The sequence below is a fragment of the Sulfitobacter sp. SH22 genome, assembly GCF_965641905.1.
In the GTDB taxonomy this organism is placed as follows: domain Bacteria; phylum Pseudomonadota; class Alphaproteobacteria; order Rhodobacterales; family Rhodobacteraceae; genus Sulfitobacter.
In genome coordinates, this window is sequence record NZ_CBFFKI010000002.1 from 230687 (window position 1) to 286686 (window position 56000).

General features: G+C 56.6%; 58 protein-coding genes and 1 pseudogene (2 of these 59 running past the window's edge). 42 read left to right on the forward strand and 17 right to left on the reverse strand.

The features are described from left to right. Together ACSQ13_RS01430 and ACSQ13_RS01435 are read left to right on the forward strand one after the other, a co-directional pair. Nucleotides 1-367, forward strand: partial view of a TRAP transporter large permease gene (locus ACSQ13_RS01430; protein WP_295512921.1) — the end only. Its footprint begins 947 nt before the window's first position; only the last 367 of its 1314 coding nucleotides appear in the window; its start codon lies off the left edge, out of view; the stop codon is at nt 365-367. 16 nt (nt 368-383) lie between these two features. Beyond that, complete coding sequence (locus ACSQ13_RS01435; protein WP_295512920.1) at nt 384-908, forward strand: NADPH-dependent FMN reductase; 525 nt, start codon at nt 384-386, stop codon at nt 906-908. A 47-nt stretch (nt 909-955) separates the two neighbouring features. On the opposite strand, the gene ACSQ13_RS01440 is transcribed toward ACSQ13_RS01435, so the two are convergent. The 3 genes from ACSQ13_RS01440 to ACSQ13_RS01450 are packed head-to-tail and all read right to left on the reverse strand — an operon-like array spanning nt 956 to nt 3950. Then, a complete protein-coding gene (locus ACSQ13_RS01440; protein ID WP_295512919.1) occupies nt 956-2467 on the reverse strand; it encodes a tripartite tricarboxylate transporter permease in 1512 nt (503 codons plus the stop codon). Between the two features lie 23 nt (nt 2468-2490). Then, nucleotides 2491-2985 (reverse strand): tripartite tricarboxylate transporter TctB family protein, encoded by a 495-nt coding sequence (locus tag ACSQ13_RS01445; RefSeq protein WP_295512918.1) that lies wholly within the window; start codon nt 2983-2985, stop codon nt 2491-2493. Beyond that, nucleotides 2982-3950 (reverse strand): Bug family tripartite tricarboxylate transporter substrate binding protein, encoded by a 969-nt coding sequence (locus ACSQ13_RS01450; RefSeq protein ID WP_295512917.1) that lies wholly within the window; start codon nt 3948-3950, stop codon nt 2982-2984. Before ACSQ13_RS01450 ends, ACSQ13_RS01445 begins: the two co-directional genes overlap by 4 nt. Before the next feature lie 347 nt (nt 3951-4297). Between ACSQ13_RS01450 and ACSQ13_RS01455 the strand changes: the two genes are divergently transcribed. Beyond that, on the forward strand, nt 4298-5092 hold the full coding sequence (locus tag ACSQ13_RS01455) for an IclR family transcriptional regulator domain-containing protein (RefSeq protein ID WP_295512916.1): 795 nt from the start codon (nt 4298-4300) through the stop codon (nt 5090-5092). 69 nt (nt 5093-5161) lie between these two features. Then, nucleotides 5162-5497 (forward strand): FCD domain-containing protein, encoded by a 336-nt coding sequence (locus ACSQ13_RS01460; protein ID WP_295512915.1) that lies wholly within the window; start codon nt 5162-5164, stop codon nt 5495-5497. 61 nt (nt 5498-5558) lie between these two features. Here the strand turns inward: ACSQ13_RS01460 and ACSQ13_RS01465 are convergent, their stop codons facing one another. Both ACSQ13_RS01465 and ACSQ13_RS01470 read right to left on the reverse strand, forming a co-directional pair. Then, the gene (locus ACSQ13_RS01465; RefSeq protein WP_295512914.1) at nt 5559-6758 is read right to left on the reverse strand and encodes an MFS transporter; all 1200 of its coding nucleotides are present in this window, start codon (nt 6756-6758) and stop codon (nt 5559-5561) included. A gap of 189 nt (nt 6759-6947) precedes the next feature. Next, nucleotides 6948-7376: an RrF2 family transcriptional regulator gene (locus tag ACSQ13_RS01470; RefSeq protein WP_295512912.1), complete on the reverse strand. Its 429-nt coding sequence runs from the start codon at nt 7374-7376 to the stop codon at nt 6948-6950. Between the two features lie 77 nt (nt 7377-7453). Between ACSQ13_RS01470 and ACSQ13_RS01475 the strand changes: the two genes are divergently transcribed. Beyond that, nucleotides 7454-7612, forward strand: coding sequence for a hypothetical protein (locus ACSQ13_RS01475; RefSeq protein ID WP_435988095.1), 159 nt, complete (start codon nt 7454-7456; stop codon nt 7610-7612). A 172-nt stretch (nt 7613-7784) separates the two neighbouring features. Here the strand turns inward: ACSQ13_RS01475 and ACSQ13_RS01480 are convergent, their stop codons facing one another. Both ACSQ13_RS01480 and ACSQ13_RS01485 read right to left on the reverse strand, forming a co-directional pair. Further along, nucleotides 7785-8471 carry an IS6 family transposase gene (locus ACSQ13_RS01480; RefSeq protein ID WP_295512910.1) on the reverse strand — a complete coding sequence of 229 codons (687 nt, stop codon included), beginning with the start codon at nt 8469-8471 and terminating at the stop codon, nt 7785-7787. Between the two features lie 79 nt (nt 8472-8550). Then, on the reverse strand, nt 8551-10203 hold the full coding sequence (locus tag ACSQ13_RS01485) for a hypothetical protein (protein ID WP_435988096.1): 1653 nt from the start codon (nt 10201-10203) through the stop codon (nt 8551-8553). 478 nt (nt 10204-10681) lie between these two features. Here ACSQ13_RS01485 and ACSQ13_RS01490 point away from each other — a divergent pair, with 478 nt between their 5' ends. Next, a complete protein-coding gene (locus tag ACSQ13_RS01490; protein ID WP_295512907.1) occupies nt 10682-11050 on the forward strand; it encodes a hypothetical protein in 369 nt (122 codons plus the stop codon). Between the two features lie 203 nt (nt 11051-11253). Here the strand turns inward: ACSQ13_RS01490 and ACSQ13_RS01495 are convergent, their stop codons facing one another. Then, nucleotides 11254-12351: a hypothetical protein gene (locus ACSQ13_RS01495; RefSeq protein ID WP_295512906.1), complete on the reverse strand. Its 1098-nt coding sequence runs from the start codon at nt 12349-12351 to the stop codon at nt 11254-11256. Between the two features lie 300 nt (nt 12352-12651). Between ACSQ13_RS01495 and ACSQ13_RS01500 the strand changes: the two genes are divergently transcribed. The 9 genes and pseudogenes from ACSQ13_RS01500 to ACSQ13_RS01540 all read left to right on the forward strand — a co-directional run bounded on the left by ACSQ13_RS01500 (nt 12652) and on the right by ACSQ13_RS01540 (nt 20264). Next, the gene (locus ACSQ13_RS01500) at nt 12652-13188 is read left to right on the forward strand and encodes a hypothetical protein (RefSeq protein ID WP_295512905.1); all 537 of its coding nucleotides are present in this window, start codon (nt 12652-12654) and stop codon (nt 13186-13188) included. Beyond that, nucleotides 13181-13612, forward strand: a complete 432-nt coding sequence (locus ACSQ13_RS01505) for a hypothetical protein (RefSeq protein WP_295512904.1) — start codon at nt 13181-13183, stop codon at nt 13610-13612. The genes ACSQ13_RS01500 and ACSQ13_RS01505 overlap by 8 nt, the downstream gene beginning before the upstream one ends. A gap of 263 nt (nt 13613-13875) precedes the next feature. Continuing rightward, a complete protein-coding gene (locus ACSQ13_RS01510) occupies nt 13876-14109 on the forward strand; it encodes a helix-turn-helix domain-containing protein (RefSeq protein WP_295512903.1) in 234 nt (77 codons plus the stop codon). A 238-nt stretch (nt 14110-14347) separates the two neighbouring features. Further along, nucleotides 14348-16594, forward strand: a complete 2247-nt coding sequence (locus tag ACSQ13_RS01515; RefSeq protein WP_295512902.1) for a hypothetical protein — start codon at nt 14348-14350, stop codon at nt 16592-16594. A 3-nt stretch (nt 16595-16597) separates the two neighbouring features. Next, nucleotides 16598-18043 carry a hypothetical protein gene (locus tag ACSQ13_RS01520; RefSeq protein ID WP_295512901.1) on the forward strand — a complete coding sequence of 482 codons (1446 nt, stop codon included), beginning with the start codon at nt 16598-16600 and terminating at the stop codon, nt 18041-18043. A gap of 179 nt (nt 18044-18222) precedes the next feature. Next, a complete protein-coding gene (locus tag ACSQ13_RS01525; protein ID WP_435988097.1) occupies nt 18223-19038 on the forward strand; it encodes a hypothetical protein in 816 nt (271 codons plus the stop codon). Nucleotides 19039-19098: 60 nt separating this feature from the next. Then, nucleotides 19099-19245 (forward strand): annotated as a pseudogene (locus ACSQ13_RS01530) (Tn3 family transposase); the annotation flags it as partial. Between the two features lie 2 nt (nt 19246-19247). Beyond that, nucleotides 19248-19649, forward strand: a complete 402-nt coding sequence (locus ACSQ13_RS01535) for a transposase (RefSeq protein WP_435988103.1) — start codon at nt 19248-19250, stop codon at nt 19647-19649. A gap of 114 nt (nt 19650-19763) precedes the next feature. After that, nucleotides 19764-20264 (forward strand): 5-formyltetrahydrofolate cyclo-ligase, encoded by a 501-nt coding sequence (locus ACSQ13_RS01540; protein WP_295512897.1) that lies wholly within the window; start codon nt 19764-19766, stop codon nt 20262-20264. A 147-nt stretch (nt 20265-20411) separates the two neighbouring features. Here the strand turns inward: ACSQ13_RS01540 and ACSQ13_RS01545 are convergent, their stop codons facing one another. Continuing rightward, nucleotides 20412-20768 carry a hypothetical protein gene (locus ACSQ13_RS01545; RefSeq protein WP_295512896.1) on the reverse strand — a complete coding sequence of 119 codons (357 nt, stop codon included), beginning with the start codon at nt 20766-20768 and terminating at the stop codon, nt 20412-20414. 1725 nt (nt 20769-22493) lie between these two features. Then, nucleotides 22494-24719, reverse strand: coding sequence for a hypothetical protein (locus ACSQ13_RS01550; RefSeq protein WP_295512895.1), 2226 nt, complete (start codon nt 24717-24719; stop codon nt 22494-22496). A 992-nt stretch (nt 24720-25711) separates the two neighbouring features. Here ACSQ13_RS01550 and ACSQ13_RS01555 point away from each other — a divergent pair. From ACSQ13_RS01555 to ACSQ13_RS01565, 3 genes are all read left to right on the forward strand, one after another. Further along, nucleotides 25712-26575 (forward strand): hypothetical protein, encoded by an 864-nt coding sequence (locus ACSQ13_RS01555; protein WP_295512894.1) that lies wholly within the window; start codon nt 25712-25714, stop codon nt 26573-26575. Nucleotides 26576-27164: 589 nt separating this feature from the next. Then, nucleotides 27165-28220 carry a Fic family protein gene (locus ACSQ13_RS01560; protein WP_295512893.1) on the forward strand — a complete coding sequence of 352 codons (1056 nt, stop codon included), beginning with the start codon at nt 27165-27167 and terminating at the stop codon, nt 28218-28220. Between the two features lie 336 nt (nt 28221-28556). Continuing rightward, the gene (locus tag ACSQ13_RS01565; protein WP_245910961.1) at nt 28557-29495 is read left to right on the forward strand and encodes an aldo/keto reductase; all 939 of its coding nucleotides are present in this window, start codon (nt 28557-28559) and stop codon (nt 29493-29495) included. On the opposite strand, the gene ACSQ13_RS01570 is transcribed toward ACSQ13_RS01565, so the two are convergent. Continuing rightward, nucleotides 29492-29719 (reverse strand): hypothetical protein, encoded by a 228-nt coding sequence (locus tag ACSQ13_RS01570; protein WP_141468187.1) that lies wholly within the window; start codon nt 29717-29719, stop codon nt 29492-29494. The genes ACSQ13_RS01565 and ACSQ13_RS01570 overlap by 4 nt on opposite strands. Nucleotides 29720-30006: 287 nt before the next feature. Between ACSQ13_RS01570 and phnC the strand changes: the two genes are divergently transcribed. The 7 genes from phnC to ACSQ13_RS01605 all read left to right on the forward strand — a co-directional run bounded on the left by phnC (nt 30007) and on the right by ACSQ13_RS01605 (nt 36292). Beyond that, complete coding sequence (gene phnC / locus ACSQ13_RS01575) at nt 30007-30822, forward strand: phosphonate ABC transporter ATP-binding protein (RefSeq protein WP_097806214.1); 816 nt, start codon at nt 30007-30009, stop codon at nt 30820-30822. Between the two features lie 96 nt (nt 30823-30918). Then, nucleotides 30919-31830 carry a phosphonate ABC transporter substrate-binding protein gene (gene phnD, locus ACSQ13_RS01580; protein WP_097806213.1) on the forward strand — a complete coding sequence of 304 codons (912 nt, stop codon included), beginning with the start codon at nt 30919-30921 and terminating at the stop codon, nt 31828-31830. Nucleotides 31831-31896: 66 nt separating this feature from the next. Beyond that, entirely contained in the window at nt 31897-32772 is an 876-nt protein-coding gene (gene phnE / locus ACSQ13_RS01585) for a phosphonate ABC transporter, permease protein PhnE (RefSeq protein WP_110767957.1), read from the forward strand. Continuing rightward, nucleotides 32769-34082 carry a phosphonate ABC transporter, permease protein PhnE gene (gene phnE / locus ACSQ13_RS01590; RefSeq protein WP_097806294.1) on the forward strand — a complete coding sequence of 438 codons (1314 nt, stop codon included), beginning with the start codon at nt 32769-32771 and terminating at the stop codon, nt 34080-34082. The genes phnE (ACSQ13_RS01585) and phnE (ACSQ13_RS01590) overlap by 4 nt, the downstream gene beginning before the upstream one ends. After that, a complete protein-coding gene (locus ACSQ13_RS01595; RefSeq protein WP_295512890.1) occupies nt 34082-34723 on the forward strand; it encodes an SDR family NAD(P)-dependent oxidoreductase in 642 nt (213 codons plus the stop codon). Before phnE (ACSQ13_RS01590) ends, ACSQ13_RS01595 begins: the two co-directional genes overlap by 1 nt. After that, complete coding sequence (locus tag ACSQ13_RS01600) at nt 34720-35349, forward strand: chloramphenicol acetyltransferase (RefSeq protein ID WP_295512889.1); 630 nt, start codon at nt 34720-34722, stop codon at nt 35347-35349. The genes ACSQ13_RS01595 and ACSQ13_RS01600 overlap by 4 nt, the downstream gene beginning before the upstream one ends. A gap of 136 nt (nt 35350-35485) precedes the next feature. Further along, nucleotides 35486-36292: a lysophospholipid acyltransferase family protein gene (locus ACSQ13_RS01605; RefSeq protein WP_295512888.1), complete on the forward strand. Its 807-nt coding sequence runs from the start codon at nt 35486-35488 to the stop codon at nt 36290-36292. 21 nt (nt 36293-36313) lie between these two features. On the opposite strand, the gene arsJ is transcribed toward ACSQ13_RS01605, so the two are convergent. From arsJ to ACSQ13_RS01625, 4 genes are all read right to left on the reverse strand, one after another. Beyond that, a complete protein-coding gene (gene arsJ, locus ACSQ13_RS01610) occupies nt 36314-37576 on the reverse strand; it encodes an organoarsenical effux MFS transporter ArsJ (protein ID WP_295512887.1) in 1263 nt (420 codons plus the stop codon). Next, nucleotides 37573-38571: an ArsJ-associated glyceraldehyde-3-phosphate dehydrogenase gene (locus tag ACSQ13_RS01615; RefSeq protein WP_295512886.1), complete on the reverse strand. Its 999-nt coding sequence runs from the start codon at nt 38569-38571 to the stop codon at nt 37573-37575. Before ACSQ13_RS01615 ends, arsJ begins: the two co-directional genes overlap by 4 nt. Beyond that, nucleotides 38568-39416 carry a helix-turn-helix domain-containing protein gene (locus ACSQ13_RS01620; RefSeq protein ID WP_295512885.1) on the reverse strand — a complete coding sequence of 283 codons (849 nt, stop codon included), beginning with the start codon at nt 39414-39416 and terminating at the stop codon, nt 38568-38570. Before ACSQ13_RS01620 ends, ACSQ13_RS01615 begins: the two co-directional genes overlap by 4 nt. 106 nt (nt 39417-39522) lie before the next feature. Further along, entirely contained in the window at nt 39523-40392 is an 870-nt protein-coding gene (locus ACSQ13_RS01625) for a lysophospholipid acyltransferase family protein (protein ID WP_295512884.1), read from the reverse strand. 330 nt (nt 40393-40722) lie between these two features. Here ACSQ13_RS01625 and ACSQ13_RS01630 point away from each other — a divergent pair, with 330 nt between their 5' ends. Both ACSQ13_RS01630 and ACSQ13_RS01635 read left to right on the forward strand, forming a co-directional pair. After that, nucleotides 40723-41829, forward strand: coding sequence for a glycerophosphodiester phosphodiesterase family protein (locus tag ACSQ13_RS01630; protein ID WP_295512946.1), 1107 nt, complete (start codon nt 40723-40725; stop codon nt 41827-41829). A 211-nt stretch (nt 41830-42040) separates the two neighbouring features. Beyond that, nucleotides 42041-42454: a GNAT family N-acetyltransferase gene (locus tag ACSQ13_RS01635; RefSeq protein ID WP_295512883.1), complete on the forward strand. Its 414-nt coding sequence runs from the start codon at nt 42041-42043 to the stop codon at nt 42452-42454. A gap of 64 nt (nt 42455-42518) precedes the next feature. On the opposite strand, the gene phnF is transcribed toward ACSQ13_RS01635, so the two are convergent. Beyond that, nucleotides 42519-43232: a phosphonate metabolism transcriptional regulator PhnF gene (phnF, locus tag ACSQ13_RS01640; RefSeq protein ID WP_295512882.1), complete on the reverse strand. Its 714-nt coding sequence runs from the start codon at nt 43230-43232 to the stop codon at nt 42519-42521. A gap of 81 nt (nt 43233-43313) precedes the next feature. Here phnF and phnG point away from each other — a divergent pair, with 81 nt between their 5' ends. The 7 genes from phnG to phnN are packed head-to-tail and all read left to right on the forward strand — an operon-like array spanning nt 43314 to nt 48317. Further along, nucleotides 43314-43769, forward strand: a complete 456-nt coding sequence (phnG, locus tag ACSQ13_RS01645) for a phosphonate C-P lyase system protein PhnG (RefSeq protein WP_295512881.1) — start codon at nt 43314-43316, stop codon at nt 43767-43769. Further along, nucleotides 43769-44368 carry a phosphonate C-P lyase system protein PhnH gene (gene phnH / locus ACSQ13_RS01650; RefSeq protein WP_295512880.1) on the forward strand — a complete coding sequence of 200 codons (600 nt, stop codon included), beginning with the start codon at nt 43769-43771 and terminating at the stop codon, nt 44366-44368. The genes phnG and phnH overlap by 1 nt, the downstream gene beginning before the upstream one ends. A 1-nt stretch (nt 44369) precedes the next feature. Continuing rightward, entirely contained in the window at nt 44370-45458 is a 1089-nt protein-coding gene (locus tag ACSQ13_RS01655) for a carbon-phosphorus lyase complex subunit PhnI (RefSeq protein ID WP_097806283.1), read from the forward strand. After that, entirely contained in the window at nt 45455-46306 is an 852-nt protein-coding gene (locus ACSQ13_RS01660) for an alpha-D-ribose 1-methylphosphonate 5-phosphate C-P-lyase PhnJ (protein WP_295512879.1), read from the forward strand. Before ACSQ13_RS01655 ends, ACSQ13_RS01660 begins: the two co-directional genes overlap by 4 nt. Then, nucleotides 46303-47073, forward strand: a complete 771-nt coding sequence (gene phnK, locus ACSQ13_RS01665) for a phosphonate C-P lyase system protein PhnK (RefSeq protein ID WP_187432124.1) — start codon at nt 46303-46305, stop codon at nt 47071-47073. Before ACSQ13_RS01660 ends, phnK begins: the two co-directional genes overlap by 4 nt. Before the next feature lie 3 nt (nt 47074-47076). Then, nucleotides 47077-47760: a phosphonate C-P lyase system protein PhnL gene (gene phnL, locus ACSQ13_RS01670; RefSeq protein WP_295512878.1), complete on the forward strand. Its 684-nt coding sequence runs from the start codon at nt 47077-47079 to the stop codon at nt 47758-47760. Next, complete coding sequence (gene phnN, locus ACSQ13_RS01675; RefSeq protein ID WP_295512877.1) at nt 47757-48317, forward strand: phosphonate metabolism protein/1,5-bisphosphokinase (PRPP-forming) PhnN; 561 nt, start codon at nt 47757-47759, stop codon at nt 48315-48317. Before phnL ends, phnN begins: the two co-directional genes overlap by 4 nt. Here phnN and ACSQ13_RS01680 read toward each other — a convergent pair. Further along, the gene (locus ACSQ13_RS01680) at nt 48299-48970 is read right to left on the reverse strand and encodes a DUF1045 domain-containing protein (RefSeq protein ID WP_295512876.1); all 672 of its coding nucleotides are present in this window, start codon (nt 48968-48970) and stop codon (nt 48299-48301) included. The two genes, phnN and ACSQ13_RS01680, sit on opposite strands and share 19 nt — an antisense overlap. On the opposite strand from ACSQ13_RS01680, the gene ACSQ13_RS01685 reads away from it, so the two are divergent. The 8 genes from ACSQ13_RS01685 to ACSQ13_RS01720 form a co-directional block, all read left to right on the forward strand. After that, nucleotides 48969-50162: an alpha-D-ribose 1-methylphosphonate 5-triphosphate diphosphatase gene (locus ACSQ13_RS01685; protein ID WP_295512875.1), complete on the forward strand. Its 1194-nt coding sequence runs from the start codon at nt 48969-48971 to the stop codon at nt 50160-50162. The two genes, ACSQ13_RS01680 and ACSQ13_RS01685, sit on opposite strands and share 2 nt — an antisense overlap. A 106-nt stretch (nt 50163-50268) precedes the next feature. Beyond that, nucleotides 50269-51138, forward strand: a complete 870-nt coding sequence (locus ACSQ13_RS01690; protein ID WP_097806277.1) for a phosphate/phosphite/phosphonate ABC transporter substrate-binding protein — start codon at nt 50269-50271, stop codon at nt 51136-51138. Beyond that, nucleotides 51131-51949, forward strand: coding sequence for a phosphonate ABC transporter ATP-binding protein (locus ACSQ13_RS01695; protein WP_295512874.1), 819 nt, complete (start codon nt 51131-51133; stop codon nt 51947-51949). The genes ACSQ13_RS01690 and ACSQ13_RS01695 overlap by 8 nt, the downstream gene beginning before the upstream one ends. Then, nucleotides 51942-52775: a phosphonate ABC transporter, permease protein PhnE gene (gene phnE / locus ACSQ13_RS01700; protein ID WP_295512873.1), complete on the forward strand. Its 834-nt coding sequence runs from the start codon at nt 51942-51944 to the stop codon at nt 52773-52775. Before ACSQ13_RS01695 ends, phnE (ACSQ13_RS01700) begins: the two co-directional genes overlap by 8 nt. After that, nucleotides 52772-53416, forward strand: a complete 645-nt coding sequence (locus ACSQ13_RS01705) for a class I SAM-dependent methyltransferase (RefSeq protein WP_295512872.1) — start codon at nt 52772-52774, stop codon at nt 53414-53416. Before phnE (ACSQ13_RS01700) ends, ACSQ13_RS01705 begins: the two co-directional genes overlap by 4 nt. Continuing rightward, a complete protein-coding gene (locus ACSQ13_RS01710) occupies nt 53417-54622 on the forward strand; it encodes an alpha-D-ribose 1-methylphosphonate 5-triphosphate diphosphatase (RefSeq protein WP_295512871.1) in 1206 nt (401 codons plus the stop codon). Next, nucleotides 54619-55857, forward strand: coding sequence for an MFS transporter (locus tag ACSQ13_RS01715; protein ID WP_295512870.1), 1239 nt, complete (start codon nt 54619-54621; stop codon nt 55855-55857). Before ACSQ13_RS01710 ends, ACSQ13_RS01715 begins: the two co-directional genes overlap by 4 nt. Then, the coding region annotated (locus ACSQ13_RS01720; protein ID WP_435988098.1) for a TIM barrel protein crosses the window boundary (this coding region is incomplete at its 3' end): on the forward strand, nt 55817-56000 show 184 of its 522 nt. 338 nt of the annotated region lie beyond the right edge of the window. The genes ACSQ13_RS01715 and ACSQ13_RS01720, both read left to right, overlap by 41 nt.

The following is a 56000-nucleotide window of genomic DNA, read 5'->3' on the forward strand; positions in this document are numbered from 1 at the left end:
TCTTTCGGGTCCGGTCGGCCCCTGGGGCTTTCTGATCCTCTACCTTGTTTTGATCATCGTGATGGGTTGTCTCATCGATTCGATTTCCATCATGCTGATCATGCTGCCGATTGCCTTGCCGGTGGCACAGGCGGCAGAGTTTGATCTGATCTGGTTCGGGGTGCTGACCGTGGTCGCCGTCGAGATCGGTCTGCTGACGCCACCCTTCGGGCTTTCTGTCTATACCATCAAGGCGGCCATGAACGATCCGGACCTGTCCGTCGGCATGATCTTTCGCGGCGCGTTTCCGTTCATTCTGGCGATGCTGGCCGCCCTTGCGATCATCATCGTCTTTCCGTCGATTGCCGTCTGGCTCGCACGGCTTTGACCTCGAAAGGTAGATCATGAAGACCATTCTTTTCGTTCCGGGCAGCCTTCGTGCGGCGTCTTCCTCAAAGGCGACGATCCGCGCATTGCAGGCGCGGCTGCCGTCGGGCTTTGATGCAATAGTCGCTGATACCGGCGTCCTGCCACACTACAACGCGGATATTTCGGACGATCCTGCCATCGCGGCCTGGATTGATCAGGTGGGCGGTGCCGATGCGGTGGTCTTTGTGACGCCGGAATACAACTACAGCATTCCCGGCGTCCTCAAGAACGCAATCGACTGGGCGTCGCGGCCCGCGTTCGAGTCCGTCTTCAAGGGAAAGCCCTGTTTCATTGTCACCGTGTCCGGCGGGGCCCTGGGCGGCGCGCGGGCGCAGGCGCATCTGAAGTACGTTCTGAACGGCATGCTGGCCGAGGTATTCGCCTGCAAGGAAATCGTGGTTCCGATGGCGAATGCCAAGGTCGAGGAGGGCGTGCTGACAGATGCGGCCGTTCTGGACTTCGCGATGGAAAATCTGGGCCCATTCCTGAAGACCCTGTAACCGACGAAGGTCTGAACGGCCCGCGTGGGTCGCGTGGGTCTGTGTCGTCAGCTGTGCGAGGGTGTCCGTCGCACACGCAGGATGATGGCTTTGATGAGAGGCCACAGGATCAGGATCAGGGTCAGCAGCAACAGCACCGCGCTGACCGGACGCTCCAGAAAGACATCGAACCGCCCCCGTGATATGACGAGCGCCCGGCGAAGATTCTCTTCCATCATCGGGCCAAGGATGAAGCCCAGCAGGATTGGGGCGGGGTGGAAGCCGAACCGGTTCAGAAGGACACCGACGATCCCGAAGAAGATCGTGACATAGATATCGAACACGTTGTTCGAGACGCTGTAGGCCCCGAGGCATATAAAGAAGATGATGGCGGGATAGAGATATCGCTGGGGGATCAGAATGATCTTCACGAACACCCCGATCAGCGGCAGGTTCAGCACCAGCAACATGATGTTGCCCACCCAGAAACTGACGATCAGGCCCCAGAACATCTCCGGTTCGTTGGTGATGAACTGCGGGCCGGGCACGACCCCGTACATCATCATCGCGCCAAGAAGCACGGCCATAACCACGTCACCGGGTAAGCCAAGGCTGAGGGTGGGAATGAAAGCCGCCTGCACCGAGGCGTTGTTGGCCGCTTCGGGTGCGGCGACCCCTTCGATGGCGCCTTTGCCGAACCGTTCCGGCGTGCGGCTGACCTTACGTTCAAACCCATAGGCCATGAACGACGCCAGCGATGGCCCCGCGCCGGGCAGGGCGCCGATGAGCGAACCGAGGGCCGACCCGCGCAAGATCGGTCCGACCAGTTTTCGCAGGATCCCCATGTCGGGCACGAGATCGCGGAGCGACACTTGCGGCGGTTTCTGCTTGGCCGGGGCAGGGCCTGCGGCCATTTGCTTGACGACTTCCGCCACCCCGAAAAGGCCCATCGCGACGGCAATCAGGCTGACGCCGTCCGACAGCTCGATGAAGCCGAAGGTAAATCGCATCGCGCCGGTATTCAGGTCCATGCCGACCATCCCGAGCAGGACGCCGAAGCTGACCATGACCAGCGATTTCAGCGGCGAGCCTCCCGACAGGGTGGAGGAGGCGACAAGCGCCAGCAGAATCATCGAGAAATATTCGGTCGAGTTGAAGCTCAGCGCCACCTTAGAGACCAGCGGCGAGAATCCCAGGACCAGACAGATCGCGAAAGAGCTGCCACAGAACGAGGCGAAGGCGTTGATGAAGAGCGCCAGCCCCGCCTTGCCTTGCTGGGTCATGGGATACCCGTCGAGCGCGGTCACCGCTGTCGAGGCCGTACCGGGCAGGTTCAGCAGGATCGAGGTGATCGAACCACCGTACTGTGCGCCATAGAAGATTCCCGCCAGCATGATCAGAGCGACCGTGGGATCAAGGCCATAGGTCAGCGGCAGGGTGACCGAAATGGCCGCTAGCGGCCCGATGCCCGGCAATGCGCCGACGAAGGTGCCGATGAACACCCCGACGAAACAGAAAAAGAGCGCGGTGGGCGCAAAGGCGACATGCGCGCCCATGATGAGGTTATCGATCAGACCCATGATGTGCCCTTAAGAATCGGCGATCAGAACGGTCTGATCGGAAGCCCGAAGACGGAGATGAAAAGCCCGTACCCGATGCCGAACAACGACAGGATGAGCACGACGGAAGCGACAAGTCCGGTACGCTCGGCCGCGCCAAAGCGATTGAACAGGACCATGGCAGTGGTAGCGGGCAGCAGTCCCACGGGTTCGAGCAAGACAGCAAAGCTGAGCAGCGCGAGTGAGTTCAGCGCAAGGGCGATGAATTCCGCGCGGACCGGTTCTTGCGGTTCTGGCTCGAAGGCGGTGAAGGCCCCCAGCACGGCAAGGATCACACCGACGCCGACGGGAAAGAAACCGGGCCCCATCCGTCGCAACGAGCCGACAGACAGGTCGAGCCCCTGCCAGATGACGTAGAGACCGAGCAGCACGAAGGCTGCGGCACCGGCGATGTTGGCGGCGTTGGTCTGAAATCGCATCCTGCGTTCAATCCCGGCTGTGTCGACGGGGGAAGCATCGCCTCCCCCGGACAGATTCATTCCACGCGCGCCTTGGCGGCCTCGGCGATCGCGCCCCATTCTTCGATCTCGGAGGCGACGAACTCTGGCAGTCCGTCATATCCGATTCCACCCAACTGAATTCCGTTCGTCTTGAAATGCGCCTTCACGGAGTCGGTTTCGAGGCTGTCGCCAAGCGCCGACACAAGCTTTTGGGTCACGTCGTCAGGCAGGTTCACGGGGCCGGCCACCAACCACCATGCGATCAGGTCAAAGTCTTCGACGGTATCGTTGATGGGTTTGACATCCGGCGCCACCGACGATCCTGCCTTGCCGCTCACCCCGAGGGCGCGCATCGTGCCTGCCTCGATGTTCGGAAGCGCGGCGACGGGATGGTAGAACATGAAGTCGACTTCGCCGGACAGAACCGCCGTCAGGCCTTCGGCACCGGAGCTGAAGGGCACGTGGATCATGTCACCGCCGGTCGCGACTTTCAGCTTTTCGCCCGCCAGATGACCGGACGTCCCGTTCCCGGCAGATGCAAATACGACGCCATCGGGCCCTTTCGAGGCCGCGATCAGATCGTCGAGCGTCTGGTAGGGAGAGTCGGCGTTTACGACAAGCAGCGTCGGCGTGTAGCCGATGAACGCAAGCGGGGTCAGATCCGCCTGTGGATCGTAGGGCAGGTTGGGGTAGATCGCCTTGTTGATCGCCAGCGTGCCGACGGTGCCCATCGACAGGGTATAGCCATCGGGATCGGCGGCGACGACTTCCTGCGTCCCGATGCTGCCCCCCGCGCCGGCGCGGTTTTCGATCACCACGGGCTGGCCGAGGCTCTTGGACATTTCGTCGCCTATGGCGCGGGCGACCAGGTCGGTCGAGGTGCCGGCGCCGAAGGGCACGACCATCTTGATCGCGCGCTCCGGAAATTCCGCCAACGCGGATGTCGCGAGGCCGGTGGAGCAGACAGTCAGTGAGACCGCCAGAAGCTTAATGAAGTGACGCATGATTTCCTCCCAGTGCGTTTCGTCGTGAGCGATGAGAAGCGGTTGCCCTGTCCTCGTCGCCTTTTGTCAGCAATTACCGCGTTTTGCGGCGCAGGCCGTTTGTTCGTTCCGCGCTGGTCGTGAAACGCCGATGCCAAAGCAATTTGCGCCCCATCCTCCCGCCAGCTGACCGGAGCAAATTCAGAAAAGTTCGCATACCGAAATATGTTTCGATATGAGACAGAATAGGGTATGTTTTGTCAAGTAAAGGCTGACCGCCCTGTTCGGGATCCTCTTGTTAACCGACGGCCCACGTCGTTAAAGAGGGTGCAGTTTGTGGGCGTTTGCCGACGGAACCGGAGGCAGGATTGGAAAAAGCAGACCGTATTCCCGAGTTCGTTGAAGGCCTTGCCAAGGGGCTGGCGGTCATCGCCTGTTTCGATGACGAGCATTCAGAGCTGACACTCAGCGAAGTGGCGCGCCGCACGGATACGTCCGCGTCCTCGGCACGGCGGTCGCTTTTGACGCTCGTCGAGCTTGGCTATGTCGGAGTTTCGGCGCGCCGTTTCTTTCTGAAGCCCAAAATCCTGCGCCTCGTTTCGTCGAGTTATTTCAGCAATCCGACAGAGCGCTTTTTGCAACCCGAGCTTCAGCACGTGGTCGATACATTCGGAGATGCCTCGTCGTTTGCCATTTTGGACGGAACGGAGGTTCTGTATCTGTCGCACGTGTCTGTGCAAAAGGCGCGGCGGGCCAAGGCATCGGTCGGGGCGCGCTATCCCGCGCATGCCACCTCGCTGGGTCGCGCGATCTTGTCGGCGTTGCCCGACGATGCACTTGATGCGTGGTTGGACTCCATGGAGCCCCTGGAGCTGACAGCGCACACCCTGACAGACAAGACGAAGATCAGGGACCGGATCATCGAGGCCCGCGAACTGGGTTATGCGACCACGGTGGACGAATTGGATTACGGTGTCACCGCGATTGCGGTGCCTGTCCATTGCCGCGGATTGGTCGCTGCGGTCAATTCCTCGGGCTATACGGGAAGCAACACACCGCAGCAGATGATCAGCGACCGGTTTGAGCTGTTGCGCGACAAGGCGTCTTTGATCGCACAGGTGCTCGACAATCATCCCCAGCTTACCGCGATGCTCCAGCAGTAGCGGCGTCGGTGTTGTCACGTTAACGGGCCTGAGGTTGCTGGTGCATTGATCTGGGCGTAGGCGGTGTGGATGCAGGCATTGAAAATCAGCCAAAAAGCCCGGGACCGCGCCGCCTGCGAACGCGCCGACGATGCCTTTCACCAGACCATTGCCCAGGTCGCGCGCAATCCTGTGCTGATTGCTCTTGTCAGACACTTTTCTAACGCCCGCTGCCGTGCCGTCTGGCAGCGCGAATGGGACCGCACGTACCGCCGTGTCGGCGTTACCGAGTTCACCCAGGTACATACCGGACAACACCGCGCCATCGTGGATGCCATCGCCGCAGGTGACGGCGCAGCGGCACAGCGCAGCATGGAACTTCACCTCGATGCTGTCAGCACAGCGATGGGGGCAGGCGAAAATTGAGCAAAAAGCCACTGTGAGGTCAGGCATCTGCCAACCGCCCACGTCGTTCTGCAAAGCACGCTTAGCCTGAGGTATCATCGATCCGGGGCAGGAACCATGCAAGCACCCCCGCCAGCGGTAAGAACGCGCACATCCGGTAGACCGCCTCGACCCCGTAGCTGTCCGCCAAGACACCAAGGAACGCCGCCGCCACTCCGCCCAGGCCGAAGTTCAGCCCGTAAAACAGCCCTCCGATCAGACCGATCCGGTCGGGCAGCAGATCCATCGCGTAGATCAGGATCGACGCAAAGGCGCTGGCCATGATTAGGTTGATCAAGATCGTCAGCACGCCGGTCCAGAACAGGTCGACATAGGGCAGCATCAGCGTCAGCGGCAGCGGGCCCAGAACTGAGAACCAGATGATTCTGTAACGCCCGATCCGGTCTCCAACCACTCCGCCGATCAGCACGCCGACGGCGGCTGCCATCAGAAAGACGAACAGCATCATCTGTGACGCCTGGATCGATAGGTCGAAGCGCTCGATCAGGTAGAAGGTATAAAACGACCGGAAACTTTCGCTGTAGGCATTCTTCGTGAACATCAGCAGGGTCAGCACGACAAGTCCGATGCCGATAGTCATCGGCGCATGGCTGACCGAGACTTTGCCCGCCTTGCTGCGCGCCGCTCGCAGGGCCGCGAATTCGGCGCTGATCTGTCTCTGCTTGCTGCCGATCCAGGTCAGCAGCATCATCGCCACCAGCGCTACCACGGCAAACCACGCCAGACTGGGCTGGCCCCAGGGCACGACGATGAGTGCGGCGAACACGGGCCCGAGCGCACCGCCCGCCTGCCCGCCGACCTGAAACATCCCCTGCGCCAGCCCCTGCCGTCCACCGGCGGCGTAGCGCGCCATGCGGGTCGCTTCGGGGTGGAAGATCGACGAGCCGATTCCGATCAACGCCACCGAAAGCAAGATCATCGCGTAGCTCGGCGCTAAAGCCAGGCAAACCAATCCGGACAGCGTGAACATCATGCCCACTACCGGCGAATACGGGGCAGGATACTTGTCGGTCACCATGCCGATCACCGGTTGCAGCATCGCTCCGGCGATCTGGAATGTCAGGGTGATCATGCCGATCTGGACGAAATCCAGTGCATAGGCCTCCTTCAGGATCGGATAGGCCGCCGGGATCAGCGATTGCATCAGATCGTTGAGAAGATGCGTCACACCCAGAACCGCAAGCACGGTGATATGGGTTCCGGATCGGGTGGCGGTTGTCATGTCGGCTGTCCTGTTGAATTTACTGTCTCAGCGGGCAGCGGAGTGAATTACGCATACACAACCGATCGTCGCAAGAGAGCTGAGAGCCTGATTTCTTGCCTCGCATCGTTCATACGGACGAAATATACTGGAGAAAGGCGGCGGCGCTTATGCTGTCAACAAACGGAAGGCCGTCAGTGCCATGTCCCGTCATACCTGCAACAACGATGCAAGCGCGCTCCGCGAGCGGATGACATCAGCGAGTGTGTAGCGATCGAGTGTTGCGAAAAAAGCCTCCTGCGCCTCGGCCAGCGGATCGCGTAGACCACAGGCTGGCAGGATGAGGCAGGACCTGTTGGCCCCGAAGCATTCCACCACCGGATCATCTCGCTTCATGGCCCGAATGACCGCACCGACACTGATCTGATCTGCCGGACGTGCGAGGATCAGTCCGCCGTTGCGCCCTCTTTCCGACGCAACGAACCCCTCGCGGGCCAGTTGCGTGGCGATCTTCGACAGATGGTGATCCGACAGTCCGAACAGGGCAGCGATCTCAGAGGTAGGCACACGCTCTGGCGCGCGCACCGCCAAGGTCATCAAGACGCGCAGGGCGTAGTCAGTGAATTTGTCCAGCTGCATTCCAAATAATTAGCATTTACAATACGCATTTAAAAGCGGTATATAATGCGTATCAATAATACCGATTAAGGACCAAGATGATGACACTTTCCGAAGCATTTCTCTGGCCGGGAACAAAGGTCTGCGAACGCCTGGGCGTGGACCCTGAAGGTGAAGCAGGTCTCATCCGCTGGATGGTCAACACCCTCGTCTACCTGGTACTCAGCCTGATCGTCGTCTGGATCATTGTGGTTTGACCATGCCACCGCGCATCCCCGTCTCCGAGACACAGATCGACCGTGTCGTGTCGCAGTTCTATCAGCGTGTCAGGGCACATCCGGTTCTCGGGCCTGTCTTTGCAGGACCCGTTGCGGACGGCTCTGTCGCAAACTTTTTTGACGATTGAGTGCGGCCGTTCTGTGGACACACTTATGCTGCGAGCTCCGCAAACTGCTGGAATGCGGTGAGCCCGTTGGCGTCGAGTTGCCCCTTACGGATCATGTGTGCTGTCTCGATTCCCGCCAATGTTGCGTCGGCCGAGTGGAAGGCCTTGAAGCCAAGCATAGGGCGCGTGGTCCGCTTTATGAAACGGTGGTCTTGTTCAATGATGTTGTTGAGGTATTTGACCTGGAGGATCTTGATCGTGCTTCCAGAACCCGTGAACTTCAGGATGACGTTAACGCTTTCCAGACCCGCCAGATTGGCCCCGCTCTTGTCGATTACGACCCGATCCGGCACGCCATTGGTGCCAATTGCCCGCTTGAAGAACCGCCGCGCCGCAGCCTTGTCGCGGCGTTCAGAGAGCATGAAATCAAGGGTTTTGCCTGTCTTGTCGACGGCTCGGTAATAATAGGTCCACCGTCCCTTAACCTTGATGTAGGTTTCATCCATGCGCCAAGATATGGCGGTCGGCCGCTTCCGTGCTTGGGCATTCGCGGCGATCATGGGCGAGAACTTGATCACCCACCGGTTCAATGTCGCATGGTCAACGTCAGCGCCACGTTCAGCCATGATTTCTTCCAGGTCGCGATAGGAAACGCCATATCGCACATAGAAATACACCGCGTACAGGATCACGCTTTTAGGATAATGGGCTCCCTTGAAATCAACCGACATCCAATACACCCTGCTGCTTGTTTGTTTGAGGACCATGTCGCAAAATCAGCCAACAAACGAAAGACCGAAAAAGTTTGCATCAGAACCCTTCGATCTCCGGCATCCGCAGCATGCTGCTGTCGTCAGGGTGAACGAAGGCCAGATCAGTCCCCGCTCGATCTCCCCACAGCGCACGGCCATAATCCTCAAGGGCTTCGGCAGGCAGTTCTTCGCGTCCGATTGCGATCACTGTCGAACAGGTGCGATATCGGTTGGTGCCAAGCGCGCGCGCGCCATACCAAAGCCAATGCGCTCCGTGCAGAGGCGTTTCCAACATCCGCCAGGACACCTCTTCATCCCGAAGTCCCAAGAAATTGTGACCTGCATCCTCAAAGAACCTCAGCACAACCTTTCTGCTCGCTCCGACCAGAACACCACCCCCTTGGCCCTTCCGGTCCGCCAACACCTCTCGGCAGATCACCCGCCGCCAGTCCTCGCGCAATTCAGCCCCCTTGAGCAGGCTGCCCAGAGTCATGCGCCGATCATGAATCTGGACAATATCAGCGTTGGGACGCAACACCATGTTCGTGCTACGATGTGGTTCAACACCCAAAGCGCTGAGGATCTCAAGATCCGCATCGGCATCGAGGATAAGCATGGGTTGTCTATGATGCTGCGCGCGTCTGCGGCAGACGCGAAGAACCGTCCCAGAGGGGCTGTGCGTCAGGCGCAGACGCTCGGTCGTCGCCCTGCCGCGCTGTTTGGAATCCGCAAGGCAACTCCAGATCGCGGCATACCACGACACATCTCGGAGGACATCTTCGCCACGCGCGAGCAAGCCGGACTGCTGCGTCTCGGGCTGATCCGGGTTAGGCACGGGAATATCCGCTTGAGCTTTATATTCAAGGAGCGCAAACGCACGATAGTTGTCTTCTGTGTAGGGCAAATCCAAAGGCGATTTACCTGCCATCATAGTCTCGGTAAGCGCATGAGCGGCTGCAATAAGCTCGGCATGCGCCTCAACGCGCCCATCCTCTTTGGTATAATGCCTCAAGAAGGTGCGCGGCGATCTGAAGGCGTCGATACCGATGGTGACAAACGAGAGTTGCTGTGCCCAGAATGTTTCATCAACCACGCGTATGATGCCGCCGTATCCGTCGGGATCTGGAAGGCCAAGGTAGCTGGTCGCCATATAGCGATGGCCCAAGGCATTGGCGGCTGTAAATTGGCTCAGGTAGGCACAGCTGTCTGCATGCGGGCAGCGCGCCTCACCATGTTCGCAAAAACTCTCGCGTATATTCAGTCCCAATCGAATTCCACGCTGAACCAATTCGGATTTGCGACACATCTTTTTGTCCGGATCAGCCGGATCGGCTGCGGTGCGCCCACGGAGGACATGGGCATTCCCTGCCAGTTCATGCGCATGCCCGGCCGCTTCCTCTGAAAGGGCCAGCGTTGGCGCATGAAACACGATCGGGTCATTCCCAGCCAAGTCCCCAAGCAGCTCGCGCGCAATACGGCTTTTGCCCGCACCGGGACTGGCCGCAATAACGATCGCCGGCACAGGAGTGCCTTCCGGCACCGCCTCAGTTTTAGCAAGATGTTCGATGCCTGTTGTCAGGGCTAGCCTGAGGTTGCATTCCGCATTGTCCAACTTCGTGAACATCGTGGCCGGCGCGGGGGTGTTTGTTTGAAACGCGCCCTGCCCGCCAAAGCGGCCGGCCAGATCTCGGGGTGGTATGGTGTTCGACATGATCGTTCCTCGGATTGTTGTATCAAAGAAATCGGTCGATCCGTCTTGGCTGGGAAATATGCGCATAAAAAAGTGTCACGCCGGTCATGAACTCTAATAACCGGCATGACACCTAAGCTGTGCTTGGCCAGTCGCCTCGCGCCGTCGGCGGGTCCAAAACCAATAATCTAGTAGTGTCGTTAAGCGGGATGAGAGCCTGTGGGACCTACCGGACAAAGAGATGCAGGGATGGGTTTGAGCGACGTGTGATAAGATCGACCCACTCTGCCGTTGCGTGCTCCCCTGTGTGAGAGCACGCAACGGCAGAGCGGATCTGAACCTCGGACAGTAAGAAAGGATGAGCCAGTTTGGTGTTTTTCTCCGCGGCCGCACCTCTCCTTAGCTGCTCTGCAAACTTGACCGCATCAGCTCTCCCACCGCGCTCTGCGCGCGGCGGCTTGTCCGGGCAATCCGTCCGGCGTCACCCAAGAGAGACCCAATGACGAAAACCCAAAAACGCGCCCTGGCGCTGAACTTCCTGTCTCACAATGATCTGCAGTTGCAGCATGCCGTGCTGTTGCTCGGAGGGGCACGTGCGCTCTGGCGGCTTCAGCGACTACGCCAGTCGCTGGCGACGTCCGCGCAGTTTACCTCCGGCCATCGCAGAGGATTGAACTGGCTGGACGGCCTGCTGTCTCTGGAGCTCATCGAGCCCGTCGACCCGATGGAGTTTATGTCGATTGATCCCGATGATCCGGCGGTTTACGAAATCTGCCTGCTGAGCGAAGCCTGCGGGCAGGTAATTAAACGCCTCGGCAAGCCGGGTGATGCGGTTGCTGCCGCAGGGGGGCAGCAAGACGCCGCCTGAACCCTAAGATGGCAGGGGAAATCCTCTGCCATCTGTTTGTTGATGCTGGTCCACGCGGGCGTCTTCTTGGCGCAACCGGGACTGGCCCGTTATTTCTGCTCTGAGGCTTCATCCGTGCCAGCCTTGCCGCAATTATCGACGATTTTAGCCGTTATTGCCAGTTTGCCGTGCTCAAATTTATGCGGAGGTGTTTCTGCGGGGGTTCAGATAGGCTCGAACGGCTTGCACTCCAGGTTCTGCATCCAGGAGAGATCCGGGTGCTGCTGGAACAAGTGGCTGGCCGCCCTGATCTCGTTCATTCGGGCCGATGTCATCTTTGATCCGTGATCGCCCAGAAGAACGGCCGGTGCCATTTCTCCTGGCGCGTCGTCCTCAATCATATCCCAGATATAATTTTCGAGTAACAGCATGCCGAAACCGTTGAAATGGAGGCTGAATATAGAACCGTTTTCCGCAACGGATTCGTAGTATTCAACCACGCGTATTGTGGGCACTTCCAACGCGACAATTCCTGCCATGGCCTGCAATCTGATGTCACTGCGGGGGAACTGCTTGTGCAACGTTAACTGCCCGTCCGCGCGGACGACTGATGCCAGTAAGGTTGAACGGGGTTCGAAGAACCCGTCGGTAAACAGGGAGTGCTGCATCAGAATGCCTGTAAGGTCGCCGTCTTGGGCGGAGCCGAGGGTGGTAAAATGCTGGTTCGCGGCCTTTTCAAAATTGCTGGAAAAGACATGCGGTGTCGCAATCATTGGTGGAAGCATGAGCTTTGCAGGAGCGGCGTCGGTCTCGAGAGTGGCGCTGAGCGTCCAGCTGCCGCCCGACAGGTCCGCTTCTTTCTTCAAGGAATTGAAGACTTCTTCCAAAGACAATGCTTCGCGGCCAGGCTCCAACGCGGCGCACATCAGGAGCGCCGTCTGCAGGAAAGCGAACTGCATCGCAGTCTGTGCCTGCCAACCTTCAGCGCGGGCAATTTCTTGGATTTCGGTGTGGCAGAGGTTTGACATAGCATAGCGCGTGTTCAGCACGGGCCGACATCCAGAAAGGTTCTGCTGATGGGATTTCTGATAGTCCAGAGCGTCCCGCAGCGCAGGGTATTCAGGATCCGCTATGATTGCTTGGTATGACGCCGCAATCTTTTTGAATTCTACGGCAGGATTTGCCCCACAATCTGCGGCAAAACGGCTTCCAGATTCAATCAATGCATCGGTCAGCTTCGAAAGCCGGCCATAGCCAAAAAAATGGTCCGGGTAGTATGTGGCGATAAGAGTCGAGATGGCGCGGCTGGTGAGGGTCGTCATTGGTTTTTCCTTTTTGGGTTCGGGAGCAGACTGTTGCCGCTCGATGACCCTAAGGTTTGTCTGGCATCCAAATCAGAGAAATGGGTTTGATACATTTTCTTTGAGGGCCGCGAAATCTGGCCTCCGGAGCTTGCGATAAAACCGGGTCTAACCTTTGAGTTTAAAAGCAGAGGAAGGGCCATGGGGTCCGAGGCCTTCGATCTGTCTGTGCGCTTGTCATGCCGCACCGACAGATCGAAGGCTCATCACCCTGAGGCTTCTTGGAGGTGCGGCATCCCTCACCTAAAAAGGAGTCGTCGCATGACCGACCGCATTCAAACCCCACCAACCGCGTGGCAATCTGACCTCAAACCCAACCACATCGTAGCATTCCGTTTTCCACACGAACGCGAAAGCGTCGAGGGTCCGAAAGTCCGCCCGACGCTGGTTCTCGATGTGCTGACAATTGGTGAAGAGCGCTATGCCGTGCTGGCATATGGCACATCCAGTTCTCGCCGCCGGTCACATGATTTGCTGGTGCCAGTCACCTGTTCAGCGGAGCTTGAAGCGGCTTCCCTCAATGCCCCAACCAAGTTTGACGGCGCACGCCGCATTCTGGTACCTCTTTCGGATGCAGGGTTTTCGAGCAATCGTAAGCTTAACACGCCCGTTCTGGGCCAGTTGACCGGGACCTCAGCGGACCGGGGCGCAACCGTGCGCCGGTGTATCCGCGAGGTGTCGCGCCCGCGTCGAGCGTCCCTCTACCGCAGACGGCAGCGCGATCACGGGCACAAGGCTGACACTGACGTGCATCAGTTCCGCACAATGACACAAGCGCAGGAGGCCTATCATGTCTGATCACCTTCTCGACTATGACCCGCTCCAAGAGCAGATCCGTGCTGCACTGTCGCGTGCCGCAGGTGTGGCCCGTGATCTCGAAGCGGTGGTGCGGCACGTCCCAAAGACCTGCCGTCGTCTGATCAGAGGCCTCGTTCAGGACCTGCACCAAGGGCGCATTCTGCCGCAAAGGGTGGTGCGCGATTTGCAGGTCGTGATTGAGCATGCCGAGCGCGAAATCACCCGCGGCGAACGCCACAACATCATCGTGGATGAACACTGCGCGGAAGGGGCCTATAGCCAGATCGTCTATACGTCAGACGCCGAGGTGCTCAGAGAACGCCTGCCAAGTTTGCGGCAGATGCACACCCATCTAACCGCGATCCATCACATTTGCGCGGCTGAGGGTCTGGCGCTTGAGATGCGCACGGACCGTCAGCGGTAAGTCCGTTACCCCGGACCCGCCGAGCGCGGGTCCGGCTTGTGAGGATCGTGTTCTGTTTGCCTGAAAAGTAGGCAACAGGAATGCCCCGTAGGTGTGCCAAATACCATACAGGCATGTTGCGACATTGATCCTTCGTGGTCGATTCCGAGGTCAACCGAGGGGCTCGGGCACCCCGGGCACAAACACCCCCCAAACTGATTTTTTCTCTCAAAAGCCATTGGGGACCATCTCCCGTTTCGATCAACGAAACGAAGGAGACCAAGATGATCACATCCCCCGACGACACCTACTCTGCACGGGAGGCGGCAGAGTTCTTGCGCAAATCCGAGCGCCAAGTGCAGCGGTATCTCACCACAGGCAAGCTCAGCGGAGAGCGCCCGAATGGGCGCTGGCAGATCACGGCGCTGGCGCTGTGGAAATTCCAGGGCATCGAGCAGGAGATGAAGGACATCTGGATCGCGTACTGCATTGGGATGGCCAAAAATGACGTTCAATAAAACTGTTGAATATCAATTGGATAGGATTTCCGGGGAAATTGGCCGGTCTTCATTGGGTCGGAATGCAGTCCCCCCGTTACACCCCGATGTCGTCCCCTGTCGCCCCGTGTCTCCTGAGGGCGCGGGAGGGGGCGTCATGACTGCCCCTGACGCGGGATCCGGTGATGTTCTGGAGACCTGTTTCTCTGCGCACAGGCCTCCAGAACACCCCATATCCCTCAACTCAAAAGGTAAGACAATGTTAGATACAACACACGTTTCAGGCACCACAGCAGACGTGATTTCCGTCTTGCGGCTGACACCGATGAATGCCGGCACGCGGGTTCACACAATCACCTCCGTTCGGGCTTTACGCGAACATCTCACGGGCGGGCCGGAGATGTCGGCCGAGGCGTTTTTCCAGGTGATTGACGGCCCGATGTCCGACCTGCGGTCTCAACTCGGGACGCATCATGCGCAGATCATCTCTGATGTGGGGCGTGCAAAACGGGCGTGGTCCGATCCGTTCCGGCGCAATCTGGTTTTGCGGATGCGCGGGCAGTTGCCAACATTGAAAGATGCGCAGGAGGCGGCACAGGCAAGCTTTAAGTCTGACCAGGCCAAACGCACCATAGAGGCCCTGCATCAACTGGCGCTGTCGCGTGCCACGACGCCAGACAACATTATTGCAACGGCCGTGGTCATTGAGCCGTTGCTGCGGACACTTATTCCCGAAGATCTGGGCGTGCACACGAAGAAATCCCTGTCGAACAAGATCTCACAGATCCGGGCCGCCGTGAAACTGGTTGATCCCAATGCGATCAGTGGTCGGGAGGCGGATGTCAAAGCCCTCCCGGAGGTCTGGCAGGCATTGCTGAAGGAGCTGCTGTCCAAGGTCCCGGATCATGCGAAATCCGTGAAGGCGGTCCTGCGGCGCCTTGCGCTGAGCGCGGACCGCGACGCGCTGCTCCCAAGGCAGGTGCATGCAGCGTTTCTCAAGAACTTTGTGGCGTATGAGGCGGCGACCAAATCGGACAGCCACAAAGAAAAGCTGCGCAGTGCCGGTCGGATCTGGAATGAGGAGATCTTGCGGGCGGGTCTGGAGGCCGCGCGTTTCGAGCTGGCCGGCAATTCCAGACGCTTGCCTGACGTCGCCTGGAAAGACGTCCCCGAGGGCATCAGGGCGCGCATGGATGCTCTGACAGACCGCATGGTAGCCCCGCAAGGGGAGGAAGACTGGTCTTCGTTTATCGAAGATACCGATGATCTCGGCCTCGGCGACTTGACGACATCGCCTGCGGCATCTGAGGGCAAGATTCCGCGTGAGCCGGGGACGCAGCGCAATCTGCGCAACGCGGTAAAACGCGTCTGGCATGCAGCGCAGACTGACCCTGCGGTGAAGACAAAGCCGCAGCAGCTCGAAGATCTGTTCCGCCAGGACTGTCTTCTGGCGACCATCGGGGCGATCAGAAAGAAGCGGCAGGGCCGTGTAGACGCAAAAGGCCAGAAATGGGACGACCACAAGAAGGGACGCTACGAGTGCTCACTCGTGCAGGCGCTCTATTCAGTTGGGAAGTCCTGCGCGCTGTCGGAGGATATTCTGGAGCCGGTCAGAGCGTTGACCCTCAAGCTGGATCCCAGCATCGTCGGCTCGAAGGTGAAACCTGACGGCACGCTGCGCTACATTTACGAAGAGCGCAAGATTGGCAAGCACCACGAAAGCATGCTGCGTCAGTTCAACGAGGCATCAGCGCTGTCGCGCTGGTTCAAAGCGCCACGGGTCCTCTGGGCGCAAGCTGAGAAATGGACACGTGAGGGCAAAAAGGCACCTACGTTGGCACAGGCTGCCCTGGCGCGCTCGGCAGTGATTGCGCAGTTGGAGCAACGTGTGACGCCGATGCGGCGTGGAAACCTGGCGCGCTTGCGTGCTTTTGGTGATCAGCGCCATCTGAGCCTGCCGATTGGCGCAGGGGAGGGGACGCTGATCCTGCCCGCGGCAGAGATGAAGAACCTCAGGTCCGTTTATGTTTCGATCGACCCGGAGACCGTTCGGATGTTGCAACGTTTCATCGCCATTTATCGTCCAGTCTTTGCCAAGAATGCAAATGCCCATCCCGAGAACGAGCATCTGTTCCCCGGTGCGGCCGACGCGCGCAAAGAGCGTGGTGAGACCGGGGGCTATGCGGCGGGCTTTGGCTATATGACCAAGGAAAAGCTGTGCCAGCGCTTTCGGGAGCACATCTGGAAACACTGCCAGCTGCGTATGGATCTGCAGGTGATGCGCCACATTGCCGGTAAGGTCATTCTGGATATGGACCCCAGTGCGATGGGTCTCGTCCAAGAGGTCCTGGGTCACAAGCGTATTGAGACGACGATGTCGTATTACGCCGAAGTCAGCAAAATCATCGCGCAGAAAAACTATCTGCAGCTGCTCGATCAGTACACGCGGCGCGTGATGTCGCACGTGGATTTCCGCATCGAAATTGAACAAGAGAAAGGAGACTAAGCCATGGTACCACATCGCCTATCCAAGCCGTCCTCAGATTGGCCAGTGGAGATTCGCAGCAGATTTGACGCCGCCTTTGCACATGCAACGCCGCATCAGGCCCCCCGCCTGCGACAGGCTCTGGGGCGATGGCTGCTCGCCGCCGAGCGCGATGATCTCCCGCCGGACCTGATCACGCCTGCTTTGCTGGAACAACGGACAGCGCATCTGGAGCCTGCAATGGCCGCGGCCATGCGGCAGGCATTGCACGCCGTTTTCCCGCAGGCCCGGGTATTTGGCCGCGAGAGCCGTGTCGAGGTCGAGAGCAAACGCATGGCTTTGGCGCGCGAAATTGAGCGAAACTGGCACCGTTTGCCCGAGGCGTGGCAGCAGGTCCTCAAGCCGAAACTGCACTTCTGTCCGGAAGGTCTGGAAGATGGGCTTCTCGTCGAAGCCTGGTCTGTCGATACGTTGAGGTCGCGGTTGCAGACGGTGTGGGGCTTCTTTGATTTTTGCCGTGATCATGGGCTGCCATCAGAGATTACCCGCCAGACGGTTGCGCGGCGTCTCGATGATCGTCAAGACGGCTTCAGGACGGGGACGGTCTCAATCAAGACGGTCTACCGGGAACTCCAGCGCCTCAAGAATGTTGATCAGGCCCTGTTTCCCGAACACGATTGGGCGTGGGCTGACGCGGCGCTCAAGAACCTGCAAAAGAAAGCCAATCTGCAACCATCCCGAAATGATGCGCGGATCGTGGACCTCGCGGAACTGCGCATGGCAGCCGCCTGCTGCTGCGATGTCGCGGCAGAGTGGCATAAAACTAACCCCTCCTTCAGGGCCCAAATGAGCGTCAACAAGTTGGCCCGTACGGGTCTTGCGATCAGTTTGCTGGTGAACTCTCCGATCCGGCTGGAATCCCTGTCAACGTTAGACCTCCGGGAGAATTTTGACCCCACCTTCACGCGGCTTTATCTCGGCCCTCATCAAACTAAAGACAAAAAGCGGGATGAGCGCCTGTTGACACCACAGGTCCAGCAGCAGCTGCGCGACTACCTCAATTACCACAGGGCTGCCGTCGCCCCGACGGATGAAACAGCGTTGTTCGTCGGCAGCCGCGGGAAGCCTGTCGCCCGAGGATATCTGAGCCAGACCATTGGAGATCAATGCCAGAAGCTCTTTGGCAAGCGCGTCACACCGCAGGTGATCCGCAATATTGTCGCCGGCTTTATTGTCTCGCAAGCCCCTGAGCGGGCCAATCTCGCAACTGTCCTGCTGAACCACTCCTCGCCGACCTCCACGGAATCCTACCGCGCAAATGGAACACAGGTCATCGCAGCGCAAAAGCTGCGATCGGCTAATGATGAGGGACGCAAGACATATGGCATTGTGCCAGAGGTGTCTTTCACAGCCGCGAAGAAACCCCGCCGCGGCAGAGCGACGCCGCAGCGGCGGTCTCGGCGGGGTTAGCCATACGGTTCGATGACAATCTCAGAAACTTTGAGAAAAACGGATCAAAACGCTTTGCAGAAAAACAGACGGTTCAATCTTCTCTTTGGTCCAGCGAGGAATGAGCCTCGCAGGAGCCCAAAACAAGGCTGAGAAGCCAACAAGATAAGAAGGATGAATGTCAAATGGACTCAAGAGATATGATGATGATGGAAATTGGACTTGGAGGATTTACCGGTGATGTGCAGCAGAAGACAGAGATTTTTGCAGACTTATCAGGGCTAAAACTTTTCATCACCGCCGATGTCGAAAATGGGAAAGTTAAGTATTTGGAGGTTATGTTTTTAGCGTCACAAAAGCATGTCTTGTTTTCGACTTCAAAACTTGGAAACGGGTGGTACCAGACCTTTTCCAAGGGCTTCGGCTGCGACAATGTCCTGATCTTTCAGGAAAATAACGATATGGTCGTCAATCAACTGCTGCCGGTTTTGGACCAGGCATACGAGCTCATCCCATGGGAACATATTCCGCGCGTTTCTCTCGCTGAGCTGAATGAAGAGCAACGTGCTCTCATTCAAGATTTTTTGCCACAGGCCTTCGGCACGAGCCAGAAGGTTCGAGGTGCCTTTGGTGAGTTATTCTTCGTGCTGGCCGAGGGTCTCAGGGACGCGCATCTAGCAGATGATGAAACATCAAAGAATGAAGCGCGCCGTAAACGGTTGATCAAACAATTCCGCGCGCTCCCGACAGGAACGATCTTGATCGATGAGAGTTGGCCACAAGAAGTAGGGATCGTTTCAGATCACAAAGGCGTCCGAACAAAGCGTTCATTGTTGCTCCGGGAACAAGACCGCGAATACCATTTGGACATGGAGCGCAGTGTGCGCGATCGTTTTGTCCTCCTGACGGCAGAGCGGTTGAAAAAACTACCTACAGGCCTGCTGTCTTCGCATGAAACCGTTGCAGCGCTTGCCCGCCAGAAAGAAATCGCACACCGGTTCCCCGATTTGGCGTGATGCACGCAATGGCTAACGTGTGGTAGGGTAGGCGGGCTAGACCCCGCCCATCAGCACATCCAACAGAAACGCGCCATGGCGCTCAAGCTCGTTATTGCTGTTATCATGTTCTGGAACACGGTCTACATGGACAAAGCTGCCAGCCATCTTGCCAAGACCAGCCCGCTATACGATGCCGCGCTCCTAACACACACATCACCGCTCGGACCATCGCAGCCAAACCGCTCAAGGACGAATGGCTGATCGTGGCAACCAATGTCGAGGCGCAGACCGCGCTGCGGACCTACCGCAAAAGGTGGGCGATCGAGAGCATCTTCGGCGATGCCAAGACCCGCGGCCTCAACATCGAGGACACCCGCCTGACTGATCCGCGCAAGCTCGGCCTGCTCATGGCGTTTGTCGCGCTGGCCATTGCCTGGGCTGGCCGCGCCGCTGCAGACCATCTCGGAAAACACACGCCGCGCCAAAAAAGCCACGGCCACTACGCAAAGCCTTGCTTTCGAACCGGCTTCGACCACATCCGCAACCGCCTAAGAACAGACCCGCTTGAAGCCATTCAACCGTGGCATAGGCTAACCCTGAAACGGTCGAAAACCGAGGGAGCCGTGTAGTGTGATCCTACGCACAAACCTTCCGATGGGGCCCGGTTCGGGCGGGCCGAACGAAAGCGGCTTTGAGCCGCAAGGACGCGCTTGCAATCGCTAAGACAATAGGCCGCCGACGTATTGATTGCGGGCCTCACCCGGAGGCTTGCGCCAGAACCGGCGATGAAAGTAGCAGTCTACTGGCCGATACGCGCAGAGCCCAATCTCAGGCCCTGGATGGCGACCCTCCATGCAGCAGATGCACAGGTTTTGCTCCCCGTCGTGATAGAGAAAAACCAACCGCTGGAATTTCACAGCTGGTCTCCCGACTGCCGGATGGCACGCGGCGTTTGGGATATTCTCGTGCCTGCCGACGGCGTCGCGGTGACGCCTGACGTGGTTATCGCACCACTGGTCGGCGCAGATCGGGCGGGGTTCAGGCTGGGAAATGGTGGGGGGTATTACGATCGAGCCCTCGCCCTTTTTGAGCCGCGCCCGCAGATTATCGGTGTCGGCGACGCGGGATGTCTGATACCGACCATTTATCCGATGCCGTGGGATATCCCCATAAACGAGATCCTGCTGTCTGACGGGACCTGGTTGAAACCGTCCCATATGCAGAGATCGACCCACTGCGGATAGCGATGCGTCCCGTACCCTCAGAAATGTACAAATGCCGCAGAAGATTGTCGCTGCCGCGGGACCAGACCGTATGATTGGCTGGTCCCGCGATCTGGTCCGCTCGTGGCAAATAGAGCAGAGTTAGCCGAGAGGCGCTCATCTAAGCCATTAGGCGGACCAACCACAGATGAGAGGGCCATGCTTCATGACTTCTGAGCGGAGCAACTCCACGATTGCCGGATAATAGCAAATCAGATGCGCAAGGTCCTCTTCTCGCGCGTCCAGTTCGTATAGACTATCCGGAATTTCGTTCAGAGCTTTTGACGCTGCAACTTTGCAGTATATAAAGAGCCATGCCAGCCTGTAAGCGGCAACGTTAATTGTATCGAGGGTGATGTAGAAATCGTCGTACTCATCTCTTACGCGCCCGCCTATTTCTTCGTCGAATAGAGATAAAAATTCGTTGTGATTCCGAAGATAGAAAATCTCCTTCTTATTGCGATAAAAGCCAATATCTAGTCCCATTCTGTATCCTTTAATTTTGATGGTTAGCGTGGGTGACACGAGTGTGTGTCTAAGATGAATGTGGGTCCCTATTTTTTTGGCGGAAACGGAGTTTTATATTTACTTGAAAAAGTTTCCGTCAGAGCGATCAGGACCCGATGTGACCGCGTACATACATGGCCTGCGCACTCCCGATGTCGTGGGGCGTGCGCAAGCGAGCTTGCCTTGTTAAGAATTAAGCCCAAGACCAGCCGGGTAGTCTTCAGCTGGCTGGAACCCGCTAGCTACAAGATGGCATACTGATGGCGTCGAGATATCAGTAAGAGCCGTAATCCAGTTGGTCGCAGAAAATGAAGGGCTTGGTGCTCAGTTTGCCAGATTGCTTGCATCGGGTTGCGAATTATGAAGTATGCTGGAAAGAATGTGGCAAGCTGATCGATAGGCTTCCCGTTTGCTTGGCAGCGGACTGTGAGTTGGTGTCCCGATCACGTGGGGTAAGCCTTCTGGAACTTTTTTATAATAAAGTCAGCAGCCCTCAATTTTGTGCAATACTACATTTGAGATCCACTTCTGTTGACTAATAAAGATTTGGGTTCGATTGAAATTTGTAAAAACGCATTTCGATAAAAGAATGCGATTGCACAAAAATTCATATTGAGACCAGCGGGTTACGAATGTTGCCTTGCTACGGGTAATTTCAGTCGCGGTTTATCGGTAGGTATTATCGGCATCCGCTACGTCATCCCCTGCCTCGCAATCAGGGCAGGGGAGACGTGGCGATGCCGTTCAGTGTCCTTTCATTTTGAGGGTGAGTGTGTACGACACCGGCGTTTGTCTGAAATGCTGCACAAGCATCCAAAACCTTTAGTCCGAGGAAAGATGTTAGTTTTAAAGGCGCGACCGCCTGAGGCAAAGGTGGGTCTCCTCTATTAGTATCTATATAGCGAATTCCCACCCTTGGTAGGCGCGGCCAACTTCCGGCCCTTCAAATACCTGAATGTTCACCATCAAGAATATGACCATCGAACGGTGGTGATGTGTGCTGTTGACCCTGCACCCAAGATCAAGTGTTCCCCGACCCCGATATGATTTTTTGAAAAGCGCCTTTTTTCATGAAAGTCGTTTTTCAAAAATTCAATCGCATCCACGTCCTTTCTATAATTAACCAACTCAAAGAGAATGTATAACAATGACACAGACAACTTCGCAAACTACCGCCCAAACAAGCAGCTTTTTACACCTCGTAGAGAGTGCGCTTCGTGCTAAAGGGCGCTTCCCTTGTGCACGCCCTGAGATGGCTCATAGTCTTCACCTCCGCGAGTTACATAGTTTCACGCTCGAAAAGCGAGCCGGCGGATGGGGCGCGGTCATCGCATTCAAAGATGTTCCAGGAGATACTATGAACCACGCTGTCACAGAGACTTACCCATCGAAACAAGAGGCATTTATGGATGGGGCGGAAACTCTTTGTGTCATCCTCACTGGAGATTCTACCTTGCCCTTCTTCATTGCGAGAGAGGAGCTAGTGGTCGCCGGTTACGGAACGTGCGGATATTCTGGCTCTTTCATCATGAAAATGGAGCTTCCCTGGCTCTGATCTGCCGCTCTGCCATCAGCTTACGTCATTTAGCCTGCCGTTTAATCGCCTACTACTTCTTGGTCTAAAAGATGGCTGACGCAAGATGAACGCGTTCGGCCGAGAACCTTCAGTTCTCGGCCGACAGGACCTGCAGCCAATATCTATTTTTAAATGGCCTCAACAACGGCAGTGTCGTCGTCTCCGGCAATGCCGGAATCCTCAGTAACTACGTGCTTGTCATAATCCGGCCAGAGCTCTCGCGATCGCTGCTGTGCGTCTGCGGCATTCGTAAACACGACGGCAGGCGTGGGATGGCCACCACGCCTGCCCTTCGAAAGCTGTACACTGGTCGCTGACATGCCCATGTCAGCCGCAATGGCCATTGTCCAATCCAGAACGTCAGGGGTGCGGAGTTTCTTTCTAAATTCTGTTGCCAACTTCAACGTGTGAAACACTTTATCCGCATCGCCGAACAGCCCGGCAGCAGACAGACGCAATCCCTTCAGCTTTTGTCCTTTGCCGTCACGGATCGCGCGTTCTAATTTCTGATACTTTAGGGAAACCTGTACGTTAGTTTTTTCCTGAACGAGAGCGTCGAATTTTAACCATTCGTCGACTGGAAGGCCAGGCAATGGAACGTTGCTTAGCACGAGGACCCGCTTGGGAATATTTGCGTCAAGCAGTCGCAACCGCGCGATTGCCTGTTCTGACTGCGCCTCGCGACCTTGCTGCAGCAAGCATGCTCCACGAGGGTCTGGATGGCTCTGGAACTTCGCCTCCACACGCTTGTTGCCTGCGCGCAGAATGCTGGTCTTGGAAGAAACCAGTTTTTCATCCGTAGTCAGGTCAAGCGGCACGTCACTATCTCCAAAGACTGCGCGCAACTGGTCTTCGATCGTTACTACTGGAAGTTGTAAACGGCCCACCAGAATAATGGTGGCAAAGTCACTATACGTGTTTATCCCCAGCAATTTCGACCCGAACCGCCTTACTGTAGCGCCGTAAAGCTTTTGCGGCTTTGTAGATGTTTCCTCGAAGATTTTGCCGTCGTCTTTGTAAAGTGCATGCAAGACAGCCGTGGTCGCCACAACAAGCACATTATTGCTTTGAGCGCGTTCCACTTCGCGCTTGATGATCGTGACAACGTCTGACCGTTGCTTTTGTCGACCTTCCGCTTTGAAGGTAGAGGACGCGAGTGTCCTGTCGCTCACTTGGATCACATGTGCCTTTGGGCGTACGAGTAATCGTTCAAACTGGGCATTACCGCAAAATCTGCGTACAATAGTTTCGTCGAGATCTGCATCTAACAATATTGTTGGGGCATCGGCGGGTAGGTCTGCAAGTCGATGCAATTTGACGAGGGCGCGGTAGTCCGACTGTTCAGAGGGTTTCGCTAAGCTGAGGCGCTCTGTTCCGCGATGGTCTATTGTATTTGCCAACAGGTCGCAAATCAAAGACCGGACGCGAATGCTGTTGGCCGCTGCATGGTCGAACGTATCTACTTTCATCCGGACGATGTCATCTGGGGACCGCAGATCAAGTTCTAAAGTGGGAACGGCCATCTCTTCAGCGGTGGCAAGATCGCGTAAGGTTTCCGCTGATATATCGCTGTCGCGCAACGCCAGGTGCACCGGTGTTTTAGCTTTCAACGCAGATGTGACTGCAGCCTGCATTGTTGAATAGGCGCCAGACAAATTACGGGCTTTCAAGTGATCTGGCGCAAAAAGCCAAGCGTCGTGCGGCAACGTCTGAAGATCGATCATTTCTTTCCAGAATTTTTCATCGATGATCCGCAACGCAACGTTTCCCGACAACGGTGGCTTGGATTTAAGATATGAATGAGCAAGAAAAACAACATGGTTCTTCTCTGTCTTTTCTTGTGCGAGATAAGGGCATCCCTTCGCGCAGGCAGCTTCGAAGCTTTCGCCGTTCGGGTTATCCTCACGGCAAATGGCCCGCGTAACCGATTTCGCGCTCTTTGCCACCTTCTTGGCAAGGTCTGCTCGCTCGCACATCGGGGCGCGCGTTTCGGGATTGATAGCGCTTCTGCCGCGCATCACGAAACTTGGGTGGTCCGACTTTAAATCTTTGAAGGTTCTCTCTGCTTCAACGGCCAGATCAAGCGTCGGTACGTAAAAAAGGATATGACCGTTTTCCAGAAAGTCATGCCCATGCTGGGCAATGCACTCCAAAGCCGTACGCGTCTTGCCAAGGCCCGCTGAAACCTTGAGGCCGAGGACTGGGGGGTGTTCACCATCGTCGGTTTGTTTCCAACCGACATTACTCGTCAAGAACTGTGAAATATGCTCCTTGAGTTTATGACGGGCTGGCTGGAGACCGAGCCAAGTTTCGTGAGAATGTTCCGGATGAAGTTCGGTTTTGTTATCAAGCATTGTACGTGTAATTCCGTCTTCACAGCAATCTATAGCCATGACTTCAAGGTTGACCTCGAAATTTTAACGCTTTGGAAAGGCATCATAATTTAGGGTTCGATGTCGTGGTCCTAAAAGGGAAAATCCTGAACGGAAAGTCTCAAACCGAATTTTAGTAAGCGTGTCGCACCAGCAGCACAGTTTAACAAATGCGGCGGTCAGTTAGCCTTCCCATTTACGCTAGAAAGGCTCCTGCATGATCTTGCGTTAAGGGCCTTTGGGAGCTGCAAATTGGCCTGTAATGATGGTGCCTTGAACAAGGTAGGGAAGGGGAGGTCCTTCTGCTATATCTACGCGCTCCTCATGCCGCGCAGACATAAAAAAGGACACCCCAACAAATTGCTTGCACGGTTTTCCTAAACTCAAACAGGTGAAGTTACAGGATCGATTGCTTTCTGACCGCGTCACCCAAGATATGCCATCCTTTCGATATTCAATCGCCAGCGAAACCGCGTCTCACAGGCAAGCCCGCCTGTTGGGACTAAATCGTGCCAAGCCATCGTCAGGTCATCAAAGCGAGAAAGCTGGCTGCGCCGACGCAGTGAGGCGTGCTTGATGCCTGAGGTGCAGGGCGCCGCTCTGCCTTAAATACGATCCTGCGCGGCGCTGACCACGACCCAAGCCCTCGAGGGCGCAAACCGCTTCAATTCACGCTACCGCAGCTGGAGAAGCCCTGTGTCGCTTTAAAAGAAGCCATCTCTTGTAAGAAGATGGGCTGATCTGGAGAACATCCCAAACAGTGATGCGTTTGGTATCTCCAGAAGTGGGAATATCGCAGAGCCTACGGCCACTGGATCCTTGAACCGCAATCAACTTTCACAAGCCCGTTAGGCAGTCAACGTGGCCGCCTGGCAATCTCGGACTTTATCCGCCTGCCATAGCATTCACCGGCTCTGGTGGGTTTTTTTTCATTTAAAATTTCCGACAAATTGAGACGGACCCACGTCCTCTCTATGACAATATATCAAAGCAAAACATCTTTTATTCCAGCCACTTATGACCTTTCGATTGAACGAGCGCAGCGTGCTCGGGACCTCGATAAGTTCTACACAAAATCTGAGATTGTGCGCCAATGCGTGGACGATTTCGAAAAATGGGCCGGCATAGATCTAACCGTAACGCAAAGAGACATTCTGGAGCCAAGCGCTGGTGCCGGCGCCTTTCTCGACTACCTGCCGTCTCGCACATTGGCGTATGATATTATGCCTGAAGACTCTAGGATTGGCACGCAAGACTTTTTGAAATTGGAACGCAACGAGCCCGCCATCGTCATTGGCAACCCACCGTTCGGAAAGGCCTGCAGTCTCGCCGTCCCATTTTTCAATCACGCGGCGAAGTTCGCTTCCCATATTGGGTTTATCATCCCGCGCACATTTGAGAAAGCCAGTGTCCAAAACAAGCTTGATCGTAACTTCCACTTGGTTGAGCAACGTGTGTTGGCGCGCGAAAGCTTTACGTTAGAGCGTGAGAGTTACTCCGTGCCTTGTGTGTTTCAGGTCTGGGAGCGACGAGATGAACTGCGACCGCTGATCTCTTTGCCGCGCGTTCATCCCGACTTCGATTTTGTGACCCGTGATGAAGCAGATTTTGCATTTCAGCGGATTGGCGCACGCGCAGGAGCGGTTAAGACCAGCTTCGGACAGGTTTCAGCATCGTCCCACCATTTCCTTCGCGCGAGGAGGTCTGTGGCTGAGCTTCTCTCAACGTTCCGTGGAATAGACTTCTCTGAGGCGAAGGCCAGAACGGCAGGAAACCCTTCAATATCAAAGACGGAGATTGTTGCACTCTACGCTGCGGCTCAAGGTAGGATGTGCTGAACGACACCTTACGAAGTTGGTTCTGACGTCATAACCTTAACGGTAGCGCGCCGGGCCTTTCCTGCTGCTTTCGAACGCGCACGTTGAACGGATCAAACATTTGGCCTCACATAGATATCCAAGAAAGGAGGCATGCGCACCGCGGATCAGCTTGTGGCTGCTGACGCCAGTCACAAGTTTTCGGCATGGGGGAAATTGTGAAGACGGCTAAAGGGAAGGGGGAAACACGCGCGTCGGATCGGTTACGTGGACCGGCTGGGCGCTGCTGTATTTGTCATACCCCGAGGCGAGAAACGCCCATGGCGTATAAAAATAGTATTGTGAATCAAATATTCGTACATAGAATGTAAACGCAAAGCTGAAATGTCACCGATTGCGCAAACCAGAAATGTCACCATGGCCACTGAAAGTAGCGCTTAGGGTTTATTATGTAATATTTTGATCTAGCAAGGCACCTTAGTGCTCAGGAGTTATCAGGTTACATATTGCTGACTAAAGGTAATAAATACCAACCTATTTGCCCATATTGACTAATGGGTGTTTATGGGTGAGGGAATGGGTTGACGAATGGGTCTAAACAGGTGTTTATATGGGTATGCTCAACATTTCTTCGCTGATAATCACTCCAAAGATCCTGGCCAGGATATCCGAGATCGATGAGTTTAAAGGGGCTTGGCGCGCGCTTGGAACATTGGCTCCAGAGCGCTTGTTGTCACTGAGACGCGTTGCGACGATCGAGAGTATTGGGTCTTCGACACGGATCGAAGGAAGCAAGCTTTCTGATCAAGACGTACAACGACTCTTGTCCAATCTGGAGATCAAGTCCTTTGAAACCCGCGATGAGCAGGAGGTCGCGGGGTATGCCGAGGTGATGGAGGTGATCTTTAGTTCATGGAACGACATCACCGTCACAGAGAACCATATCCAACAACTGCATAGAGATTTACTGAAGCATAGCCACAAAGACGAACGCCACAGAGGTGCATACAAGACATCTTCCAACAGCGTCGCTGCATTTGACGAGACGGGGGCACAGATCGGGATCGTCTTTGAAACGGCCTCGCCGTTCGACACGCCGCGCCTGATGCAAGAGCTAGTGATTTGGTACCAGAGCGCTATCGAAGACACGGATATGCATCCGTTGCTCGCAATTGGAGTTTTTGTCGTCGTGTTCCTGGAAATTCATCCGTTTCAGGATGGAAACGGCAGGCTTAGCCGCGTTCTGACAACACTTTTGCTGCTTCGCTCGGGGTATACCTATGTGTCCTACAGTTCATTGGAAAGCGTAATTGAGCAGAGCAAAGAGGCTTACTATCTCGCGCTCAGACAAACGCAGGGTACGATCCGCAGTTCGAACCCTGAATGGACTCCATGGCTGGATTTTTTCCTCAGCGCTTTGCAACGCCAGATGTTGCGGCTCAAAACACGGGTCGAGCGTGAAAAGCTGATGATCGGTGCCATGCCCGAACTCGCCGCAAAAATTGTCGAACTAACCCGCGAACAAGGGCGCTTGACCATGGCGGATGCAGTTAAGCTCACAGGAGCCAACCGGAACACGCTCAAGCAGCATTTCAGGGCACTTGTGAATGACGGCCATCTGGAACTTCACGGCCAAGCGCGCGGGGCGTGGTATTCACTCCGATAATATATCTTATGGTAAATATATGCTTAAGCCCCTGGTGGTGACTTTGATCTCAAGTTTGCACACGTTTTGAACATAGGCGGCGGTTAAGTTTTTCAGAGTTATGGCGAATCCGTCCATTCCTCCATTTGGTAAAGACGCGGGTGAAGGGTTCCAACACAAAACTGCGAAAAATGCTGGCGTCGAGCTCATTTGATGATCCGCCATACGACGCCCAAATTACGGAGGGTCTGTCCTACGGAAATATTTCAATAGACTGACAGCCCTCAAAGACGTCACAAAACAGTCATGCAAACGGTCTAAGGTTTCTGCCTATTACTGCATACTCGGAGCGATCTGTTGAAAGAAATCAATGCGCAAGATGGCTCAAAGACATCTACACTCTGTTTCGGATGCATGCAATTTGGCGGCACGGCCGATGCTGCGGCAAGCCAAGCCATGTTCGAAGCGTGCAAAGAGGCGGGCATTAACTTCTTTGACACCGCCCATACCTACACGGGCGGCTCCTCTGAGCGAATGTTGGGCCAGTTTGCAAAACTGGATCGCGAAAAGCTGATCGTGGCAACCAAGGCTGGCTATACCGGTGGTAGCGGCCGCAACAACATTATTCGGCAATTCGACGAAAGCCGCATACGGCTTGGCCTCGACACAGTCGATATCCTCTATTTGCACCGCTGGGACCCGGAAACACCCTTACAAGAGACCTTCGAGACATTGGAAGCTTTGCAGCGATCAGGCAAAATTCGCTATATCGGCGTGTCGAACTTTGCTGCGTGGCAGGTGATGAAAGCCCAGGCGGCGGCAAATATTGTGGGAACGCGCATCGACATAATCCAGCCAATGTATTCGCTAGTCAAACGTCAGGCAGAGGTTGAACTGTTTCCAATGGCACTCTCAGAAGAGATCGCCGTCGCCCCTTATTCCCCCCTTGGTAGTGGATTGCTGACGGGCAAGTATTTTTCTGGCGGGGCGGGGCGTCTTTCGACGGACAAACGCTATGCCGCCCGCTATGGCCAAAAATGGATGCTTGATGCGGCACGAGCGTTGTCAGAACTGGCTGCTGAACTGAGTATTGACACTGCCACGCTTTCCGTCGCCTGGGCCGCACAGAATGCTGCTGTAACAGCTCCGATCATCAGCGCACGCAATGTTGAGCAATTGAAACCTTCTTTGGACGCTAAAGACGTGATGTTGAGCGCGGCAGTTTATGCGCGCATGGAAGCTTTGTCACCAAGACCTGCTCCAGCGACGGATCGGCTTGAGGAAGCCAGCAGTTAGGCTGGTCCGGGAATTTCGCCTTCCCAGTGTTCGCCCATGGCGACAATGCACGATGTTCCGTTTGTGTAGTTCTGTACGATGATCCAGTCACCGTTTCTTTCGGTAACCCATATTTCAAGCAGAGTTTCAGGGTCCCGCAGGCCCCTCCCCTGACGCTCTGCACCCAGAGCATTCGTCAGCATATGCGCCATGCGCGTGCTGTCATCACAACTAACATCGGTCATTTGCGCGTCCGCAAGTGGAGGAAACGAGAAGCAGATAAACAGAGGTAGCGCATAACGAAGAACCATAAGAAAATCCTAATCGCCTGACTTTCAAAATGTAACAGTTTTATGAAGCCTTGTGGATAACTGTGGCGCCAAGGCAATATGTATCAATCATTGCAAAAGCTTGCGCCTTTAGCGTTCTGAGAGCGTCATGTTTCTTTTACTTTTATGTAACGAAACTGACTTAAAACCGTCATCAAACCGTAGTTTCCGCCGGTTACGCCCTCATCAAACAAGGGGGCGATATGCTGACGATTGATAAGCTGACCAAGCGGTTCGGGGATAAAACGGCTGTAGATGCTGCAAACATCTTGGTGGAAAAACCGTCAATGATTGGGATCATTGGCCGTTCTGGTGCGGGTAAGTCAACGCTTTTGCGGATGGTCAATTGTCTGAGCGATGCGTCCGAGGGCACGATTACCTTTGAGGGTGAAGAGATCACAGGGCTGCGGGGAGCTGCGCGGCGCAATTGGCAATCACGATGCGCCATGATTTTCCAGCAGTTCAACCTCGTCCCCCGCATGGATGTCGTATCAAACGTGCTGCACGGCACCCTGAACAAGCGGTCGACCTTTGCGACAATGTTCAATCTTTACCCCCAATCTGATATCCACCGCGCGATCGAAATCCTTGACCGGCTCGGTATTGCGGAACAGGCCCCAAAGCGGGCCGAGGCACTATCAGGCGGCCAGCAACAGCGCGTAGCGATTGCGCGCGCCTTGATGCAGGACCCGAAAATCATCCTTGCCGATGAACCTATCGCCAGCCTTGATCCGATGAATGCGCAAGTGGTCATGCAAGCCCTGCGCCGCATTCACGAAGAAGACGGGCGCATGGTCATCGCAAACCTGCACACGCTTGATACCGCGCGGCGCTATTGCGACCGCGTTATCGGGATGCGCGATGGGCGGATCGTTTTTGACGGCACGCCAGAGCAGCTGACCACCGGGGTCGCACGTGACATCTACGGGGCGGGCGCGGACTTTTCCGAAGCCGCCACTTCCACCGAAATCGAAACACTGGACAGGGCAGAAGTCCGCGAAGTGAAAGCCTACGCCTGAGCCAGTTTCAGCCTGCGCGTCTGCTGCAGGCCACCTTAATCAACCCCGCCCCCAGATAGCCGCATAGCGGTAGGGCAACAAACCACGGAGATAACAATGAAAAAGACCCTCGCACTGGCGCTTGCCGCCTCCACAGCCCTCAGCACGGGCGCTTTCGCCCAGGAAATCACCGAATTCCGCATCGGCATCCTTGGCGGTGAAAATGCGCAGGACCGGATGAATAGCTACCAGTGTCTGGCGGACTTTACGACGGAAGCGCTCGGCGTCGAAACCAAGCTTTTCGCCCCTGCCGACTATAATGGCGTCATTCAGGGCCTTCTGGGTGGCACCATCGACATGGCATGGCTGGGCGCATCTTCCTATGCCGCAACATTCCTGCAGGATCCGGACGCGGTTGAGCCTGTTTTGATCAAGGTCAACCTTGATGGCTCAGTCGGCTACCATTCTATCGGCTTTGCCCGCGTCGATAGCGGCGTCACATCGCTGGATGACATGCAGGGAAAGGTGTTTGGTTTCGGTGATCCAAACTCCACATCGGGCTACCTTATCCCTTCCATCGAGATCCCGCAGTACAAGGACGGTATCACAATGGAATCCGGCGAATACTTCGGTGAAGTGAAATTCACAGGCGGTCATGAGCAGACCATCGTCGCAGTGAACAACGGCGATATCGACGGCGGTGTGACGTGGGCCGACGGTCAGGGCAACTGGGAAGACGGCTATAACTCCGGCGCGCTGCGCAAGGCGGTTGATGCAGGTCTCGTCGACATGAACGACATGGTTCAAATCTGGAAATCCAATGTGATCCCTGAGGGCCCCGTCGTTCTGCGTCAAGCTCTGCCCGATGATGTCAAAGCCACAATGGTTGCGCTGGTTGATGGCCTTTACGAAGCAGACCCGGAATGCGCCTACGGCGTCGCTGCGGGTGACACGCTGGGTTTTCAGCCCGTCACGCACGCGATGTACGAAAGCATCGTAGCGGCACGCCAGTCCGTCATTGGGAACTAAATTAATTTTTATGACGCATCCGGTAGCCCTTTGGGGCTGCCGGTATTTCTTTGTCCGGGGGTCAGGATGGCAGACATATCACTGAGTGGCGCACCACAGAACGTAGACGGCATTCAAGCCAGCTATATGGCGCAGGTACAGCGCCGCAGGCTTTATGGCGGTCTCACACTTTTGATTTTCGTCGTTCTGATGGTTTCCGGGTTCAATGTCGCAGATGACCGCAACGCTGGCGGTTTCTGGGATGGACTGCATCAGATCGGCGATTACCCCGCCGATGTTCTGTCAGAAGCATGGGAAAAGCGCGCCGATCTGCCCGCCCTGATCGCCAAGTATTTTCCTGCCTTGGTAGAAACCATAAACATCGCCGCTGTCTCGACCCTGATTGGTGCAATTGGCGGCTTGTTCCTGTCGCTGCTCGGCACCCGCGGCTTGGCGAAATGGCCGCGTCTGATCCCCTTGTTCCGCCGCATCTCGGATATCATGCGCGCCGTGCCCGAAATCGTCATCGCACTGGTTCTGATCTTTGTGCTGGGCGGTGGGCCCGTTCCTGCAATGATCGCAATTGCCATCCACACGGCTGGCGCACTGGCCAAGATGTTTTCCGAAGTGTCCGAAAACACCGACTTGAAAGCTGTCGAAGGGCTTGCCTCCACAGGTGCTACATGGTCGCAGCGGATGCTTCTGGGGGTGTTGCCGCAGGTCGCGCCAAACTACGTGAGCTACACGCTGCTGCGCTTCGAGATCAACATCCGTGCCTCTGCCATCCTTGGTTTTGTCGGTGCGGGTGGTCTTGGTTATGAGCTGCGCAATTCCATGGCTTGGGGACCGGGCCGCTTTGACGAAGCCGCCGCGATTTTTATCCTCCTGTTCGGCACGATCGTGTTCTTCGATCAAGTGTCCAGCCGCTACCGCAATCGTTTGACTGAGGGACAAGGCCAATGACCACTATTGATCTGGACGCGACCAAGTTTGAGGCCGAAAAGCTCTTTCAGCGCAAACGCTTGATTGGCTTTGGCATCCCGGCGGTCATCGCAGTTTATTTCGTTTATATCTTCTTCGCGTTTGACCTGCCTGGTCTTGCCGGACGCGCCAATATGGAAAACGCCGTGACGCTGGCTTCCGACAGCTGGTCCCATAAGGTCCATGTCACGCGGGATAATCGGTCAGGAGAGATCACTTATGCCGTCGAAGGAGAGCGCAAGGGTCGCTACCCCGAAGGTCAAAGACCTGATTGGGTGACCGGCGATGATGCTATCATCATTGATCTGGGGCGCGAGCATATTGTGCGCTATCTGCCAGACAACCGGACCGAGATCGAAATACCTGGCTTCCAACTGATCGAGGCGCAGGCCGAGGGGCGCACCGTCACGACCAACCTGCCCGATGATCTGCCGGATTGGATTTCCGCCTCGGACCGCCGCGTGGGCATCACCACACCCGAAGGCCGCATTACCTTGACGGGCGCTCGGACCGAGGTTTTCAATTATTTCCCCGGTTGGGAGCTGTTCTGGTTCACGCTCGACAGCCCCTACTACGGACAGTCCTTGGCCACGATCCTGTTTGGCGACCAGATCGACCCTGCGCGCGGCAATATCACGGGCGCGATATCCGACTGGTGGAACAACGCCATGTGGCGGCACAAGGATGTGGCTTGGGCCATTGGCGAGACGATCCTGATGGCCTTCCTTGGAACGATGGGGGCAGCCATCATCGCCCTGCCGTTGGGCTTTCTAGCAGCCAAACGGTTCTCGCCCTTCATGCTAGTGCGCGCTGCCACCCGCCGCCTGTTCGATTTTGTGCGTGGTGTCGATGCGCTGATCTGGACGGTGGTCCTGGCCCGCGCCTTTGGCCCCGGCCCGCTTACTGGCGCGTTGGCAATCCTGATCACGGATACCGGCACCTTTGGCAAAATCTTCTCGGAGGCTTTGGAAAACGTCGACCAAAAGCAAATCGAGGGCGTCGCCTCGACCGGAGCCAAGCCGCTCCAACGCTATCGCTTTGGCGTCATACCGCAGATTGTGCCGGTGCTTCTGGCCCAAATCCTTTACTTCCTTGAATCCAACACTCGCTCTGCCACCATCATCGGCGCGATCACGGGCGGTGGCATCGGCCTTATGCTGACCCAAGCAATCCAGACCCAGAAAGACTGGGAAGAAGTCGCTTATTATATCGTCCTGATCATCGCCATGGTGATGTTCATGGACTGGTTCTCGGGCTGGCTGCGCGGCAAACTGATCGGGCGGAAAGACTAATGGCCAGCATCCTGATTACCGGTAGCAACCGGGGGATTGGCGCGGCACTGGCTGCACGAGCAGGGGATCTCGGGCATGACGTGCTGCGCGCCTCGCGTGCGGGACAGGGTGGCGATGTCATATTTGATGTCAGCAATCCCCAGCAAGTCCGGGACGCGATATCAGCTATCAACCATCCGATTGATATTGTCATTAATAATGCAGGTATTATCGGACCGGACAGCCCTACAACCGATATGGATTGGACTGCAATGGCCTATACATTTGCGGTCAATGTCGCGGGTGCTCTGGCCGTAAGCACGGCCTGCCTGGATCATTTGCGGCGTAGCAGCAGGCCCCGTATCCTGACAGTTTCAAGTCAGATGTCATATATGGGATATGCCAAATCGGATCGTATTGCCTACCGCGCCTCCAAGGCTGCGGTAAATAAGGTCATGCAAGGCCTGGCGACGGACTTGCACCCTGACGGCATTGCCGTCGTGCTTGTCGATCCCGGTTGGGTGCAAACCGATATGGGTGGAGCAGAGGCGGATCTGACCCCGACCGAGGTCGCAGCAGGCATCATCACCTTGGCGGAAACACTTAAGTTTGAGCAGACCGGCAAGTTCTTTCGGTGGAATGGCGAGGAGCGCGCGTTTTGACTACGACCAGATTGAAACCGGATGTCCCCTTTATTCATCCCGACTGCGAGATCACAGATGCAACATTCGGACAATATGTGGAAATCGGACGCGGCAGCCGCTTGGCGCATTGCGCATTGGATGACTATTCATACTGCGACCGGTTTGCCGACATTGCCAATGCCTCCGTGGGCAAGTTCTCGAACATCGCAGCCTTCGTGCGGATCGGTGCCACAGACCACCCGATGGAAAAAGCGAGCCTGCATCACTTTCACTATCGCTCGGCCGATTATTTTGACGATGCGGATCACGATGACGCTTGGTTCGATCACAGGCGGACTCGGCGCACGGTGATCGGCCATGACACGTGGCTTGGCCATGGCGCGCAGGTCCGGCCCGATGTGGTGGTAGGTCATGGTGCCGTTGTCGCAGGCGGTGCAATTGTCACTAAGGATGTACCGCCGTTCATGATCGTTGCAGGTATTCCGGCTGTCCCACTGCGACCCCGTTTCACCTCCAGTGTTGCTGACAGGCTGATGGCGCTCGCATGGTGGGACTGGCCGCACGCACGCCTGCGCGACGCGCTTGATGATTTTCGCACCCTCAGCGCCGAGGAATTTCTGGAGCGCTATGAGGACACGATCTGACACCAGATGTCACAAAGTTGTAGCGTTGTGCCGTTAGGCAAAGGCAGGCTTATCATAAGGGTCAAAGCAGATTGATAGACGCGACCGTTCTCAGGTTTCCTATTCCAAGTCCGCACAATCACGCTCGGGCCAGGCAGTGATCAAGCTGATCGAGAATGCAACTGGGCGGCTTCATCTGATCCAGCGGGCGCGAGACTATGATGCCGAAATTGCGCAGGGCCGCAGTTTCTGGGAAGTCATGATCAACCGCTATGGGTTAAGCCTTAATGTGGTTTCGGGAGCTAGCGCGGATATCCCTGCGGAGGGTCCATTGGTTGTCGTCGCAAATCATCCTTTTGGTATCCTTGATGGGTTAATCATGGGATACCTCCTGTCCACGCGGCGTGGTGATTTCCGCATTCTGGCGAATAGTGTGTTTCAGGATGCGCCCGATCTTAACCGGATTATTCTGCCCATCAGTTTTGACAACACCAAGGACGCGGTAAAGCTGAACTTGGAGACCCGCGCCAAGGCCTTGGAATTTCTAAAGGCAGGCGGCGCGATAGGCGTCTTTCCCGGTGGGACCGTATCGACCGCGGCAAAACCGTTCCAGCGGCCATTTGATCCCGGTTGGCGCCGGTTCACAGCGCGCATGATTACCAAATCAAATGCGACCGTGGTGCCGGTTTTCTTTGACGGTCAAAACTCGCGATTGTTTCAGCTCGCCAGCCATATCCATTATAATCTGCGCGTGGCGCTCTTGCTCAAGGAGTTTCGTCGCAGGGCCGACAAACCCGTCAAGATCGCAATCGGCGGGCCGATCTCGCCTGCAACGATTGCCACATTCTCCGACGATGCGCAGGGGATGATGAACTTTCTCAGAAACGAGACTTACGGGCTGTCGCCGCAAACTAGTGCCCAGTCGACCTATGGCTTCGAGTTTGAAGAGCGATACAAGGTCTGAAGGGCCGCGGTCCGATCATTTCTATCCATTCTCTGGCTTCAAAAACCCCACTGTGATTGCCGACGCGGCAACCATTCCAGCCGCAGTGCCCAACATCAGCGCCAGACCACCTGCCTGATATGTCAGCCCAGACAGCAAGGTTCCGGCCAGCCGCCCGCCCGCATTGGCCATGTAGTAAAAGCCCACATCCATCGTGACCCGCTCTGCCTTTGTGAAAGTCAGGATCAAGTAGGAATGTAAGGATGAGTTCACCGCGAAGACCGCCCCGAAGATCAGCAAGCCTGCGACAAGCGTGAGGGTGAGCCACATTTGCGGCTCAGTGGCGGTGACGGCTGCGAGTGTCAGCATTGCTGGAATCGCAGCGAGGCCCCAGCCCCATGTACGGGCCGCGCCAATCAGGTCCGCCTCGGACCGTTGGCTTGCCCGCAGGATGCGTGGCGCGTTGGCCTGAACAAGGCCATAGAGAATGACCCAAACGGCCATGAACGTCCCGATCATGAAGAATGCGGCGCGGTTGCCTTCGGTTGTGCCATCCGACAGCACAGCGTAGAAATAGATCGGAATGCCGACAACGAACCAGACGTCCCGCGCCCCGAACAAGAACACCCGTGCCGCACTAAGCCTGTTCACGTTAGGAGATTTTGAAAACACCTCTGAAAATTTCGTGTCCTTGCGTCCCTTAGGCAGCCCCGGCGGCATGGCAATCAAAACGGCCAGCAGAATTGTGGCAAGGATCGCGGCCATGCCCAATACCGCCCAGGCGAATCCAAGCGTTGCCAGCAAAACCGCGCCTAGCAGAAACCCTGCGCCCTTCACCATGTTCTTGGACCCTGTCAGAATGGCCACCCAGCGAAAGAGAGCACCGTCCTGAGATGGTGCAAGCAATTTGACGGCGGATTTGGACGACATCTTGGCGAGGTCTTTGGCAACGCCGCTTGCACCCTGCACAAGCATGACAAAGGCGACCGATGTGCCAATCGCCCAAGTAGGATCAAGCTGCGCCAATGCCAGCAGCGCCAGCACTTGCAACCCTAGCCCTGCATACAGCGTCGACGTCAGACCGAACCGCGCGGCAATCCAGCCTGCACACAAATTGGTGATGACGCCCGCGATTTCATACAGGACAAACAGATAGGCCAGCTGTACCGGAGAGAAGCCCAGCGTATGAAAGTGCAACAGCACCAGCATACGCAATGCACCGTCTGTCAGCATAAACGCCCAGTAGGCCGCCGTGACCGCGATATAGGCCGAAAGGCCTTCGGGGCGCGTGGCGCTTTCGGTCACAGACTGTCCCCGACTAAGCAGGCCACATCCACCAGCCGGTGCGCATAGCCCATCTCGTTGTCATACCACGCGTAGACCTTCACCTGCGTGCCATTGATCACCATGGTAGAAGGCGCATCGATAATGCTCGATCTTTCATCATTGGTGTAATCAGTGGAAACGAGCGGGCGTTCTTCATAGCCCAAGATGCCGTTCAACGGCCCCTCGGCTGCGGCCTTGAACAGGGCATTGACCTCTTCAGCAGTGGTCTCCCGCTCGACCTCGAAGACGCAATCGGTCAGCGACGCGTTAAGTAGTGGCACACGAACGGCATGACCGTTCAGGCGACCCGTCAGTTCCGGATAAATAAGCGTGATGGCGGTCGCACTGCCAGTGGTTGTCGGAATCAGGGAATTCAGGGCAGAGCGCGCACGGCGCAGGTCTTTTGCCGGACGGTCCACAATGGTCTGTGTGTTGGTCACATTATGGATCGTTGTGATAGAACCGTGTTTGATCACCAGGTTTTCGTGAATGACCTTTACAACTGGCGCAAGGCAATTGGTCGTGCAACTTGCTGCGGTCACAATGCGGTGGCGGTCCGGTTCGTAGATGTCGTGATTCACCCCGTATACGATATTGGCGGCGTCACCGTCCTTGACCGGCGCAGATATAACCACCTTCTTTACGCCTGCGTCAAAGTAGGGGGCGAGCTTTGCCTCTGTCTTGAAAACACCAGTGCAGTCGATCACCACGTCAACACCCTCCAGCGGCAGCGCGGCGATGTCGCGGGTGCCAATGAACGGCAGACGCTGGCCGTCAATTGTCACGCTACCCTCATCATGGGCGAAATTGGCCTTCCAGCGGCCGTGGACCGTGTCGAACTCAAGCAGATGGGCATGCATCTCGGGATCACCCACCGCGTCATTGATCCATGCAATTTTTGCCCCCCGTTCCAGCAGCGGCTTCAAGGCCAGCTTGCCGATACGGCCTAGGCCGTTGAGTGCGTAAACAGTCATATCTGTGGTCCTTTGTCAGTAGATTGGCCAATCGCGTCGACAGCTTTTTGCAAGGACAACCGGTCCAACGAAGCAAGGGGCAAAGCTAAAAAAGCAATCATGCGGTTCCGTAGCGCGCCGTATGTCTGGTGGAAGGCGAGACTCTTTTCTGCATCAGAACCATCAACCTTCACCGGATCAGGTAGCCCCCAATGCCCGCTGATGGGCTGACCGGACCACGAGGGGCATTCTTCATTGGCCGCCTGATTGCAGACGGTGAAGACGAAATCGAAATTTGGGGCATCCGCCCCTTGGAACTCAGAAATGTTCTTGGAACGAAGGACTGATACATCATGCCCCTTCTGTTCCAGCACCTCGAGTGCAAACGAATTCAGTTCCGAGCGAGGCTTGGTGCCTGCCGAGTAAGCAATAAAACGATCACCGGCGAGGTCGCGCAAGATGGACTCGGCAAAGATGGACCGTGCAGAGTTGCCTGTGCAAATGAACAGGACGATGAATTTTCGGTCGGCTATTTGTATGTCTCCGTGAATGGCGGAATAGGCATTTGGGGCGCAAATCTCAGGCCTCCCCCTGCAACAGTCGTGCAGAAGGTAATCGATGGTCTCGCGGGTGGCATCCATGTCGATTGCATAGCGCAAGGACGTGCCAATACGCTCTTGGCTGATCAAACCGGCTTGCATCAGCGCGTTCACATAAGTCGACAGAGTATTCGGCTTTAGTCCAAGTGCCTGCGCCAATTCTGTCGCCGGAACGCAATCGGGATAGCGTCGCACCAGCAGCCGGAATAGCGCCAGCCGTTGGGGATGGCCAAGTGTCGAAAGGCGGTTGGGAATCACTGTTTCCATATTTCGTGAATATATGAAGTATAGGCATTCCTGAAGTGAAAGTTTTGTGACACTCGGGTTTGCGGGGGATCGCGTCATACCAGCGCTTGGGTCCCCCTACCGCGCTTCATGCTCTTGTAACTTTTGCACGCCATTTCGGCAGAAGCGGCACCGCTTTGTCTTGCTCTCGCCCAGTGCCCGCTAGCGCGAGCGTGGCATGGTAAAGCATCGTGATGGCCTCTTCATGCTTGATGGGCAGATCTTTTGCCGCGATCGGCGCCCCCACATTCACCTGAAACCTTTGCCGGTGTTTATTCAATGTCTCGTGGAACAGCGTTATGTCGCGCAGGCTGGGGTGGATTGCGTCGAACAAATAGAACAGTGCCGAATTGCGCGCTTCTATGCGTATCGGGATGATCGGCACGTCGAATTTGCGTGCGATTGTCACCGGAGACGGCATCCAGCGTCGTTCATAAAGCTTAAGACCCCGCCGCTTGGCCAGACGCCCAGAGGGAAAGATCACGCCAAGCCGTCCATCCTCAATTGCTTTGCGGGTGTCATCCATGGTGGCACGGGTTTTGGAATGGCTGCGCTTTTCGTGGCGCCATTCGACCGGAACGATCATCTGCTGCATTTGGGGCAGAATGCGCAAAACATACTGATTGGCGAAGAAAAAGGTGTCGGGCCGTTTTACTGACAGGATGCGGTGCAGGATAATCCCATCGGCAATGCCCGTCGGATGGTTGGCAACGATCAGCGCCGGACCAGTACTGGGGATGTGTTCAAGACCAGTGCAGGTCACATGCTGGGCAAGACGACGACCCATTTGGTCCATGATTTTTTCGCAAGGCCAGTCCTGCATTTCAGTCGCCAGCGTCACGGTCTTTTTATAGCTGAGAAGATGATCAAGCAGATGGCGCTCCAAACGGGCATGGGCGCGGTCAGCAAAGAGCCAGTTTGCACGTTCTTTGATCAGGGGGTCTATACGCTCTTTCATTTTGTCCTTTGAGCATGCCAATACAAAAATCTTGTGACATTTAAGGGGTCTTTGCAGCAGGCTCCTTGCTGCGGGTCTTGACCGGCAATTGACCGCAGACTGGACTTTGGGTCAGGCCCGCAAGTTCCGGCAGATATGATAATAAATCTGTCACAGAACCATCACAGTCTTGTCACCTCCGTCCCCCTAGATCGCCGCAACGTGATTTTGGAGAAGAAAATGCGAAATACTGCTGCTTTTGTTTAGGCATGCTGTGCGGCTCTGCCAGCCGCCGCGCAAACTGTTGAAAATGTGGAATATGGTCCGCGCCCCTACTACCTGATTGACCAGATGGAAGAGGGTGCCCTCAAGGACCAGCTGACCCAATGCATGGGGCAGGAAGGGCAAACGTCCTTGTTTTCAATCGGGCACCGGGGCGCGCCTTTGCAATTTCCAGAACATACTGTTGAGTCCAATGTTGCTGCTGCACGGATGGGTGCGGGTATCCTGGAATGTGACGTTACCTTTACCGAAGACCTGGAATTGGTATGTCGTCATGCGCAAAATGATTTGCACACCACCACGAATATCCTGACAAGCCCCTTGGCTGAGACTTGCGTGCAACCCTTTACGCCTGCCGATGGTGATACCGCAGCCTTGGCAGAATGCCGCACGTCCGAGATTACGCTGGCCGAGTACCGGACACTGACCCCGAAAATGGATGCGGCTGACACAACCGCGACTACGCCAGAAGCTTACCTGCAAGGCACAGCAAACTGGCGCACGGATCTTTATTCAGCAGCACCCGCAACGCTGATGACCCATGCAGAGTCGATCGCCCTTTTCCGGTCTCTGGGTGCGAAGTTTACACCAGAACTCAAGGCACCTTCCGTCGAGATGCCGTTCAACGGGTTTACCCAAGCCGACTATGCGCAAAAACTGGTCGATGAATACCAGGCAGCAGGTATTCCACCCTCCGATGTCTGGCTGCAGTCCTTCAATCTGGAAGACGTGCTGTATTGGATCGAAGCAGAGCCGGAATTTGGTGCGCAGGCAGTCTATCTGATGGATGAATACGACACCGAAGGCTATTCCCCGATGGATGCAGGCACCTGGCCAAACACCTTGGAAGAACTGAAATCGATGGGTGTGAACTACATCGCACCTCCGACATGGATGTTGGTGACCACATCTGCGGACGGGGACATCGTCCCGTCAGAGCTGGCTGTGCAAGCCAAAGTAGCAGGGCTTGAGATCATCACATGGACGATCGAGCGGTCTGGCCCGCTCAAGAACGGCGGCGGATGGTACTACCAGTCGATCTCGGATCTGACCACCAATGATGGTGTAATGTACGAATACATTGACGCCTTGGCGCAGGATGTTGGTGTTGTCGGTATATTCTCTGATTGGCCTGCAACGGTGACCTACTATGCAAACTGCATGGGGCTTGAATAGGCTCATTGGCTTCGCCTGATACAGTGGTCGTTCTCCCAAATATATCCCGCGGCCCTGTTAGCCCCTGCCCTTTCGGGCGGGGCGTTTGACTGCTTATTGATCTTCGAGTGTCAGCGTTACGCGCATCGCCCTGTAAACCGATTTGAAACGTGAAATGAAAAACTCTGTTACTCCCGATGCTATTATAATGCGAAGCGCTGCAAGATCCGACGTGGAACGAATTCTATCTATGGTGCGGGCACTGGCCCATCATCATGGGGATATTCCAGACGTCAGCGCAAAGACTCTGGAGCGTGATATCTTTGGAGAAATTCCTTGGATTTATGCCCTGATTGCAGAAGTTGATGGGAGAGTTGTGGGCTATGCTGCTCTCTGCCCGATGATAAAATTGGAGATGGGTGAGCGTGGCATTGATATGCACCACTTGTTTGTTGAAGCCGAGTTTCGGGGATCAGGCATTGGAAGGCGGTTGATCAATGCATCGATGGCCAAAGCACGCGAGCTAAATTGCGAATCTATGACGGTCGGAACACATCCCGACAACGCAAACGCCCAGGCCGTATATTTGGCCTGCGGCTTTGAACAAAGGCATAGTTTGACCCCGAGGTTCCGTATCTACCTTTAGGGATGGGCCCCTTCTGCCAAAATGGCGCGCAAAACCCACAAGAGCATGAAGAGCGGCAAGGGGATCAAAGCGTCAGTGTGACCCGGTCCCCTGCAAACCAGGTGCGACCGTATTCTACTGGCTTACCGATCGCACATGTATTGACACTTGACGATCTCAGCAGCGGATCGCCTTCGCCAACATTCAAAAGCAGCGCATGTGTTGCGGTAGCGCGAACTGCCGTCAGGCGGGTTGAGGCACGCGTATAGTCGTCGATACCGGCAATACTCAGCGCTCGGGTGACGCTACTTGTTTCTGTCAATGCCGCGGTAATTCCTGGGAGCCTCAGGATCGGGAACAGGCTTTCAAATACGGCAATTGGCTGACCATCTGCCAATGAAAGCCCATGATAGGCACAGACCGGACTGCCCGCCTCGATCTGCAACGCCTGAGCCTCGCCAATCGTCGCAGCGCGCTCGTCCAACGCGAGCATGCGCTTTTCGGGTCTGCGGCCCGCGGCAATCAGGTTTTCGTGGAACCGCACCCGATTGCCAATCGGATAGTCGGTCGGCGTGGCCGCGACAAAGGCCCCTGCACCGCGACGGGTGCGCACCAGCCCTTCCTCAACCAATACAGAAATCCCATGGCGCACCGTGTGGCGGTTCACGCCAAAGCGGTCTGCCAGCGCAGCCTCGGTCGGCAACTTGTCCCCCGGCGCATAACGTCCTTCGGCCAAATCGCTGCGCAATGCATTAGCGATGGCCTTCCAGATTGGGGTTTTGTCAGAACTGTCACGCAAATTTCACAAAACTCTTCTGTCATGAGGACATCAATATGATAAGATATGTATAGTTGTATAGGAAAGAGACAAGTTGTCGAGATGAAAGACACTGTGAGCGAAAATAATCCCCGCAAGGCGTGGATGGGTCTGCTGGCTAAAGCGCCCGAAGGCCGTGTGGCTACACTTTTGGATGCTGAAATATCGCGCCCTGCTTTTACGTGGCTGCGTGCACCAGAGATTGGCAGCACGATGGTCCGCGCGCGCGCTGGTGCCACCGGCGCACCCTTCAATCTGGGCGAGATGACGATTACCCGCTGCGCTTTGACGTTGGAAACCGGTGAAGTCGGGCACAGCTATATTCCAGGGCGTCGTAAAGCAGATGCCGAGGTCGCCGCTCTGGTCGATGCGCTTATGCAGACCGCAATGGCAAGTAGGCTGCGCGAGACGGTCCTTGAGCCTCTGGAGGCAGGTATGGCCACCATGAAAGCCGCCCGCGCGGCCAAGGCAGCCGCGACAAAGGTTGATTTCTTTACCATGACCCGAGGAGAAGACTGATGCAGGCAAACACCCTGTCCGGCGGCTTTGCTGATCCAGCCACCCAGTCAGCCCACGCCTTTCGTAGTGTGATGGAGGCCATGGCCCGCCCCGGCACCATTCAGGATATCGACGGGGCAGCACCCCCTGCCCCGCTGTCGCCCGCGATGGGTGCCGTTCTGCTGACACTCTGCGATACGGAAACACCGGTTTATCTGGCTGGCGACATGGATTGCGAAGCGGCGCGGGCGTGGCTGGCCTTTCACACAGGTGCCCCTTTTGTTGGCCCCGCGCAGTGCATGTTTGCGGTTGGCAAGTGGGACGCGCTCGCGCCGCTCGCGGTCTACCCGATCGGCACGTCCGAGTACCCTGACCGCTCGGCCACGCTTATCGTCGAGTGTTCCGAACTTGCGGCAGGCGCAACTTTGACGGGTCCCGGCATCAAGGATCAGGCAACGCTTTCTTTGCCAGAAGTGGAAGCGTTTCAGGCCAACCGAACCCTGTTCCCGCTGGGGCTGGATTTCATTTTCACTTGTGGCGAACGCCTCGCGGCTTTGCCCCGATCAACCGAAGTCTCACGCTCAAGTAGCGAAGCGATAGCGCAAGCAGGAGCATCCTGACATGTATGTAGCAGTCAAAGGCGGAGAGCGGGCAATCGAGAATGCCCATGCCTGGCTCGCGGAAGAACGCCGCGGTAACACGGATATCGCGGAGCTCAGCATTGCGCAAATCCGCGAGCAACTCAGTCTTGCCGTCAATCGCGTCATGGCAGAAGGGTCGCTTTATGATCCGGACCTTGCGGCACTTGCAATCAAGCAGGCGCGTGGCGATCTGATCGAAGCGATCTTCCTCATTCGCGCCTATCGCACCACTCTGCCGCGCTTTGGTGCGTCCGAGCCTGTCGATACCGGCATTATGGCCTGTGATAGACGCATCTCGGCCACGTTTAAGGACTTGCCAGGCGGGCAGGTTCTCGGGCCGACCTTTGATTACACGCACCGTTTGCTGGATTTCAAACTTGCCGCTGATGGCGAGGTGCCCAAGGCTCCGTCTCGTGACGCCGAGACGGGCAATGTCCCGCATGTCACTGAATTCCTGAACCGCGAAGGGCTGATTGAAGAGGCCCCCCATGACGATACGCCGCCCCCCGACCTGACCCGCGAACCACTGGAAATGCCCGCCGACCGCGCCCTGCGCCTGCAAGCGCTGACCCGAGCGGACGAAGGTTTTACCCTTGGCCTCGCCTATTCCACGCAGCGCGGCTACGGGCGCAACCATGCCTTTGTGGGCGAGCTACGGATCGGGTCGGTGCCGGTTGAGATGGACATCCCCGAACTGGGATTTGCCGTTGAGATCGGAGAAGTGATCCTGACCGAATGCGAGACGGTCAACCAATTCACCGGCTCGAAAACCGAGCCGCCGCAGTTCACGCGCGGCTATGGGCTGGTCTTTGGCCAGACCGAGCGCAAGGCAATCTCCATGGCCTTGGTCGATCGCGCGCTACGCTGGGAAGAATTGGGCGAGGATAACGTTGGTGCACCCGCACAGGACGCAGAATTCGTTTTGTATCACGCCGACAACATTCAGGCGACAGGGTTTCTAGAGCATATCAAACTGCCCCACTACGTCGATTTCCAGTCCGAGCTGGAACTGGTGCGCAAGCTCCGTCGAGAAGCGGGTGCGCAACAGGTGCAGGAGGCAGCGGAATGACCGAGTATAACTTCGCCTATTTGGACGAACAGACCAAGCGCATGATCCGCCGCGCAATCCTTAAGGGGCTTGCCATTCCCGGCTATCAGGTCCCTTTCGCCTCTCGTGAGATGCCAATGCCCTATGGCTGGGGAACAGGTGGCGTGCAGGTGTCGGCAGCGGTGCTGACGCCCAAGGACACGTTCAAGGTGATCGACCAAGGGGCCGATGACACCACAAACGCGGTTTCAATACGGACTTTCTTTCAACGCACTGCTGGAGTTGCGACGACCACTGCGACAAGTGATGCCACTGTGATTCAGACCCGGCACCGCATCCCCGAAGAGCCGCTGCACGAGGGTCAGATCCTTGTCTATCAGGTGCCGATCCCGGAACCGCTGCGCTTTCTCGAACCCCGTGAAAGCGAGACTCGCAAGATGCACAGCCTTGAAGAATATGGACTGATGCATGTGAAACTTTATGAGGATATCAGCCGCCACGGTCATATCGCAACCTCATATGCCTATCCGGTCAAGGTCGAGGGGCGCTATGTGATGGACCCCTCCCCGATCCCCAAATTCGATAATCCCAAACTGGGCGATATGGCCGCAATCCAGCTTTTTGGCGCAGGTCGCGAGCAACGTATTTATGCGCTGCCCCCATATACCCAAGTGGTCAGCCTCGACTTTGAGGATCATCCGTTTGAGGCGTCCAAGGCAGATCACCCCTGCGGGATGTGCGGTGCGACAGACAGCTATCTGGATGAGTTGATCATCGATGACTTAGGTGGGCGGATGTTTGTCTGCTCTGACACCGATTATTGCGAAGCTCGCCAGGCAACGGGCCACAAAGGAAAGGACGCAGCATGACACCTTTGCTTTCCGTTCAGGGCATCACCAAGCGATATGGTGCGCATATCGGTTGCGCCGATGTGTCTTTCGACCTCTATCCCGGTGAGGTTATGGGGATCGTTGGCGAAAGTGGGTCAGGTAAATCCACCTTGCTCAATTGCATGGCAGGGCATCTGACCCCCGATGCGGGACAGGTGGTGTTCGACACCCGCACGGACGGCCCCCGCGACACAATTACGATGTCGGAGCCGGAGCGGCGGATGCTCGGTCGCACCGATTGGGCTTTTGTCCACCAACACGCCCGCGACGGGCTGCGCATGGGCGTCAGCGCCGGCGGCAATGTAGGCGAGCGGTTGATGGCGGTGGGAGAGCGTCACTACGGCGATATCCGCGACAAGGCCACGGACTGGCTGGGGCGGGTCGAGATCGACGCGTCCCGTGTAGATGATAGACCCACAACCTTCTCTGGCGGGATGCAGCAACGCTTGCAGATAGCCCGCAACCTCGTCACGGGCCCGCGTCTGGTGTTCATGGATGAACCCACAGGCGGTCTTGATGTTTCGGTTCAGGCACGCCTGCTGGATCTACTGCGGGGTCTGGTGCGTGACATGGGGCTGTCGGCGATCATCGTAACCCATGACCTGGCTGTGGTGCGCCTGCTGGCGGACCGCCTGATGGTCATGAAATCAGGCCGCGTGGTCGAGGCGGGCCTGACAGATCAGGTACTGGACGATCCGCAGCACGCCTATAGCCAGCTTCTTGTCAGTTCCGTTTTACAGGTGTGAGCGATGATTGAACTCAAAAACGTATCCAAAACCTTTACCCTGCACAATCAGGGGAGTGCCGTGATCGAAGTGATCAGCGATGTGTCCTTCGCGGTTGCCCCCGGTGAATGCGTGGCGCTCACTGGGGCCTCTGGTGCTGGTAAATCCACGCTGATGCGGATGATCTACGGCAATTACCTGACGCAGGCAGGTGAAATTCGCATTGGCGGTTTGGACATCGTGAGGTCTGAGCCGCGCGACATCATCAAATTGCGCCGTGATGTGCTAGGCTATGTTAGCCAGTTTCTGCGTGTGGTTCCGCGCGTGCCAACGCTCGATGTGGTTGCTGAGCCACTGCGCGCTTTAGGAGTACCGGCAGACGAAGCGCAGGAGCGCGCATCGGCGCTTCTGACCCAATTAAACATCCCCGAAAGGCTGTGGTCCTTGTCTCCCACGACCTTCTCAGGCGGCGAGCAACAGCGGGTCAATATTGCACGTGGTTTTGCCCACAGCTACCCTGCGATGTTACTTGATGAACCCACCGCGAGCCTCGACGCTGCGAACCGCGAGGTGGTGCTCTCCTTGATCGAGGACGCCAAAGCGCGCGGCGCGGCCATCATCGGTATTTTCCATGATGAGGCGGCCCGTACTCACGTCTGTGATCGCGAAATTGATGTCGGCCGCTTTACCCCCGGAATGGCTGCATGACGCTTGCCTCAAAGTCTGGGGGACGCCTCATCGCGGTTGTCGGCCCATCGGGTGTTGGCAAGGACAGCGTGATGGCGGGCCTACACGGCGCAATAACCGATTTGCATCTGGTGCGCCGCGTCATCACACGTGCGCCCGACTTGGGCGGCGAGGACTACGATGCGGTGTCTGTACCACAATTTGAAGCCTTGGTTGAAGATGGGGCTTTTGCCGTGCATTGGCGCGCGCACGGGCTGCACTATGGCATTCCGATCACCGCCAAATACCAACTTGGCAAGGGCACCGATTGCCTTGTCAATTTCTCCCGCAAGGCTCTGACCCAAGCGGCCGAGATTTTCCCAAGCTTCGTCGTTCTCAACATCACCGCGAAACCGGAAACACTTGCGCAGCGTCTCGCCGCGCGGGCCCGTGAGACGGAAGAAGAGATCAGCAAACGCCTTGCCCAGGCTGACAAGCCCTTGCCGGCTGGGCTCAAGGTGATCAACCTCGCCAATGATGGCCCGCTGTCCCAGACCATCGCCCGGGGCGCGGCGCTGCTTCAGCCGGTGAGTTTGTAGCGATGGATCACCACGAACCGGCCGTCTTCCCGCTCACCGCACAAAGCGATTTGATCCAACACAAAAAGGCCAGACAGGTCAGGCAGATAACGCCGCACAGCGGCCAACCATACGGAGATGTCAGCCTGCGGCAGCCGCGCCGTCAGTGTCATGTGGAACCGAAACTCCTCCATCACGTAAGGATAGCCCCATTGCGCGAGCAGCGCCTCTTGCCGAGGGTTCAGACCGACTTTGCGGCGGCGTGCGCGTTCTGCCTCGGAAGCTGGGGCGCGAAATCGATCAAGCTCGCGCACACAGGCCCCAGCAACCCTGCGCACAGCTTGCATATCGTCTTGCGGTGTCAGCGCCAGAAAACCGCCCAAAGTCGTCAATTCCAATCCGTTGCATATGGCCGGCGCGAGGTTGACAGCAAGGTCAGATACGGCGGCTTCCAAAGCTCTCACATCTTGCCCTTCAGCCAGACGAAACGGCGGCTTCAAAGTCGCATGAAACCCGTATTTGCGCGGTGTCATCGTGATGTCACGCAAACCGCTCAAACTTGGCTGACGCGTCTCGCAGCCACGCACAACATCCCAACCAAGCCAGGACGCGCCGAAATCAGCCAAGGGCCCATTCGGCGGTACATAGTAAATTGCAAATCGAGAGTATGACATGAATTCCCCTTTTCCCACGTCCTCTTTGACAAAGGCTTGTGACAGCGATGTGTCAAGCGACCTATGTCTCGCCAATGCGCAGCTTGTGTTGGCAGATCAGGTACTCACTGGTGCGGTGACAATCGAAAATGGCGTCATTTGTGACATTACTGAAGGGGATCATGTCCCGACCGGTGCCATCGATTGTGCTGGTGATCTGGTTCTTCCCGGCCTTGTTGAACTGCATACGGACAATGTGGAACGCCATATCGAACCGCGCCCAGAAGTTGACTGGCCACATTTGCCCGCCCTGATCGCGCATGATGCAGAGCTCGCGTCCACGGGCATCACGACGGTGTTTGACGCCATGCGGGTGGGATCCATCCATAGCGGCAAGGGACGCTACATCGACTACGCCCGAAAGCTGGCGGATGAACTCTTGGCGGCGCGTGCACAAGGGTATTTCAAGATCAGTCATTTCCTCCATCTGCGGGCCGAAATCTGTTCAGAGACGCTGCTTGAGGAATTGGCGGCGTTCGGGGCGTCAGACAGGGTCGGCATCGTCAGCCTGATGGACCACACCCCGGGCCAGCGCCAGTTTCGCGATCTGACCGCGCTGAAAACATACGTCGCAAAGAAGCGCGGGATGAACGACGCAGAGTTTGCCGCGCATGTTGAAAACCTGTTGGGTCTGCAAAAACGCTTCGGGGCAAAGCACGAGGCGGGTGCAGTGCAAGAGGCCCGCCGCCTGGGTGCGGTTTTGGCCAGCCATGATGATACAACGGCCGATCATGTCGGAACCTCTGCGGTGAACGGCGTGGGTTTTGCCGAATTTCCCACAACGGTTGAGGCCGCAGCCGCCTGTAGGACCCACGGCATTGCCGTGATGATGGGTGCACCCAACCTGATCCGCGGCGGATCCCACTCCGGCAATGTTGCGGCGGAGGATCTCGCAAAAGCCGATCTTCTCGACATTGTCTCGTCAGACTACGTGCCCTCGGCGCTGCTTTTGTCAGCCTTCCGCCTTGCAGACATTTGGAATGATCTGCCCCGCGCTATTGCTACCGTGACCAGCAACCCCGCGCGCGCCGTGCGGCTGCATGACCGTGGTGCTTTGAAAACAGGATTGCGCGGTGATGTTCTGCGCGTGCGCAAAATCGGCGAAACGCCTCTGCTCCGCGGCGTCTGGAGCCAAGGCAACAAAGTTGGTTAAGGCTTTTGGAGTCTCGACCGCATACGTCACAAAGGTTTCATGAAACTGTAGCGCCATTGATACGCAGCCCCACTATTCATCCGAATGATTAAACCTGGAGGGTGCTATGAAACTGAAATCTCTTTTGCTGGGTGTAAGCCTTGCCGCTGTGTCTGCCTTTGCAGCGACAGCTGAAACCTGGAAACTTGCCGTCACAGATGTTGAAGGTATGGAACGCCTGCAACTGGAATGGGGCCCGTTTAAGGAGGCGCTTGAAGTGGCCACCGGCGACACATTCGAATTCTATGCAGTAAACTCGCGCACGGCTGCAGCCGAGGCGCTGCGCGGTGAGACCGTGGATTTCGTAGTCTCTGGACCTGCAGAATATGTGGTTATCAACAAGCTGACCAATGCTACGCCGCTGATCGGCCTCGGTCGCCCTGATTATCACTGTGCCATTATCGTGCGTGCTGACAGCGGCATCAACGTGCCTGCTGATCTGGTAGGCAAGTCGGTCGCCTTTGGCGATATCGGTTCGACCTCAAACATGCTTTGCCCGATGCAGGTACTCGCTGATCACGGCGTCGATCCGGTTAATGACATTGAGAAAATCCACACCTCGCGCAACATCGCCTTTGAGGCGTTGAACAACGGCGATATTGACGCGCTCGGCATGAATGCAGGCACTTTCATCGGCGTCCGCAATGGCCAAACGGAGCTGCCTTACGGTTTTTACAAGATGATTGCGCGCTCGGGCGACCTGCCCAATGACATGATCATGGTGGGTGCACATGTGCCAACCGAGGCTGCCGAAGCAGTGCGCGACGCGGTCCTTGGGAACAAGGCGCAGGTCATCGCAGGCATCACGGCTCACGAAGAAAACGACAAGTATGTCGGCATGGACCTCGTTGCGATTGAAGACAGCGCGTATGACTACGTCCGTTCGATGTACACGAATGCGGGATACCCTCAGTTCGACAATTTCATCGGTGACTGATCTTTTGCTGAGAAGTCCGGCGGCACCGCATGTGCTGACTGAGCAAACCGGGGCGGCCTTCGCCCCGGTTTCGCCCGTTGAAATCGAAGCCCGCGCCGTTTCCAAAACCTTTGGGGCAACGCCGATCTTTTCCGACGTGAGTTTCCGCCTCGCCCGCGGAGAGGCGACAGCACTTGTTGGTGCCAACGGCACTGGGAAATCGACCCTGCTGCGCTGCCTGATGGGGTTGATCCCAACCTCAGGTGGCACTGTGCATTTGCTGGGACAGCAGACGAATGAAATAGCCGGGCGAGAAATGCGCAACATTCGCGCGCAGGTCGGGCTGGTCTCTCAGAAGCACAACCTGGTGCCCCGACTGTCTGTGCTTTCAAATGTCTTGCACGGTCTTCTAGGCAAGTATCCCGGCATACGCCATTGGAGCCATTCGCTGGCCCCCCAATCCTCTCGGGAAACTGCCATGCAGGCTTTGGCACGCGTTGGCCTTGCTGATTTCGCCCATCGGCGCGCGGATCGGCTATCGGGCGGGCAGTCGCAACGCGTGGCCATTGCCCGCGCCATCGTCGGCGCGCCCAAGGTTCTCTTTGCGGATGAGCCTTGCGCGTCACTTGATCCAAGTGCAGGCGAAGACGTGATGGAGCTGTTCTTCCAACTCGTCCGCGACGAGAATGTGACGGTCGTCTTTACCTCGCACAACATTGAACATGCATTGAAATACGGCGACCGCGTGCTTGGCCTTGCGCAGGGGCGCATTCAACTTGATGCGACAGCACCCTCGCTGAGTTCCGCCGATCTGAGAGGTCTTTATGACTGATACTGCGTCTCCCAGGAATGAACGGGCCCGATTTGAGCTGACGCGGTTTGAGCGGCCCTCTGCCATCAGTTTTTTGGGCTATGTGCTTGGACTTGTTATCATCTTCTGGTGCCTTGCCGGTGCCGGCTTCTCGCTTGAAAAAGTAGCCAGCTCCCCACCCCGCTTTGCCGATTTTGCCGCGCGGGCCTTCCCGCCGAACCTTGACCCACAAGTGCTCTCGCGGCTGAGCTGGAAAATGGTCGAGACACTGCAAATTGCTGTTGCCGGTGCCGTGATCGGCGTAATCCTATCTGTTCCTGTCGCACTCTTGGCCGCAAAGGGGCTGATCGCCGGCCCATGGGTGAACCAAATTGTGCGGACGGGACTGAGTTTCATCCGTGCTGTACCTGACATCGCCTGGGCACTGGTTTTCGTTGTGGCCGTGGGCCTTGGTCCCTTCGCGGGCATGCTGGCCATCGTGATCGACACAATCGGCTTTTGCGGTCGCTTTTTCGCCGACGACATGGAAGCAACCGACAAAGGCCCCGCCGAGAGCCTAACAGCCACTGGTGCGCGGAAACTCGATGTTGTGGCCTGTGCCACGATCCCCGGCAGCCTGCCTGCTTTCATTTCCACCTCTCTCTTTGCCTTGGAGAAAGCCGTCCGGTCGTCGACTATCCTTGGCCTTGTCGGTGCGGGTGGGATCGGGATCGAGCTTAAAGTTGGCTTTGACCTTTTCGATTACCCCACAGCGATGACCGTGATCTTGATGATCGCAGTTGTTGTAATCGGGATCGAGCTCGTCAGCGGCTGGGCCCGTACCAAAATTATCGGAGAACAACGGTGAAATCGGATACGGCAGACCAGCATTGGAATGACCAATGGAAATCCATCGAAGAAGATAGCAAGTGGCTAACGCCCGAGAAGGACGTGCAAGACTGGGCGGCTGGTCTGGCACAAGGCGCACGCATTCTTGATTTGGGGGCGGGCGTGGGGCGTCACGCGCTTTGGCTGGCATCCCAGGGCTTTGACGTGATCGCGTTGGATGCAGCACCCGGCGGGTTGGCAGAGATTGAAAAGGCCGGTGGGGTGCAAACAGTTCTGGCCCGCATGGATGCCCTGCCGTTCAAGGATCACGCCTTTGACCACGTGCTCAGCTGGAACGTGATCTACCATGGCGACGAAGATATCTTGCTGCGCACAATTGCCGAAATTCGTCGCGTTCTGAAGCCCGGTGGCAGCTATATGGGCACCATGCTGTCCAAACGCCGCCTGCCGCATGAGCAGGCGAAATACACAGGTCGTGAAATCAGCCGCAACGCATGGGTTTTTGATGCGCCCGGTACGGACAAAATGCACCCGCACTACTTTTGCGCGGCGGCCGATCTGTTGGCCCTGTTTTCAGGTTTTGAATGCCTGAAGCTTGAGGACCGTGAACACGAAAAGCCGGGGTCTTTCCACTGGCATCTGACAATGGAACGACTTTGAATGATTACCTTTGAAGGCGCACAGGTCTACCTGCCCGGCGAGATCACTGAGACGACTGTTGCCATCAGCAATGGCAAGATCGTCGAATTAGGTGGCCCCGCACAAGGCGAGGTGATCGACGCACGTGGATTGATATTGGCCCCTGCCCTGATCGACGTACATGGCGATGCGTTCGAACGCCAGCTGATGCCCCGCCCAGGAGTTTTCTTCCCAACCGAAACGGCGCTCATCGACACTGACCGTCAACTTGCAACCAATGGGATAGCCACCGCTTATCACGCCATCACGCTGGGATGGGAGCCGGGGTTGCGCGATGTGGCACGCGGCCGCGAACTCATGCAAGCCATGCGCGATCTGGCCGCACGGCTGACAGTGGAAAACCGCGTGCAACTTCGGTGGGAAACCTTCGCATTCGAGGCATTGGACGTGATCGAATGGGCGCTTGCGGGGCCGCTATTGCCTTCTGTGGCATTCAATGACCACACGTCCATGACCATGCGGGCCTATGACATGCCAATCCAGGACCGCGCTTTTGAGCTGTCCCCGGATTTTTCAATCGCGTCGCTAGACGACGCGCGCATGAAAAAACGCACCGCTTCCAAAGCCCATCGCGCAGGGCTGAGCGAGGAAGACTATATCGCGCTCCTGGGCCACGTCTGGGATCGGCGCAGCGAGGTGCCCGACGCGATCGCATCGGTTGCACAGATGGCCCGTTCAGCGGGAGCGCCCATGCTAAGCCACGATGATACACGGGCGGAAACCCGCACCTATTTCCGCGAGCTTGGCGCAGGAGTGGCCGAATTTCCGATGGTGATTGAGGCGGCAGAAGCGGCCCGCAAAGGTGGTGATCCGATCATCTTTGGCGCGCCGAATGCCGCCCGTGGAGGCAGCCATATCGGCTCGCTCGGTGCAGGTGACATGGTGGAGGCCGGTCTGTGCGATGCGCTCGCTTCCGATTATTTCTACCCCGCCATGCTGGCCGCAATTGCCAAGCTTGACGCAGAGCGCCGTGCGGATCGGCTTGCGCTTTGGTCGCTCGTCTCATCTGGCCCCGCGCGGGCGATGGGTTTGCCCGACCGGGGCGACATCACTGTTGGCAAGCGCGCGGACCTTGTTCTGGTGGATTGGCCCGACGGCTCTGTCCCAGCCATTCAGGGGACATGGGTTGCGGGCCGCCCAGCCTATCGCGGTATACCGGCTGGATGAACCTGCCAAGACTGAACCGCGATTATCTTCCTGCCACTGGACTCGGCGTAACCCAGATCATGGGGTACGGGACGTTGATGTACGCCTATGCGGTGCTCTTACCAGAAATGGCCAATGATCTTGGACTGACCCTGTCAGAGGTATTCGGCGTTCTATCGCTGGGCCTTTTCTTTGGCGGCCTGGTCTCACCCATTGCCGGAAAACTGGTGGACCGCTGTGGCGGTCGCTGGGTGATGACACTGGGCTCGATCGTGGCCAGCCTTGCGCTGATGGCGATGAGCCAAATTGAAGGGCGGATCGGGTTGTTTGTGCTGATCCTGGTGGCCGAAGGCGCTGGCATGTTCGTGCTGTATAATGTGGCTTTTGCCAGTGTGGCGCGACTGGATCTAGGCGTTCTGCCGCAACGCTCAATTTCTGTCATCACGCTGTTTGGCGGGGTCGCCTCGACTATTTTCTGGCCGCTGACTCTCGCGCTGTTTAACCGGTACGGTTGGGAAACAACATGGGTGATCCTCGGCTTCAGTGCCTTGCTGATCTGCACACCGATCCACTTCTTTGTCTTGCGCGGGCCTGAACGCGAAGCCGATGCACCCAAGCCTGACAATGCGCCGGACTGGCCCGAACTGACTGGACACCTGCGCAAGCAGGCAATGCTGTGGATGGTCGTTTCTTTCATTTTTTCAGGCTACCTGATGGGCGCTGTTATGACACTTTGGGTGACCAATGTTCAGGACTTGGGCCATACGGCAGCCATGGCAGCCTTCGCCGGTGCCGTCATCGGCCCGTTCAAAACCGTGGGCCGGTTTTTTGAGATGTTGGTCAGTCGCAGCATGTACCCATTGGTGACCTATGCGCTTAGCCTCGGCCTGATGTTTTCTGGCTTTGTCGTCCTGTTGATCTTCGGATTTACGTTAACTGGACTACTGCTTGCGGCCGCACTTTACGGAATGGGCGACGGGATCAAAACCATCGCGCGCGGTACCCTGCCTTTGGCGCTATTCGGTACCAAAGGTTACGGTGCACGACTGGGGTGGATCTCCTTCGTGCAAATGGGGATCAACGCCTCCGCCCCTTTTGCTTTTGCATGGACCACACAAACCTACGGCGGCTGGTGGTCTTTTGCTGTCATGGCCCTGTGTCTTTGCTGTGCCATCGCTACCTATATGTTTATTCCCGACCCAAGGACCCACAGACATGACCCCGCTCAAAATAGGCGCCTGCCTGAAAACATCTGAGATTGCAGACCACCGCGATTGGCTGTTTGATGCCGCTCGCGATATCGAACTACAGGATTTCATGTCCCATGTCGCGCTAACCACCGGATTCGACGATCGCATTGCCGCCGCCAAGACGGCGCTTGATGGGCATACTGGACGCC

Coding starts and splice junctions, on each gene's coding strand:
- ACSQ13_RS01435 (WP_295512920.1), top strand. CDS start 384: ATGAAGACCATTCTTTTCGTTCCGGGCAGCCTTCGTGCGGCGTCTTCC.
- ACSQ13_RS01440 (WP_295512919.1), bottom strand. CDS start 2,467: ATGGGTCTGATCGATAACCTCATCATGGGCGCGCATGTCGCCTTTGCG.
- ACSQ13_RS01445 (WP_295512918.1), bottom strand. CDS start 2,985: ATGAATCTGTCCGGGGGAGGCGATGCTTCCCCCGTCGACACAGCCGGG.
- ACSQ13_RS01450 (WP_295512917.1), bottom strand. CDS start 3,950: ATGCGTCACTTCATTAAGCTTCTGGCGGTCTCACTGACTGTCTGCTCC.
- ACSQ13_RS01460 (WP_295512915.1), top strand. CDS start 5,162: ATGCAGGCATTGAAAATCAGCCAAAAAGCCCGGGACCGCGCCGCCTGC.
- ACSQ13_RS01465 (WP_295512914.1), bottom strand. CDS start 6,758: ATGACAACCGCCACCCGATCCGGAACCCATATCACCGTGCTTGCGGTT.
- ACSQ13_RS01470 (WP_295512912.1), bottom strand. CDS start 7,376: ATGCAGCTGGACAAATTCACTGACTACGCCCTGCGCGTCTTGATGACC.
- ACSQ13_RS01475 (WP_435988095.1), top strand. CDS start 7,454: ATGATGACACTTTCCGAAGCATTTCTCTGGCCGGGAACAAAGGTCTGC.
- ACSQ13_RS01480 (WP_295512910.1), bottom strand. CDS start 8,471: ATGTCGGTTGATTTCAAGGGAGCCCATTATCCTAAAAGCGTGATCCTG.
- ACSQ13_RS01485 (WP_435988096.1), bottom strand. CDS start 10,203: ATGTCGAACACCATACCACCCCGAGATCTGGCCGGCCGCTTTGGCGGG.
- ACSQ13_RS01490 (WP_295512907.1), top strand. CDS start 10,682: ATGACGAAAACCCAAAAACGCGCCCTGGCGCTGAACTTCCTGTCTCAC.
- ACSQ13_RS01495 (WP_295512906.1), bottom strand. CDS start 12,351: ATGACGACCCTCACCAGCCGCGCCATCTCGACTCTTATCGCCACATAC.
- ACSQ13_RS01500 (WP_295512905.1), top strand. CDS start 12,652: ATGACCGACCGCATTCAAACCCCACCAACCGCGTGGCAATCTGACCTC.
- ACSQ13_RS01505 (WP_295512904.1), top strand. CDS start 13,181: ATGTCTGATCACCTTCTCGACTATGACCCGCTCCAAGAGCAGATCCGT.
- ACSQ13_RS01510 (WP_295512903.1), top strand. CDS start 13,876: ATGATCACATCCCCCGACGACACCTACTCTGCACGGGAGGCGGCAGAG.
- ACSQ13_RS01515 (WP_295512902.1), top strand. CDS start 14,348: ATGTTAGATACAACACACGTTTCAGGCACCACAGCAGACGTGATTTCC.
- ACSQ13_RS01520 (WP_295512901.1), top strand. CDS start 16,598: ATGGTACCACATCGCCTATCCAAGCCGTCCTCAGATTGGCCAGTGGAG.
- ACSQ13_RS01525 (WP_435988097.1), top strand. CDS start 18,223: ATGATGATGATGGAAATTGGACTTGGAGGATTTACCGGTGATGTGCAG.
- ACSQ13_RS01545 (WP_295512896.1), bottom strand. CDS start 20,768: ATGGGACTAGATATTGGCTTTTATCGCAATAAGAAGGAGATTTTCTAT.
- ACSQ13_RS01550 (WP_295512895.1), bottom strand. CDS start 24,719: ATGCTTGATAACAAAACCGAACTTCATCCGGAACATTCTCACGAAACT.
- ACSQ13_RS01555 (WP_295512894.1), top strand. CDS start 25,712: ATGACAATATATCAAAGCAAAACATCTTTTATTCCAGCCACTTATGAC.
- ACSQ13_RS01560 (WP_295512893.1), top strand. CDS start 27,165: ATGGGTATGCTCAACATTTCTTCGCTGATAATCACTCCAAAGATCCTG.
- ACSQ13_RS01570 (WP_141468187.1), bottom strand. CDS start 29,719: ATGACCGATGTTAGTTGTGATGACAGCACGCGCATGGCGCATATGCTG.
- phnC (WP_097806214.1), top strand. CDS start 30,007: ATGCTGACGATTGATAAGCTGACCAAGCGGTTCGGGGATAAAACGGCT.
- phnD (WP_097806213.1), top strand. CDS start 30,919: ATGAAAAAGACCCTCGCACTGGCGCTTGCCGCCTCCACAGCCCTCAGC.
- phnE (WP_110767957.1), top strand. CDS start 31,897: ATGGCAGACATATCACTGAGTGGCGCACCACAGAACGTAGACGGCATT.
- phnE (WP_097806294.1), top strand. CDS start 32,769: ATGACCACTATTGATCTGGACGCGACCAAGTTTGAGGCCGAAAAGCTC.
- ACSQ13_RS01595 (WP_295512890.1), top strand. CDS start 34,082: ATGGCCAGCATCCTGATTACCGGTAGCAACCGGGGGATTGGCGCGGCA.
- ACSQ13_RS01615 (WP_295512886.1), bottom strand. CDS start 38,571: ATGACTGTTTACGCACTCAACGGCCTAGGCCGTATCGGCAAGCTGGCC.
- ACSQ13_RS01620 (WP_295512885.1), bottom strand. CDS start 39,416: ATGGAAACAGTGATTCCCAACCGCCTTTCGACACTTGGCCATCCCCAA.
- ACSQ13_RS01625 (WP_295512884.1), bottom strand. CDS start 40,392: ATGAAAGAGCGTATAGACCCCCTGATCAAAGAACGTGCAAACTGGCTC.
- ACSQ13_RS01630 (WP_295512946.1), top strand. CDS start 40,723: ATGGAAGAGGGTGCCCTCAAGGACCAGCTGACCCAATGCATGGGGCAG.
- phnG (WP_295512881.1), top strand. CDS start 43,314: ATGAAAGACACTGTGAGCGAAAATAATCCCCGCAAGGCGTGGATGGGT.
- phnH (WP_295512880.1), top strand. CDS start 43,769: ATGCAGGCAAACACCCTGTCCGGCGGCTTTGCTGATCCAGCCACCCAG.
- ACSQ13_RS01655 (WP_097806283.1), top strand. CDS start 44,370: ATGTATGTAGCAGTCAAAGGCGGAGAGCGGGCAATCGAGAATGCCCAT.
- ACSQ13_RS01660 (WP_295512879.1), top strand. CDS start 45,455: ATGACCGAGTATAACTTCGCCTATTTGGACGAACAGACCAAGCGCATG.
- phnK (WP_187432124.1), top strand. CDS start 46,303: ATGACACCTTTGCTTTCCGTTCAGGGCATCACCAAGCGATATGGTGCG.
- phnL (WP_295512878.1), top strand. CDS start 47,077: ATGATTGAACTCAAAAACGTATCCAAAACCTTTACCCTGCACAATCAG.
- phnN (WP_295512877.1), top strand. CDS start 47,757: ATGACGCTTGCCTCAAAGTCTGGGGGACGCCTCATCGCGGTTGTCGGC.
- ACSQ13_RS01685 (WP_295512875.1), top strand. CDS start 48,969: ATGAATTCCCCTTTTCCCACGTCCTCTTTGACAAAGGCTTGTGACAGC.
- ACSQ13_RS01680 (WP_295512876.1), bottom strand. CDS start 48,970: ATGTCATACTCTCGATTTGCAATTTACTATGTACCGCCGAATGGGCCC.
- ACSQ13_RS01690 (WP_097806277.1), top strand. CDS start 50,269: ATGAAACTGAAATCTCTTTTGCTGGGTGTAAGCCTTGCCGCTGTGTCT.
- phnE (WP_295512873.1), top strand. CDS start 51,942: ATGACTGATACTGCGTCTCCCAGGAATGAACGGGCCCGATTTGAGCTG.
- ACSQ13_RS01710 (WP_295512871.1), top strand. CDS start 53,417: ATGATTACCTTTGAAGGCGCACAGGTCTACCTGCCCGGCGAGATCACT.
- ACSQ13_RS01715 (WP_295512870.1), top strand. CDS start 54,619: ATGAACCTGCCAAGACTGAACCGCGATTATCTTCCTGCCACTGGACTC.